This window comes from Eikenella corrodens, assembly GCF_900187105.1.
Lineage (GTDB): Bacteria > Pseudomonadota > Gammaproteobacteria > Burkholderiales > Neisseriaceae > Eikenella > Eikenella corrodens.
Genome location: NZ_LT906482.1, coordinates 1124317 through 1181987, shown reverse-complemented (window position 1 = coordinate 1181987; position 57671 = coordinate 1124317). Strand labels below are relative to the sequence as shown.

The 57671-nt window shown below is 55.9% G+C and carries 50 protein-coding genes and 4 tRNA genes (1 of these 54 running past the window's edge); 24 read left to right on the top strand and 30 right to left on the bottom strand.

Translation table 11 applies throughout. The features are described 5' to 3' along the window. Positions 1–1711: the 3' portion of a bifunctional [glutamate--ammonia ligase]-adenylyl-L-tyrosine phosphorylase/[glutamate--ammonia-ligase] adenylyltransferase gene (gene glnE / locus CKV94_RS05920; RefSeq protein ID WP_003823748.1), read on the top strand. The gene continues 974 nt to the left of window position 1, outside the view; 1711 of the gene's 2685 nt are visible here — the last part of the coding sequence; its start codon lies beyond the left edge, outside the window; the stop codon is at positions 1709–1711. Positions 1712–1782: 71 nt separating this feature from the next. Here the strand turns inward: glnE and CKV94_RS05915 are convergent, their stop codons facing one another. From CKV94_RS05915 to CKV94_RS05905, 3 genes are all read right to left on the bottom strand, one after another. Beyond that, the gene (locus CKV94_RS05915) at positions 1783–2055 is read right to left on the bottom strand and encodes a chaperone modulator CbpM (RefSeq protein WP_003823746.1); all 273 of its coding nucleotides are present in this window, start codon (positions 2053–2055) and stop codon (positions 1783–1785) included. A 3-nt stretch (positions 2056–2058) separates the two neighbouring features. Beyond that, complete coding sequence (locus CKV94_RS05910) at positions 2059–3024, bottom strand: DnaJ C-terminal domain-containing protein (RefSeq protein WP_003823745.1); 966 nt, start codon at positions 3022–3024, stop codon at positions 2059–2061. A 257-nt stretch (positions 3025–3281) separates the two neighbouring features. Next, on the bottom strand, positions 3282–4799 hold the full coding sequence (locus tag CKV94_RS05905) for a polyamine aminopropyltransferase (protein WP_003823743.1): 1518 nt from the start codon (positions 4797–4799) through the stop codon (positions 3282–3284). A 320-nt stretch (positions 4800–5119) separates the two neighbouring features. Here CKV94_RS05905 and CKV94_RS05900 point away from each other — a divergent pair, with 320 nt between their 5' ends. The 6 genes from CKV94_RS05900 (at position 5120) to speD (ending at position 9294) form a co-directional block, all read left to right on the top strand. Further along, positions 5120–5518, top strand: a complete 399-nt coding sequence (locus CKV94_RS05900; protein WP_003823741.1) for a DUF350 domain-containing protein — start codon at positions 5120–5122, stop codon at positions 5516–5518. A 172-nt stretch (positions 5519–5690) separates the two neighbouring features. Next, positions 5691–6749 carry an SPFH domain-containing protein gene (locus CKV94_RS05895; RefSeq protein WP_035580932.1) on the top strand — a complete coding sequence of 353 codons (1059 nt, stop codon included), beginning with the start codon at positions 5691–5693 and terminating at the stop codon, positions 6747–6749. An 89-nt stretch (positions 6750–6838) separates the two neighbouring features. Continuing rightward, positions 6839–7195, top strand: coding sequence for a hypothetical protein (locus CKV94_RS05890; RefSeq protein ID WP_003823739.1), 357 nt, complete (start codon positions 6839–6841; stop codon positions 7193–7195). 12 nt (positions 7196–7207) lie between these two features. Beyond that, a complete protein-coding gene (locus CKV94_RS05885; protein ID WP_003823737.1) occupies positions 7208–8761 on the top strand; it encodes a DUF4178 domain-containing protein in 1554 nt (517 codons plus the stop codon). Between the two features lie 3 nt (positions 8762–8764). Further along, a complete protein-coding gene (locus CKV94_RS11560; protein ID WP_003823736.1) occupies positions 8765–8944 on the top strand; it encodes a hypothetical protein in 180 nt (59 codons plus the stop codon). Beyond that, entirely contained in the window at positions 8941–9294 is a 354-nt protein-coding gene (gene speD / locus CKV94_RS05880) for an adenosylmethionine decarboxylase (protein WP_003823734.1), read from the top strand. The genes CKV94_RS11560 and speD overlap by 4 nt, the downstream gene beginning before the upstream one ends. Before the next feature lie 180 nt (positions 9295–9474). Here speD and sstT read toward each other — a convergent pair whose 3' ends face one another. After that, positions 9475–10716, bottom strand: coding sequence for a serine/threonine transporter SstT (gene sstT / locus CKV94_RS05875; RefSeq protein ID WP_003823733.1), 1242 nt, complete (start codon positions 10714–10716; stop codon positions 9475–9477). A 389-nt stretch (positions 10717–11105) separates the two neighbouring features. On the opposite strand from sstT, the gene CKV94_RS05870 reads away from it, so the two are divergent. From CKV94_RS05870 to CKV94_RS05810, 13 genes are all read left to right on the top strand, one after another. Continuing rightward, positions 11106–12947, top strand: a complete 1842-nt coding sequence (locus tag CKV94_RS05870; protein ID WP_003823731.1) for an autotransporter assembly complex protein TamA — start codon at positions 11106–11108, stop codon at positions 12945–12947. Further along, a complete protein-coding gene (locus CKV94_RS05865) occupies positions 12948–16844 on the top strand; it encodes a translocation/assembly module TamB domain-containing protein (RefSeq protein ID WP_003823730.1) in 3897 nt (1298 codons plus the stop codon). A gap of 153 nt (positions 16845–16997) precedes the next feature. Further along, positions 16998–17870, top strand: coding sequence for an SEL1-like repeat protein (locus CKV94_RS05860; protein ID WP_003823728.1), 873 nt, complete (start codon positions 16998–17000; stop codon positions 17868–17870). Between the two features lie 280 nt (positions 17871–18150). Further along, positions 18151–19419: a lipid IV(A) 3-deoxy-D-manno-octulosonic acid transferase gene (gene waaA / locus CKV94_RS05855; protein WP_064103652.1), complete on the top strand. Its 1269-nt coding sequence runs from the start codon at positions 18151–18153 to the stop codon at positions 19417–19419. Between the two features lie 139 nt (positions 19420–19558). Then, the gene (locus CKV94_RS05850) at positions 19559–20023 is read left to right on the top strand and encodes a hypothetical protein (protein ID WP_003823723.1); all 465 of its coding nucleotides are present in this window, start codon (positions 19559–19561) and stop codon (positions 20021–20023) included. Positions 20024–20136: 113 nt separating this feature from the next. Further along, a complete protein-coding gene (locus CKV94_RS05845) occupies positions 20137–20493 on the top strand; it encodes a RidA family protein (RefSeq protein ID WP_003823721.1) in 357 nt (118 codons plus the stop codon). Positions 20494–20812: 319 nt separating this feature from the next. Then, the gene (lptF, locus tag CKV94_RS05840) at positions 20813–21925 is read left to right on the top strand and encodes an LPS export ABC transporter permease LptF (protein WP_003823718.1); all 1113 of its coding nucleotides are present in this window, start codon (positions 20813–20815) and stop codon (positions 21923–21925) included. Further along, on the top strand, positions 21922–22992 hold the full coding sequence (gene lptG, locus CKV94_RS05835; RefSeq protein WP_003823717.1) for an LPS export ABC transporter permease LptG: 1071 nt from the start codon (positions 21922–21924) through the stop codon (positions 22990–22992). Before lptF ends, lptG begins: the two co-directional genes overlap by 4 nt. Positions 22993–23082: 90 nt before the next feature. Further along, positions 23083–24168: a leucine-rich repeat domain-containing protein gene (locus tag CKV94_RS05830; protein WP_003823715.1), complete on the top strand. Its 1086-nt coding sequence runs from the start codon at positions 23083–23085 to the stop codon at positions 24166–24168. A 134-nt stretch (positions 24169–24302) separates the two neighbouring features. Beyond that, positions 24303–24923 carry a riboflavin synthase gene (locus tag CKV94_RS05825; protein ID WP_003823713.1) on the top strand — a complete coding sequence of 207 codons (621 nt, stop codon included), beginning with the start codon at positions 24303–24305 and terminating at the stop codon, positions 24921–24923. Further along, positions 24920–25540, top strand: a complete 621-nt coding sequence (locus CKV94_RS05820; RefSeq protein ID WP_003823712.1) for a lysophospholipid acyltransferase family protein — start codon at positions 24920–24922, stop codon at positions 25538–25540. Before CKV94_RS05825 ends, CKV94_RS05820 begins: the two co-directional genes overlap by 4 nt. Before the next feature lie 6 nt (positions 25541–25546). After that, a complete protein-coding gene (gene tsaA / locus CKV94_RS05815) occupies positions 25547–26029 on the top strand; it encodes a tRNA (N6-threonylcarbamoyladenosine(37)-N6)-methyltransferase TrmO (RefSeq protein WP_003823711.1) in 483 nt (160 codons plus the stop codon). A gap of 136 nt (positions 26030–26165) precedes the next feature. Further along, complete coding sequence (locus CKV94_RS05810) at positions 26166–26972, top strand: RNA methyltransferase (RefSeq protein ID WP_003823710.1); 807 nt, start codon at positions 26166–26168, stop codon at positions 26970–26972. Positions 26973–27145: 173 nt separating this feature from the next. Here CKV94_RS05810 and CKV94_RS05805 read toward each other — a convergent pair whose 3' ends face one another. After that, complete coding sequence (locus CKV94_RS05805) at positions 27146–28585, bottom strand: porin family protein (protein ID WP_003823709.1); 1440 nt, start codon at positions 28583–28585, stop codon at positions 27146–27148. A 387-nt stretch (positions 28586–28972) separates the two neighbouring features. On the opposite strand from CKV94_RS05805, the gene CKV94_RS05800 reads away from it, so the two are divergent. Beyond that, positions 28973–29821: a factor H binding protein domain-containing protein gene (locus tag CKV94_RS05800; protein WP_003823708.1), complete on the top strand. Its 849-nt coding sequence runs from the start codon at positions 28973–28975 to the stop codon at positions 29819–29821. A 168-nt stretch (positions 29822–29989) separates the two neighbouring features. On the opposite strand, the gene CKV94_RS05795 is transcribed toward CKV94_RS05800, so the two are convergent. Both CKV94_RS05795 and dnaJ read right to left on the bottom strand, forming a co-directional pair. Then, entirely contained in the window at positions 29990–30778 is a 789-nt protein-coding gene (locus CKV94_RS05795) for a class I SAM-dependent methyltransferase (RefSeq protein WP_035580637.1), read from the bottom strand. Between the two features lie 392 nt (positions 30779–31170). After that, positions 31171–32295, bottom strand: coding sequence for a molecular chaperone DnaJ (gene dnaJ / locus CKV94_RS05790; RefSeq protein WP_035580632.1), 1125 nt, complete (start codon positions 32293–32295; stop codon positions 31171–31173). Positions 32296–32514: 219 nt separating this feature from the next. On the opposite strand from dnaJ, the gene CKV94_RS05785 reads away from it, so the two are divergent. Next, entirely contained in the window at positions 32515–33129 is a 615-nt protein-coding gene (locus CKV94_RS05785) for a Maf family protein (RefSeq protein ID WP_003823701.1), read from the top strand. 201 nt (positions 33130–33330) lie between these two features. Further along, positions 33331–34524, top strand: coding sequence for an NnrS family protein (locus tag CKV94_RS05780; RefSeq protein ID WP_003823700.1), 1194 nt, complete (start codon positions 33331–33333; stop codon positions 34522–34524). A gap of 198 nt (positions 34525–34722) precedes the next feature. On the opposite strand, the gene CKV94_RS05775 is transcribed toward CKV94_RS05780, so the two are convergent. After that, entirely contained in the window at positions 34723–35532 is an 810-nt protein-coding gene (locus CKV94_RS05775; protein ID WP_003823699.1) for a DUF4198 domain-containing protein, read from the bottom strand. A 145-nt stretch (positions 35533–35677) separates the two neighbouring features. Between CKV94_RS05775 and CKV94_RS11160 the strand changes: the two genes are divergently transcribed. Further along, positions 35678–36556, top strand: a complete 879-nt coding sequence (locus CKV94_RS11160; RefSeq protein ID WP_035580629.1) for a DUF5339 domain-containing protein — start codon at positions 35678–35680, stop codon at positions 36554–36556. A 188-nt stretch (positions 36557–36744) separates the two neighbouring features. Here the strand turns inward: CKV94_RS11160 and CKV94_RS05760 are convergent, their stop codons facing one another. From CKV94_RS05760 to rpsL, 22 genes are all read right to left on the bottom strand, one after another. Further along, a complete protein-coding gene (locus tag CKV94_RS05760) occupies positions 36745–37398 on the bottom strand; it encodes an IS1595 family transposase (RefSeq protein WP_064086049.1) in 654 nt (217 codons plus the stop codon). 264 nt (positions 37399–37662) lie between these two features. Further along, a complete protein-coding gene (gene rpoC, locus CKV94_RS05755) occupies positions 37663–41838 on the bottom strand; it encodes a DNA-directed RNA polymerase subunit beta' (protein ID WP_003823696.1) in 4176 nt (1391 codons plus the stop codon). 12 nt (positions 41839–41850) lie between these two features. Beyond that, positions 41851–41973 carry a hypothetical protein gene (locus tag CKV94_RS11530; protein ID WP_256388662.1) on the bottom strand — a complete coding sequence of 41 codons (123 nt, stop codon included), beginning with the start codon at positions 41971–41973 and terminating at the stop codon, positions 41851–41853. 60 nt (positions 41974–42033) lie between these two features. Then, positions 42034–46215 (bottom strand): DNA-directed RNA polymerase subunit beta, encoded by a 4182-nt coding sequence (gene rpoB / locus CKV94_RS05750; RefSeq protein WP_003823694.1) that lies wholly within the window; start codon positions 46213–46215, stop codon positions 42034–42036. Between the two features lie 193 nt (positions 46216–46408). Further along, a complete protein-coding gene (gene rplL, locus CKV94_RS05745; protein WP_003823693.1) occupies positions 46409–46780 on the bottom strand; it encodes a 50S ribosomal protein L7/L12 in 372 nt (123 codons plus the stop codon). 45 nt (positions 46781–46825) lie between these two features. After that, positions 46826–47329 (bottom strand): 50S ribosomal protein L10, encoded by a 504-nt coding sequence (gene rplJ, locus CKV94_RS05740; RefSeq protein ID WP_023887603.1) that lies wholly within the window; start codon positions 47327–47329, stop codon positions 46826–46828. Between the two features lie 233 nt (positions 47330–47562). Beyond that, positions 47563–48258 carry a 50S ribosomal protein L1 gene (gene rplA / locus CKV94_RS05735; protein WP_003823691.1) on the bottom strand — a complete coding sequence of 232 codons (696 nt, stop codon included), beginning with the start codon at positions 48256–48258 and terminating at the stop codon, positions 47563–47565. Next, entirely contained in the window at positions 48258–48689 is a 432-nt protein-coding gene (gene rplK, locus CKV94_RS05730; RefSeq protein WP_035573849.1) for a 50S ribosomal protein L11, read from the bottom strand. Before rplK ends, rplA begins: the two co-directional genes overlap by 1 nt. A gap of 100 nt (positions 48690–48789) precedes the next feature. Next, positions 48790–49332 carry a transcription termination/antitermination protein NusG gene (nusG, locus tag CKV94_RS05725; protein ID WP_003823689.1) on the bottom strand — a complete coding sequence of 181 codons (543 nt, stop codon included), beginning with the start codon at positions 49330–49332 and terminating at the stop codon, positions 48790–48792. Positions 49333–49349: 17 nt separating this feature from the next. Further along, positions 49350–49796 (bottom strand): preprotein translocase subunit SecE, encoded by a 447-nt coding sequence (secE, locus tag CKV94_RS05720; protein ID WP_003823687.1) that lies wholly within the window; start codon positions 49794–49796, stop codon positions 49350–49352. An 82-nt stretch (positions 49797–49878) separates the two neighbouring features. Further along, a tRNA-Trp gene (locus CKV94_RS05715) sits at positions 49879–49954 on the bottom strand. A 7-nt stretch (positions 49955–49961) separates the two neighbouring features. Next, entirely contained in the window at positions 49962–51146 is a 1185-nt protein-coding gene (gene tuf / locus CKV94_RS05710; RefSeq protein WP_003825050.1) for an elongation factor Tu, read from the bottom strand. 45 nt (positions 51147–51191) lie between these two features. Then, positions 51192–51266: transfer RNA gene (locus CKV94_RS05705), tRNA-Thr, on the bottom strand. A gap of 13 nt (positions 51267–51279) precedes the next feature. Then, positions 51280–51353 (bottom strand) — tRNA-Gly (locus CKV94_RS05700). Between the two features lie 23 nt (positions 51354–51376). Further along, positions 51377–51460: transfer RNA gene (locus CKV94_RS05695), tRNA-Tyr, on the bottom strand. A gap of 105 nt (positions 51461–51565) precedes the next feature. Next, positions 51566–51823, bottom strand: a complete 258-nt coding sequence (locus CKV94_RS05690) for a YfhL family 4Fe-4S dicluster ferredoxin (RefSeq protein WP_003823685.1) — start codon at positions 51821–51823, stop codon at positions 51566–51568. 136 nt (positions 51824–51959) lie between these two features. Further along, complete coding sequence (gene rsmD / locus CKV94_RS05685; protein WP_003823684.1) at positions 51960–52526, bottom strand: 16S rRNA (guanine(966)-N(2))-methyltransferase RsmD; 567 nt, start codon at positions 52524–52526, stop codon at positions 51960–51962. Positions 52527–52688: 162 nt separating this feature from the next. Continuing rightward, on the bottom strand, positions 52689–53000 hold the full coding sequence (gene rpsJ / locus CKV94_RS05680; RefSeq protein WP_002642322.1) for a 30S ribosomal protein S10: 312 nt from the start codon (positions 52998–53000) through the stop codon (positions 52689–52691). Positions 53001–53016: 16 nt separating this feature from the next. Continuing rightward, entirely contained in the window at positions 53017–54201 is a 1185-nt protein-coding gene (gene tuf, locus CKV94_RS05675; RefSeq protein WP_003825050.1) for an elongation factor Tu, read from the bottom strand. Positions 54202–54334: 133 nt separating this feature from the next. Beyond that, positions 54335–56440 (bottom strand): elongation factor G, encoded by a 2106-nt coding sequence (fusA, locus tag CKV94_RS05670; RefSeq protein ID WP_003824686.1) that lies wholly within the window; start codon positions 56438–56440, stop codon positions 54335–54337. A gap of 18 nt (positions 56441–56458) precedes the next feature. Next, the gene (gene rpsG / locus CKV94_RS05665) at positions 56459–56932 is read right to left on the bottom strand and encodes a 30S ribosomal protein S7 (protein WP_023887596.1); all 474 of its coding nucleotides are present in this window, start codon (positions 56930–56932) and stop codon (positions 56459–56461) included. A 117-nt stretch (positions 56933–57049) separates the two neighbouring features. Beyond that, entirely contained in the window at positions 57050–57421 is a 372-nt protein-coding gene (rpsL, locus tag CKV94_RS05660) for a 30S ribosomal protein S12 (RefSeq protein ID WP_003824684.1), read from the bottom strand. Positions 57422–57671: the final 250 nt, after the last annotated feature.

Here is a 57671-nt window from a genome sequence, read left to right as displayed (position 1 = left end):
CGCACTGGCCGAGGCCGGCATTCTTGCGCCCGAATCTGCCGCCAGGCTGCTCGAAGCCTACCGCTTCCTGCGCCGCCTCGAACACCGCCTGCAATACTGGGACGACCAGCAAACCCAAACGCTACCTGAAAACCCCGACCAGCAGCAGCTGTTGGCCGAAAGCATGGGCTTTGCCAACTACGAAGAATTTTCAGGTAGCCTCAACGCGCAGCGCGCCCAGGTGAGCGCCCAGTTCAACCAAACATTAAGCAGCCCCGAAGAGAATGAAAGCGAGGCCGAACAGCCGCTGGCCGGCCTGTGGCAAGACGATGCCGCAGCCACCGAATGGGCGGCGCAGCTGGCCGACTTGGGCTTTGCCAACGCGCCCGAAGCCGCCGAGCGGCTGGCGCACATCCGCAGCAGCAGCCGCTACCGGCATTTGTCTGCCCGCGCCCAGCAGCGTTTCGACGCCGTGCTGCCGCGCGTGGTGGCCGCCGCCGCCGAAAGCAGCCGCCCCGAAGCCGCCCTGCCGCGCCTGCTCGACTTTCTCGACAGTATCAGCCGCCGCTCCGCCTACCTCTCCTTTTTGCAGGAATACCCCGCCGCACTCGCCCAAGTGGCCGAACTCATGGCGCAAAGCCCCTGGCTGGCCGAATATTTGCAGCAACACCCCGTGCTGCTGGACGAATTATTGTCGGCACAATTAATGGAACACCCCAACTGGCCGCAATTCATCGGCGCACTTTCAGGTAGCCTCCAAACCGCCGGCGACCCCGAAGCCAAAATGGACGTGCTGCGCCGCTTCAAACACGCCCAAACCTTCCGCCTGGCCGTGCAGGATTTGGCCGGCCGCTGGCCGCTCGAAGCCCTGAGCGATCAACTCTCCTACCTGGCCGACATCCTGCTCGAACACACCATGTGGCAGGTGTGGCAGGCCATGCCCAAAACCCACCGCCCCATCCCCCGCTTCGCCATCATCGGCTATGGCAAGCTCGGCGGCAAAGAGCTGGCCTACGGCTCCGATTTGGATTTGGTGTATCTGTATGACGACGGCGCGCCCGAAGCCGCCGACATCTACAGCAAATACGCCCGCCGCCTCACCACCTGGCTCTCCGGCAGCACCGGCGCGGGCAACCTCTACCAAACCGACCTGCGCCTGCGCCCCAACGGCGACAGCGGCTTCCAAGCCCACAGCCTCGAAGCTTTCGCCAAATACCAGCACGACAACGCCTGGATTTGGGAGCACCAAGCCCTCAGCCGCGCCCGGTTCGTGGCCGGCAGCCCCGAAGTGGGGCGCAAGTTTGAAACCGTCCGCCGCCAAATCCTCAGCCTGCCGCGCGAAGCAAACCCGCTGCGGCAGGAAATCGCCCAAATGCGCAGCAAAATGCTGCCCACCCACCCCGCCCGCGAAGACAACGTGAAATACGCCCGCGGCGGCGTGGTGGACGTGGAATTCATCGTGCAATTCTTCGTGCTGCTCCATGCCCGGCAGTATCCCGAGCTGTTGGAAAACTACGGCAACATCGCCCTGCTCGATATGGCCGCCCGCCGCGGCCTGCTCAGCCAAGATGCCGCCGCGCGCACCGCCGCCGCCTACCGCCACTACCGCCAAGTGCAACACCGCCAGCAGCTGCACGGCGCGGGCGCAGTACAAGTGGACGACACCCTGCGCGAACACTACGAACAAGTGGCCGCACTGTGGCGCCAAGTGTTCGGCGAAGAGATTCGCTAAAACGAAAAGGCTACCTGAAAAGTTTCAGGTAACCTTTTTACTTAGCGACATTACAGCGGCAAAGCTCGGTTTTAATCCTCCAAACGGCCTTTGCGCAGGGTTTCCAATTCATCCAGCAGTTGCAGGATCAGCGCAGTAGCGGGCACGCTGGCCTCGAAATCGCGGCTGATGCGGCGGGCGCGGCGGATGCGGGCGAGCTGCCAGCCGCTGAAGCCGGCCTCGCGCGGGCTGCCCTGCACAGAAATGATTTCTTCCTCGATTACATTAACCACCCAATCGGCATCGCCGTCGCAGGCGCGCACGATTTCGTTGAAGGTGAGCTGAATATCTTGTTCGCGGTTCATGGTTTATCCTTTCACGCCGTAATGCTCGGCCAGCTGCTGCCAGGCTGCACGGTCGGCTTCGCTCATGGTTTCGGGCAGGGTAATGTTGATGATGAGGTAGAGGTCGCCGGCTTCTTTGGCGGGAATGCCTTTGCCTTTGAGTCGCAGGTTTTGGCCGCTGCGGCTGTTGGCGGGAATGTTGATGTTGAGTTTGCCGGCGGGCGTGTCGATGGCAGTTTTGCCGCCGAGCGCGGCTATCCAGGGCATCACATCGATGCGCTGGTACACGTCTTTGCGGTTTTTCACATACAGCGTGTCGCTTTCGCGGAAGCGGATTTTTAAATAGAGGTCGCCGTTTGCGCCGCCGTTGAAGCCGGGCAGGCCTTGGCCGCGCAGGCGGATTTGCTGGCCTTCGCTGATGCCTTTGGGGATTTTCACCTGCAGGGTTTTGCGCTCGTAAGCCATTTGGCCGCCCGCGCCGAGGGTGGGCATATCGAGGCTGAGCGAGCGTTCGCCGCCGGTGTAGGCCGCGGCGAGGTCGATCGTCAGCTCGGCGTGCTGGTCTTCGCCGGGAATGGGGCCGGTTTGGCGCTGGCGGCCTGCGCCGGCGTGGCCGAAGGCGGAGAAGATGTCGTCGAAACGGAAGTCGCCGCTGCCAAAGGGCTGGCCTTCGCCGAAGCGGCTGCTGTCGAAGTGGTAGTATTGCCCAAAGTCTTGGCCGGGGTCGAAACCGCCCGCGCCGCCGTGGGCGCTGCCGGCGCGGCCAAAGGGGTTGGCCAGCATTTCATCGTATTCGGCGCGTTTGGCCTCGTCTTTCAGGGTGTTGTAGGCGAGGTTGATTTCGCTGGTTTTTTGGTCGGCATCGGGGTCTTTGCTGACATCGGGGTGGTATTGGCGCACCAGCTTGCGGTAGGCCTTTTTGATATCGGCCAGGCTGGCATCTTTGGCCACGCCGAGGATGTCGTAATAGGTTTTCTGGTTGGCACTCATATAGTTGGATATTCTGTGGAATGGATAAAAATCAGGAGGCACCTCTTGGGATGAACGCTGGGCTAGGGCTGGCTGAAAGCCGTAGGGCAGAGGTGCGCGGCTACAAATACAAGAGAGAAATGGGGCTGGACACAGGGAAATCAATACGCGGTTTGCGGCAGGTAAATCCTGTGTTCGCTCGATAAAGGCTTTCTTAATCAGGCTGTTTTGTTTGAGCGGTTGGGAAAGGCTACCTGAAAGTTTCAGGTAGCCTTTTCTCAGCGCATCACATTGCGCCAATCCTGTTCGAAATAATGCACCAGAATCTGCGTGTTCAAATAGTTTGGCTGCACATCGCGGCGTGCCATGTCGGGCGGGAAGCGGAACATTTCGGCGGCGGTGTCGGCGTTTAGAAAGCGGGTGGGCACGCTGAATTGTGCGGGCACGGGGAAATCGGGCTCGCGGGCGGCCAGCACGAAGCCCCATTCGCCGAAGGAGGGCACATACACATGATAGGGCGCGGTGGCGAGCCCGGCGGCCTCCAGCGTGGCCACCACCGACCAATAGGCGTTCGGGGCGAAATAGGGCGAGGTGGATTGCACCACGATTTTGCCATCGGGCGCGAGATGCCGCGCCACCAGCCGATACATGGGCACGGAATAGAGCTTGCCCAACGAGAAGTTGGAGGGATCAGGCAGGTCGATGATGATGACGTTAAACTTTTCCTGCGCCTGCTCCAGCCATTTGGCGGCGTCGTCGTTCACCACGCGCACTTTGGGGCTGGCGAGCGAGCCGGCGTTGAGGCGGCTTAATTCGGCGGAGGTGCGGAAGGTGCTGGTCATTTGCGGGTCGAGGTCGACCAGGGTGATGCCCTTCACTTGCGGGTATTTCAGCACTTCGCGCGCGGCCAGGCCGTCGCCGCCGCCCAGAATCAGCACGTTTTGCGCCTGCCCGCCCACCATCTGCATGGCGGGTAGCACGAGGGCTTCGTGGTAGCGGGCTTCGTCGCGCGAGGAAAATTGCAGGTTGCCGTTGATGTAGAGGCGCAGGTCGTCGTGCCATTTGGTGATCACCAGGCGCTGGTAGGGCGAATGGCTTTCGTATACCACCGGGTCGCCGAAATAGCTTTGTTCGGCCAGAAAGGTGATGCGGTTGGCGGCGGCGAAGGCGGCCAGCAGGCAGGCCAGCACGATACCGCCGCGCAGCTGGATGGCGCGGTAGCGCGGCAGCTCTGCTTTGAAGGCACGGGCGGTGAGCACGGCCACGGCGGCGTTGAACAGGCCAAACAGCAAGGCGGAACGCGCCATGCCCAGCCGGGGCGCGAGCACCAGCGGGAACAGCAGCGACACGGCCAGCGCGCCCAAATAATCAAACGTCAGTACTTTGGCCACCAGGTCTTTAAAATCGGCCTGCCGCCGGTTCAGCACACGCATCACCAGCGGGATTTCCATGCCCACCACGATGCCCACCACCAACACCAGCGCATACAGCAGCGTGCGGAACGGCGCGGCAGCCAGCCCGAACACCACAAACAACACCAAGGCCGACACCCCGCCGATGATGCCCACCAGTAATTCGATTTCGATAAAGCGCGAAAGCGCGTCTTCATCGCGGATGTATTTGGTGAGGTGCGCGCCGATGCCCATGGCGAAGAGGTAGAGGCCGATGATGGAGGAAAACTGCAAAATGCTGTCGCCCAGCAAATAGCTGGCCAGCGCGGCAATGATGAGTTCATACGCCAGCCCGCAGCTGGCCACGATGAAAACGGAGATAATGAGGGTGCGGTCGGGTTTCATGTTTCAGGTAACCTTGATGATGGGCTGAATTATATAGCTAAAGCCATACCTTTTTTCATCAGCCCGTAGCTGCCTTTCTTCTGTTGCCTTTTCTTGGGAGCCGCCAACCAACAGAAGTGCTCGTGCGACATGAGGCATAAGGGCAAACAGGGTGCGAATCATGAAGGCTATCTGAAATTCAGTAAGCCGCCTAAAACCTAAATTTTGCTTCATAAATAAAACGGCAAAGCAAGATGAACAACAGGCATTTGTATGGCATAATCAGCCGCATATCGCCGCCGCTGCGGTTTCTCTTTCCACCCTGATTGCAAAGGCAACCCATGAGCATTTCCCTGCAACAATATCTGTCGTATCTGCAATACCTGGCCGTGGGCCTGGGCATGACTGCGCTGTTTTCCGCCGTGTATCTGCGCATCACCCCGGCCGACGAATTGAAGCTGATTAAAAACGGCAACCTGGCCTGCGCGCTTTCCTTCGGCGGCGCGCTCGTCGGCTTTTGCCTGCCCTTGGCTTCCAGCATCACCCACAGCGTCGGGCTTCTGGATTTCGTGCTCTGGAGCTGGGCGGCCGCGGCAATTCAGATTGTGGTGTATTTCGCCGCCACCCGCCTCGTGCCCGATGCCGCCGGCGAGCTGGCCGGCAACAATGTGGCGGTGGGCACGCTTTGCGCGGTGATTTCCGTGGCGGTGGGGCTGCTCAACGCCGCCTGTTTGGTGTAGTAGCAACGCGTACGCAACGGGCTACCTGAAATTTGGTTTTGCGGAAATTTGCCCCATTTTAGCTGCGCAATAATGCGGCCTTGGTTGCGCCAAGGTATCCGGCTGCCCCGTTGCAGCATGCTTTCAGGTAGCCTTCCCCTTCTCCCTATCCATCAAGAAAGGAATCCCCATGCTGGGCAATTTCATCAAGAAGCAGTTTATCGACGTTATCGAATGGCCGAATCCCGAAGAAGGGCTGCTGATGTGGCGCTTCCCCGTGGCCGACCAGGAAATCCAAAACGGCGCCAGCCTCACCGTGCGCGAAGCGCAGGCCGCCCTGTTTGTGGACGAAGGTAAAGCCGCCGACGCGTTCCAGCCCGGCCGCTACACGCTCACCACCCAAACCCTGCCCATCCTCACCAACCTGAAAAACTGGGATAAATTATTCCAGTCGCCCTTCAAATCCGACGTTTACTTCTTCAACACCCGCCAGCAGCTCGCCCGCCGCTGGGGCACTTCCCAGCCGGTTACCGTGCGCGATGCCGATTTCGGCGTAATCCAGCTGCGTTCCTTCGGCATGTATGCCTACCGCATCAGCGATCCCGCCGCCTTCTTCCGCGAAGTAACCGGCGTGGGTGCCTCCTACAGCGGCGAGCAGCTCGAACAGCAGCTGCGCAACCTGGCCATGACCCAGCTGGCCGCCGCCTTCGGCACTTCCGGCATCCCCTTCCTCGATATGGCTGCCAACCAAGTGCTGCTGTCGCAGAAAATGAACGAGCTGCTGCTGCCTGAGTTTGCCAAACTCGGCCTCACGCTGGAAAACTTCACCGTGGAAAGCGTGAGCCTGCCCGAAAACGTGCAAAAAGCGCTGGACAGCAAAATGTCGATGGGCATCATCGGCGATATGGGCAAATTCACCCAATACCAAACCGCCACCGCCATTCCGATGGCCGCGCAAAACGAAGGCGGCATCGCCGGTATCGGTGCCGGTCTCGGCGTGGGTGCCGGCATCGGCCAGGCCATGGCTGGCGCGATGGGCGGCATGATGCAGCCCCAGCAGCCTGCCCAAGCCGCCCCCGCTCAAGCTGCGCAGCCTGCCGCCCCGGCTGCGCCCGCCGCGCTCGCCGCGCTCGCCGCTGAAGACCCGCAAGCCAAGCTGGCCAAACTCAAAACCCTGCTCGACGGCAACCTGATTTCTGCCGAAGACTACGAGAAGGCCAAAGCCGAAGTGCTCAAGCAGTTGATTGGTTGATTGCCTAAGGCTACCTGAAAAGCATCATCCGTAAGCTTTCAGGTAGCCTCAAACGCGGCTTAAAGGCTACCTGAAAGCCAAATCCCATCATGCCAACCACAAATCCCGTACAAGTCATCGCCAAACATCTGCAAAGCCGGCCCACCATTCTCGATTTTGCAGAGGAATTGCAAACCATTGCCGACTTGCAGGCCGTTGCGCCGGAGCAGGCTGCTGCCGATTGGGATGCGTTCAGCGCCGTAGTGAACCGCCTCCGCGATTCGCACCAAATCAACGGCATTTTCTGCCTGACGCCGCAAAACCAGCCTGTCTTTCTGGAATTTGCAGGCTACCTGAAAACCGTTGCCGGTATTGCAGGCCAAGATGCCGCACCCTTGTGCGACGGCTTCGATTTAACAGCCGCCGAGATTGCCGCTAAATTTGCCGCCAAACCGCCAGCCCCTTAGGAAGAACCCATCATGAGCGAACCCTTCTTTAAAACCGACTGCCCCAGCTGCGGCGCGCCCGTGCACGCGCATTCGGCCACGGCGGTTACGCTGGTGTGCGGCTTCTGCCACAGCCTCTTGGTGCGCCAGGGCGCAGGCATCATCGACAGCGGCCGCGACTCCGCCCTGCTGGAAGACTTCAGCCCGCTGCAAATCGGCACCGCCGGCACATTTGCCAACCGCCCGTTTGCCATCATCGGCCGCCTGCAGGCCAAATACGATGCCGGCATGTGGAACGAGTGGTATGTGCAGTTTGAAGACGGTGCCAACGGCTGGCTCTCCGAATCGGGCGACCAATACGTCTTCACCCTGCCCGCTGCCGAACCCTTGCAGGAAATCCCGGAATTTTCCAGCCTGGTGGCCGGCCGCAGCAGCCTGATATACCGCAACAAACGCTTTTGGGCGGCCGACGTGCGCGATATCGTGCTGGAGCAGGCCGCCGCACAGGGCGAGCTGCCCTTTGCCGTGCCGCCGCAGATGAAAAACCAGGTGGCCGACTGGCGTTGCGAACAGATTTTCCTCACGCTGGATTATGCTTCCTCCCCACCCGAAGTGTTTGTGGGGCAGGGCGTGAAGCTGGCCGATTTACAACTTGGCAATACGCGCAGCAGCGAGCAGGTGACCGACAGCGCCGGCCGGCTCAAAGGCACACGCCAGGCCGAAAGCTGCCCGAACTGCGGCTCACCGGTGCAATGGATTACCGGCCTCACACCTTCCATCCTCTGCCCCAGCTGCGGCAGCAACCTGGATGCCACAGAAGGCAAGTTGGAATTGCTGGAAGCCAACAACAGGCGCGAGGCGCAGGCTGATGCGTTCACCCTGAAAATCGGTTCGGAAGCCCGTATCAACAACCGCACCTACACCCTCATCGGCGCGGTGCGCAAAGACGAATTGGAGCCGGAAGATGCGTTCAATCTGATGTTCGGCCAAAAGCCGCTCGGCATCGTACCCGTCGGGCGGTGGACGGAATATCTGCTCTTCGAGCCGCAGGCCGGCTTTATGTGGCTGGTGGAAAGCGGCGACGGCGAATGGAGCGTGTCGGAAACGCTCAACGTGTGGCCGCGCCTGTATGGCGATTTGTTCCAACCGCAAGGCCTGCCCAAACTCTACGATTACGGCGGCCGCGTGGTCTTCGCTGCCGGTGCGTTTTACTGGCATATCCGCCAAGGCGACGTGGATTTCTACAGCGACTATCGCCACAACAGCAACGGCAAACTTTGTGCCGAATGCAACCGGCACGAAGCGGCCTGGAGCCAAAGCACCACCATTCCCTATCGCACCGTGCGCCGCTGGTTCGGAGACACGAACGACACCCCGCAATACAGCGCCGATATGCGCCCGGACGAGCCATCACGTTGGCTGATGCTGCTGCTCACCACCATATTCGTGGTGATCAATCTGCCCGCCTGGATCAGTATGTTCGTTACCGAAGAAGATATCAGCCTGGCCGCATTCGTATCGGCCATGGTGCTGTATTTCCTGGTTAAGCGCGGCAATATATTCACCGAAAGCGATGATGAAGAGTAAGCCATGTCGAAAAACACCTACCTTATCCTCAGCATAGTCGCCATCCTCGGCAGCACAGTATTCAACTACGCCTCTCTTGGTGACATGAGCAAATACCAAAGGAGCAGCAGCCCCCCCAATTCTCGCTCCTTCGGCGGCTCTCACAGCGGTGGCGGGTATTCATCCGGCGGGTGGCACAAATGAGCCACAGTCCCGGTAGCCACGGCCTGCTTGATTTATACGGCTGCCCGCCCGAATTACTGCGCAACGAAGGCTACCTGAAAAACGCATTGGAGCATATCGCCCGCCACATCGGCGCCACCGTGCTCGAAAGCCGTTTCCACACCTTCGGCGGCGAAGGCGGCGTAACCGGCGTGCTGCTCTTGGCCGAATCCCACCTCAGCATCCACACCTGGCCCGAACACGGCTTCGCCGCCATCGACATCTTCCTCTGCGGCCGCCTACGGCCCGAAGCGGCGAAAGAAACGCTGCAACACGCCCTAAAGGCCGAACGCAGCGTTTGGCAAACCCATCCGCGCGGCAGCGAGCTATAAGGCTTGCCGCAGATAAGTGGCAGGAGGAAGAAAGGCTACCTGAAACCTGAAACAGGTTTCGCTCTTAACCATGTGTTTGACTAAATAGCGCAGTAGCAACGCGCCCTACCTGGTTTGCCCGCTAACAAAAAGGCTACCTGAAAATTTTCAGGTAGCCTTTTTAGCGTTCAAATCAAACCATCAACGTTTGTGCGACTGATCCACGGCAGCAGTGAAGAGCACGTCGGTGGAGGAGTTGAGGGCAGTTTCGGCGGAGTCTTGAATCACGCCGATGATGAAGCCCACGCCCACCACCTGCATGGCAATGTCGTTGGGGATGTTAAACAGGCTGCAGGCCATGGGGATCAGCAGCAGCGAGCCGCCGGCCACGCCGGATGCGCCGCAGGCGCCGATGGCGGCGATGATACTCAGCAGCAGTGCCGTCCAGAAATCCACGGCGATGCCCAAGGTGTGCACCGCGGCCATGGTGAGGACGGTGATGGTAATGGCCGCGCCGGCCATGTTGATGGTGGCGCCCAACGGGATAGACACGGAATAAGTGTCTTCATGCAGGCCGAGTTTTTTCGCCAAAGCCATGTTCACGGGGATGTTGGCGGCGGAGGAACGGGTGAAGAAGGCGGTTACGCCGCTTTCACGCAGACAGGTAAACACCAGCGGGAAAGGGTTGCGTCGGGTTTGGGTGAATACGATGATGGGATTCACCACCAGTGCCACAAACAGCATCGCGCCCAGCAATACGGCCAACAGGTGCAGATAGAAGCCCAGTTTGTCGAAGCCTTCTTTCACGATGGTAACCAGCACCAGCCCGAAAATGCCCAAGGGGGCGAAGCGGATAACGCCGCGCACCACTTTGGAAATGGCTTCGGCCACATCGTTGATCAGCGTGCGGGTTTGTTCGCTGGCTTGGCGGAAAGCCGTGCCGAGCACCAATGCCCAAGCAAGGATGCCGATGTAGTTGGCATTGGCCAGCGCCTGAATCGGATTGGACACCAGGTTCATCAACAGGTGGCGCATCACTTCGCCGATGCCGGTGGGCGCTTCATTGCTGGCTGCTTCCACGCCGCTGAGCAAGAGCTGCGAAGGGAACAGGAAGCTCGCACCAACGGCCACCACGGCGGCGGCAAACGTGCCCACCAAATACAGCACCAAAATCGGGCGGATATTGGTGGGGTTGCCGCTGCGGTGCTGCGAGATGGCGGAAGTGACCAAGGCAAACACCAAAATCGGTGCCACCGCTTTGAGCGCGCCCACAAACAGGCTGCCCAAAATCGCACCGATTTCCACCACTGCGTCGGCAGCGGCGGTGTTGCGCACCAGTACGCCCACCAAAATGCCGAGCACGAGGCCGATGGCAATCTGCGTTACCAGCCCCAGGCTGGTGAAAAAGCCGAACGGGCTTTTCCTTTGAGTGTTGTTTTGCATACGAATCCCTAGGTTGTGTGGTTGTCTATAGCCAAAGCCCCGTGCTTGTTAACGCATCAGCCTACTTCAGCCATGGTTCCGGGCGGAAAAAGTTCAGTCTAACAGAAACGAACGTATCAGCACAAATATTTACTGACAGCGCTTCCTCACGCAAGCTGCCTGTGGCGGGGAGAGCGAGTTTTTCAGGTAGCCTTTGGGCGGATAGAGGCTACCTGAAACACATAACAACAGACCGTTTGGATAATCAAACTCAACCATCCCTTTCAGGTAGCCTTAGCCGGCTGGATTTCTTTTGCCTGCCTTTACTATAAAACGTAAGGCAAAAATGCTAATATGCCGCAGTTTGCCGCACACACACCGGCTTGATGTTTACCGATTGCAGATTGCCCATGAAAACCCCTCTGTTCCCCCTTGCCGTAATTGCCGCCTTGCTGCTGAGCCTGCCAGCCCGTGCCGACGGCAAGGCAGGGGAGGCGGCTGCCAATTCGGTGCAAAAAAATAAAGAAAAAGAATCGATCGAGCAGCCCACCACGGTTAATCCCAACAAACTGCCTTTCCCCATTTCCATTGATGCGCCTGCCGATTTGGCCGCACTTTTGCGCGAGCATCTTTCCATTATCAACCGCCAAACCGAGCCGGATGCGGATATTGACCAAGAACAAATGCAGTTTTTGGCCGAAGAAGCGCCAGACGAAATCAAACAGATCGTGCGCTCGCAAGGCTATTTCAGCGCCGATATTCAGGTAGCCCCGCACGGCCGCGGCTGGCGCATCACGGTAAAACCCGGGCCGCGCACGCAGGTGAGCAATGTGGAGGTGTCGATTGTGGGCAAGGTGTTGGAAGACGCCGAATTGGCCAACTACTATAAACGCGCCATGGCCAACTGGGCCTTGCCGGTGGGCCAGCCGTTTGTGAACAGCGAGTGGAGCAGCAGCAAAGACTCGGTGCTCTCCGCCGTGCGCCGCTATAAATATCCGCTGGCCTCGCTCACCGAAAGCCGCGCCACCATCAACCCGCAAACCAGCCAAGCCGTGCTCTCTGTGAGCGTAGACAGCAAACAGCCGGTGTATTTCGGCGATATTCAAGTGAGCGGCAACGAGCGTTACCCTGCCTCGGTGATTACCGGCATGGCGCAGTTTAAGCCAGGCGAACCCTACGATTTCGATAAAATCCTGGATTACCAACAGGCACTGGAACAAGACAGCCACTACAGCCGCGCGCAGGTGGAGGCCGATTTCTCCAAAATGGTGGACGACCACGTGCCGCTGTTGGTGTCGGTGAGCGAAGTGCCGCGCCAGAAATTCGATATCGGCCTGCGCTACGACTCCAAAGACGGCCCCGGCATCCGCCTGGGCTACGAACACTACAACGTGTTCAACCGCGGCTATGTGTTTGCCGGCGCCACCGACGTGAACCGCTACGAAAAAAGCGCCAGCATCGGCCTGAGCCAGCCGCGCAACAGCAACGGCTGGTATTGGACGGGCAACATCGCCTACAACAGCTCCACCACACAGAAACTGGATAAAAACACCCTGCAATCCGGCATCTGGCGCGTGCGCGACCGCGACGGCATCGAAGCGCGCTTCGGGCTGGAATACATCACCGAATCACGCCACGTTGTGGGCGGCCCCGACTTCGGCCGCAGCAATGTGCTGATGCTTACCGCCGCCTGGCGCCGCCAAAACATCGAAACCCTGCTGCGCCCGGCCAACGGCTATTATTTGGAAGGCAAGGTAGGCGCCACCGTCGGCTCGCTCGGCTCGTCCGCCGTGGTGCAGCGCGTGCACGGCCGCGCCGGCTACTATTTCACGCCGGAAGAACACAAAAACATCGGCACCTTCATCGCACGCGGCGAACTGGGCTACACCCATTCCAACCAAGATTTGGAAGTGCCCTCCGTATTGCTGTTTCGCAGCGGCGGTGCCAACAGCGTGCGTGGCTACGAGCAAGACAGTATCGGCCTGAAAGGCCCGAATAATTCTGTGCTGCCCGACCGCGCCTTGGCCGTAGCCAGCTTCGAATATCAAAAACCGATCGGCAAAAACTTCGCGCTGGCGCTGTTTCACGACATGGGCTCGGTGAGCCACAACTTCACCAACATGAATTGGCATCACGGCAGCGGCGTCGGCCTGCGCTGGTTTAGCCCGATTGCCCCCTTCTCCTTCGATTTGGCCTACGGCCACCAAGACCGCAAACTGCGCTGGCACATCAGCCTGGGAACCCGATTCTAAATGACCGACACCGCACTACCTGTTGATTCCGACACCCTGCCGCCCGAGGCCGAAAACGAAGCCGCTGCCGGCGACACTCCGCCAAAAAAGCCGCGCCGCCGCTGGCTGCGCCGCCTGCTTTCCGCCTTTTTGCTGCTGCTCACGCTTCTGGTGGCAGCCGTGGTGTGGCTGGTGGGCACCGAATCCGGCCTACGCTTCGGCATCACCAAAATCCCTTCCTGGTTCGGTGTGAACATCAGCGTGAAGGAATTGAACGGCAGCCTGTGGCGCGGCTTTCAAGGCAGCGGCATTCAGGTAGCCACCGAGGGCACCGATTTAGACATCAGCAGCGTGGCGCTGCAATGGCAGCCCCAGGAATTGTGGCACCGGCAGCTGCACGTCAACCGCCTGGCCGCCGGCGACATCCGTATCATCAGCAAGCCTACCCCGCCCAAAGAAGACCGCCCACCGATGGGGCTACCTGAAAGCGTGGATTTGCCCTTGGGCGTGCAAATTGAAAAAATCGAAGTCGGCCGCATCCTGCTGGGCAAAAGTAACAACCCAGTAGTGGAATCCGGCGCGGTCAGCTACCAATTCGACCATCAAAACCACCAGCTCAACCTCGTTTCCCTGCGCCTGCCCTGGCACAATTTCAGCGGCAGTGCCACGCTCAATACCGCCACGCCCTTCAAGCTCGACGGCCAAATTGTGGGCAGCGGCGAGCTGGACGGCAAACAGGCCGACAGCGCCATCACCATGAACGGCAGCCTGCAAAACCCCGAGCTGCTCGTCCAGCTGGACAACGGCGACTCCCACTTTGCCGTAAACGGCAAACTGCGCCCCTTCGAGCTGCTGCTCAACCGCAAAATCGTCAACCTCAACATCGACGGCCGTCAAATCAACCCTGAATGGTTCGATCCCTCCCTGCCCGCCGCCGATTTGGTGTTCAACCTCGCGCTCAATCCCGCCGAAGAAGCCGACACCCTCGCCGGCCTACTCGAAGTGCGCAACCAAGCCCCCGCACCCATCAACGGCAACGGCATTCCCGTAGCCGGCATCAACGGCAAACTCAAAGTGGACACCAGCGGCAAACTGCATCTGTACAATGTCGATACCGAGCTGGCCGCCGGCGGCCGCATCACTTTCAACGGCAACATCGACAGCGCCAACCAAAACATGGCCGTAGATGCCGCCGTGCAGCAATTCAAACTGCAAGACATCCTCAAACAAAAGCTCGACCTCAGCCTAGACGGCGACATCAAGCTTTCAGGTAGCCTTGGCAGCCCGCAGGCCGATTGGCAGCTTAAAGCCGGCCAAACCGCCACCAGCGGTACCTTCCAGCTGCTCACTGACAAAACCAACCGCCAGCGCAGCATCCGCCTGCAGCAAGTGAAAATCACCCCCGCAAACGGCGGCGAAATGCACGGCGAAGCCCTGCTCGAGCTCTTCCAAGGCCGCAAAATCACCGCCCGCGTTAACAGCACCCGCTTCAACCCCGCCGCCGTGCTGGCCGATTTGCCGCAAGGCAGCGTGAACGGCAGCGTGAAGCTCGACGGCAGCCTGGCCGACCAGCCCAACCTGCACCTCCTGCTCGATTGGCAAAACAGCCAGCTCTCCGGCGCACCGCTCGCCGGCAAGGCCGATTTGCGCTATCAAAACGACCACCTGCCCAAAGCCGACCTCCATCTTCTGCTCGGCCGCAACCGCATCCACGCCGACGGCAGCTTCGGCAAAGCGGGCGACCGCCTCAACCTCGATATCGACGCGCCCAACCTCAATCTCTTCGGCTTCGGCCTCACAGGCTACCTGAAAGCCCAAGGTTTCCTCTCCGGCGACCCCGCCAAGCTCACCGCCGACCTACGCGGCCACGCCGACAGCCTTGCCGTGCAAAACGCCGTGCGCATCGACCGCCTCGATTTCGACCTCAAAGGTTCTCCCGATCTCAACCAGCCGCTCAACATCAAGCTCGACGGCCGGAAAATCCACATCGGCAGCACCCAAATCGACAACATCAACCTCAACGCCAACGGCAGCGGCAAAAGCCACAGTATCACCGGCAACAGCAGCCTCAGCCTCAGCGGCAAGCCCTTCCGTCTCAATCTGGCCGCCAACGGCGGGCTGAACAACGAGCAGCAATGGAACGGTCGCATCGGCCAGCTCGACATCGGCGGCGCCTTCAACCTCAAGCTGCTCAACCCCATCCAAATCGAAGCCGGTGCCAAACGCGTACGTCTCGACAACGCCCACTGGGCAGCCATGGGTGGCAGCCTCAACCTACACAATTTCGTGTGGGAAAAACAAAGCGGCATCAGCAGCAAAGGCAACGCCACCAACCTGCACCTGCAAGAGCTGGACAACCTGATCGGCCTGGGCAAAGACGACAAATCCGTCAAACTGCAGCTCGTGGTGGCCGGCGATTGGGACTTGCGCTACAGCCGCGACGCCACAGGCTACCTAAAACTCACCCAGCAATCCGGCGACGTGGTTATCCCCTACCGCCAGCAAGCGCTGGGCTTGAGCAATCTCGTGCTCGACACCCGCTTCCAAAGCGGCCGCATCGACAACCGCCTCACCGGCAAAACCCGCTACGGCACGCTCGACGCCTCCGTAGCCGTGAGCCAGCAGTTTGGCAACGCCATCAGCCAAGCCCCAATCAACGGCTACCTGAAACTCGACATCCCCGAACTCGACGCCATCCGCAACCTCCTGCCCGGCGGCATGAGTGCCAAAGGCGCGCTCGCCATCGACACCACCGTGTCCGGCAACGTGGGCGAGCCCCGCCTCAACGGCACCGCCACCGGCAAAAACCTCTACTACCGCGACCGCAACACCGGCGTGATTTTGGATAACGGCAGCCTCAGCTCCCGCTTCCAAGGCCGCGACTGGGTAATCGACTCGCTCAAATTCACCCGCAAAGACGGCAGCGTCGAGCTCAAAGGCCGCGTCAACCTCACCGGCACCACCCCCGATGTAGACGTCAACGCCCAGTTCACTCGCTACCCCATCCTCGACAACCCCAACCGCAAGCTCACCCTCAGCGGCAACAGCCAACTGCTCTACAACCCCGGGCGCGGCATGGCGCTAAACGGCGAGCTCAAAGTGGATAGCGGCCACTTCGGCTTCCAGAAATCCAGCATGCCCGGGCTCGATGACGACGTGGTGGTGCTCGGCGAAGAAAAACCCGCCGACACCAGCACCGCCACCCCCATCGAGATGAACCTCACCCTCGACTTGAACGACAACTTCCGCTTCAGCGGCCAAGGGCTGGATGTGTTGCTCGGCGGCAAGCTCACCCTCAGCGCCAAACCCAAAGAGAACGTGCGCGCAGTGGGCACTGTAAACATCGTGCGCGGCCAATATAAAGCCTATGGCCAAGACCTCGTCATCAACAAAGGCCACATCTCCTTCGTCGGCCCCATCGCCTCGCCCAACCTCAACCTGCGCGCCACCCGCAAATATTCCCCCGTGGGCGCCGGCGTGGAAGTGCTCGGCAGCCTCGACAACCCGCGCGTGAGCCTCGTATCTAACGAGCCGATGAGCGACAAAGACAAGCTCTCCTGGCTCATCCTCGGCCGCGCCAGCAGCGGCAACGAAAGCGACGAAGCCACCGTAGCCGCCGCCGCCGGCGCCTTCCTGGCCGGCAACATCAACGACAAAATCGGCCTCCTCGACGACTTCGGCATGACCACCCGCCGCACCCGCAACACCCAAACCGGCGAGCTCAACCCGGCCGAACAAGTCATCACCTTCGGTAAACGCATCACCAACGAGCTCTATCTGGGCTACGAATACAGCGTAACCAGCGCCAACCAGGCCGTGAAGCTGATCTGGCAGATCAACAGCACCCTGCAGGCCATCAGCCGCGTCGGCACCGACTCCGTGAGCGGCGAAGTGCGCTACACCATCCGCTTCGATTAGCCGGCCATGCGGCCAAGCCGCCGCAAGGTTTTGGCTTGGATAAAGTTTCATGTAGCCTCCGCCAATGCGCGGCAGGCTACCTGAAAACCCAACCCTTCTCTCGTAAGAGAATGAGATAAATCGCAGATTTGCCAATTATTTATCGGAAAAAATATGAACCGCCGTATCAAAATCCTTCTTGCCGCCAGCCTGTTGGTCGCATCATTAACCACAGCCGCCGCACCAACGGCCGAGCAGCGGCAGCAACTCGATCAGGCCTTTTCCGCCTATCAGCAACAAGACTACCGCCGCGCCCATGAATTATTTTTGCCGTTGGCACAACAAGGCGATGCTACCGCTCAGCAAAACCTCGGCCTCTTGTATGCGAAGGGGGAAGGCGTGCCGCAAGACTATGCTCGTGCCCGTTATTGGTTTGAACAAGCGGCTGCCCAAAATGATGCTGCTGCGCAATACAATCTCGGCGTCCTTTATAACCGTGGGCTGGGTGTAACTCAGGATTATGCCCATGCCCGCCATTGGTTTGAAAAAGCTGCTGCTCAAGGTTATGCCGCTGCGCAATACAACCTTGGGTCCCTATATTACAACGGGCATGGCGTGCCGCAAGACTATGTTCGTGCCCGCCACTGGTATGAAAAAGCGGCCACCCAAGGTGATGCTGTTGCACAATACAATCTCGGCGCCTTTTACGACCGAGGACTGGGAGTAACTCAGGATTACGTCCGTGCCCGCCGCTGGTATGAAAAAGCCGCTGCACAAGGCTATGCTGCCGCACAATATAACCTCGGTCTGTTATATGACCAAGGTCATGGTGTGCCGAAAGATTATACCCGCGCCCGCCATTGGTTTGAGAAAGCCGCTGCACAAGGACTGGCGGCTGCGCAACATGGTCTTGGTGTCCTTTACAACCGTGGGCAGGGCGTAACTCAGGATTATGCCCGTGCCCGCTACTGGTTTGAAAAAGCTGCCGCACAAGGGGACAGTTCCGCCCAATCTGCATTGCGCCTGCTGCAACAGGAAGGGCACTAGCCTGCCTCATCAGGCTACCTGAAAACATCGGCAAGCCCGCGCAACCTGGTTAGCCGTAGGTTGTAGCAGTCCAAGCTATCTTAGGCAAACATTGGGTTGCGGTTTGCCGCCTAATCCAAGATAGGGCTTTCAGGTAGCCCCAATCCGCATTCAGGCTACCTGAAACCGTTTCCCGCAGCCCGGGCATTCATGCCCGACATCCGCGCCCCCACTTCACCCAATCTGATTTTTCAGGTAGCCTCTCCCCACCCAAAGGCTACCTGAAACGCTTTATCCAATCATGCTCCCCGCCCTCTACCGCCTGCTTACCCGCCTGCTCGGTCGTCCGCTGGCCCGTCACCTGCTCGCCAAACGCAGCCGTCGTTCCCCCGCCTATCTGCTGCATCAAGGCGAGCGTTTCGGCGAGCCGCTGGATAATCCTGTGCAGCACGCCATTTGGGTGCACGCCGTGTCTGTGGGCGAAACCCGCGCCGCCGTGCCGCTGGTGCAGGCTTTGCGCCGCCGTTTTCCCGATGCCCCGCTGCTGCTCACGCAAATGACGCCCACCGGCCGCGCCACCGCCGAGAGCCTGTTTCCCGATGCCCAATGCCGCTACCTGCCCTACGACCACCCGGCTTGGACAGCCGCCTTCCTCGCCCAGCATAAGCCGCGTTTCGGCATCATCATGGAAACCGAAATCTGGCCGAACCTGCTGGCCGCCTGCCGCGCGGCCAATCTGCCCGTGTTCCTGGCCAACGCCCGCCTCTCCGAGCAATCCGCACAGGGCTACCGTCGCTGGCCGTCCCTGTTCGCCCCCGCCCTGCAATCCTTCCGCAGCGTGCTCGCCCAAACCGAAGCCGATGCCGAGCGCCTGCGCAGCATCGGCGCGGAAAACGTGCTGGTGTGCGGCAACACGAAATACGACATTGCTCCGCCCGCAGCCATGCGCGAGCTGGCCGCGGCGTTTAAGCAACGCATCGGCGGCCGCCCCGTTGTGGTGTGCGCCAGCACGCGTTTCCATCAAAACCAAGACGAAGCGCTGCTGCTGCTGCAAGAGTGGCAGCAGTATCAAGGCGATGCGCTTTTGGTAATCGTGCCGCGCCATCCCGAGCGCTTCGATGCCGTGGCCGAAGGCGCGGCGGCGCTCGGCCTGCGCGTGCAGCGGCGCAGCGACGAAGCCGCCGTGCGCCCCGACACGCAAGTGTGGCTGGGCGACAGCATGGGCGAGCTGTTCTCCTACTATCTGGCCGCCGATCTGGCCTTTGTGGGCGGCAGCTTGGTGGACACCGGCTGTCAAAACATCATCGAACCCATCGCCTGCGGCAAGCCTGCCCTGTTCGGCTATTCCACCTACAACTTCGCCGCCGCCTGCGCGGGCGCATTGGCCGCCGGCGCCGCGCTTCAGGTAGCCACCCCCGCCGAATGGTATGCCGCCGTACAACACTGGCTGGCGAACCCCGCCGAACGCGAACGCTTCTCCGCCCAAGCCGCCGGCTTTATCCAAGCGCACCAAGGCGCCAGCGAGCGGATTGCCGAAGCCGTGTGCGCGGCTTTGGACGAGGCTACCTGAAAACGGAGCGAAGCGAAGTTTCTGAGAAGCTAAAACGCCAGCTTCAACGAAGTTAAAACAAGGTTTCCGAAAGAAGCTGAGTTTCTGTGAAGCTAACGTTTCAGGTAGCCCCATAGCATGATGCCAAAAGGACGATGAGATGGAACAAAGTAAGCTGCAGACAACCGTTCCCGCCAAACCGCCTTACCCGTGGCGGGTGCCGATGATTTACGCCTTATTGGGCGGGCCGTTGGGGGCGTGGCTGTTGGCTTGTTACTACTTATGGCTGCAAAGCGGCTGGCTTTCCCGAGCCGGTTTGGCTGAGGTGATGGGCGCAATGTGGGGATTGGTGCTGTGGGGATATGTGTTCGGCGGCATTCCCGCGCTGCTTACCGGCTTGCTGTCCATGCGGCTGCGCCTGCACCGCACGGCAAAAGGTGTGGCCTGCGCGGTGGTGACGGGTGCGGTGCTGTCATTGTTATGGTTTGTAGTAATAAACTGGGATGTCAGCACGTTGTATAGCCACTCGCAAACATTGTTGATGAAAATGCTGGTTATAATGAGCTGCGGCGCGGCCAGCTCGCTGATTTTGTCGGCATTTCTGCCCAAACCGCAGCTGCAATAAATCGGGTATCCATACCCGGCTTACAGGCTACCTGAAAGCATGAGCCGCAATGAAATGAAGATTTTCAGGTAGCCTTTCCCCCTATTTCTCCGTTCCAAAAGAAAGGTCTTCCCATGCCTCTCCACCATCATCTCCCTGCCGCGCGCTATTCCGAAGCCGTGGTGGCCAACGATTTCGTTTTCCTCTCCGGCCAAGTGCCCGCCAACCCTGAAGCCGATATCGAAGCGCAAACCGCCGATGTGCTGGCGCAAATCGATCGGATTCTGGCCGATTGCGGCTCCGACAAGGCGCATATTTGCGAAGCGGTAATCTATCTGCCCGATATGGCCGACTACGCGGGCATGAACCGGGTGTGGGATGCCTGGGTGGCGCCCGGCAAAGCTCCTGCCCGCGCCTGTGTGCAGGCCGCGCTGGCGGATGCGGGCTGGAAAGTGGAAATCAAGATTACGGCGCTGCAGCGCACCGCATGACAGCAGCGGCCTTCTGCCGTACAATCCGCGCGGTTTCTGTTTTATATGGTTAGGGAGTGTTGATCACTTCTGGTTTCCGCGTCTTTATTGCCCCAGCGGCATCTTCCGCGCTGGAAATCATTGCAAGGTGTCCAGCCTTACTGCGGTTTCCGCCTTGAATCTGCCGCCTTGGGGGCAAAAACCCACTGGGAAAAGTGGTTGCCAGCAGCCCCTAAAGCATTTATCCCTTTTTTGCAACGGCATCTTGCTTGGTGTGCAAGAGAGGCTTCGGCCAACAGCTGCTTCAGGCTACCTGAAACCGGCAAAACTACGGAACGATATGGTTTATCAGAGAAAATTCATTAAAGAAGTATCACAAACGGCGATGGGCGTATTCGTGCTGCTCTTGGCCACATTGGTGGCGGTGCAGGCGGTGAAGCTGTTGGGCGGCGCGGCCGGCGGCAAGGTGGCGGCAGACGCGGTGGCCACGCTGGTGGCATTTTGGACGGTGGCGCTGATGCCCATCGTGCTCATCCTCACCGCCTATATCAGTGCGCTTACCGTGCTTTCCCGCTATTGGCGCGACAGCGAAATGGCGGTGTGGCTCTCGTCCGGCCTGTCGCTTTACGGCTGGATTAGGCCATTGATGGCGTTTGCCGTGCCTTTCGCCCTGCTCACGGCATTGGTGTCGATGCTGGTGATGCCGTGGGCGGATGCGCGCAGCCGCGAATTTGCTGAAGTGCTGAAGCGGCGGCAGGATACTTCTATGGTGCGCCCGGGTGTGTTTCAGGAGTTTGGTGGCAGCACGCCACGCGTGTATTTTGTGGAAAAATTCGATGCCGGCAGCGGCGAGGCGGCCAATCTGTTTATCCGCGAACAAAACCCGCAGGGGCGCGACACGCTGATTACCGCCGAACGCGGCCGCTTTGCCGAAGCCGACAACAAGCGCACGCTGGAACTGTTTAACGGCCGCCGCTACAGCGGCACGCCGGGTATGGCGGATTACGATGAAGTATCGTTTGAGCGCCTGCATTTGGTGGTGGGCACTGCGCCCAAGCTGGTGCAGCGCGATATCCACCGCCGCACCGTGCCAACGGCCAAGCTGTGGGGCAATACCAACCCCGACTTGCGCGGCGAATTGATGTGGCGCATCACCATGCCGGTGAGCGTGCTGATTTTGGCGCTATTGGCACTGCCGCTTTCCTATATGGACAACCGCAGCGGCCGCAGCTACAGCCTCTTAAGCGCCATCGGCATGTTTCTGCTCTATCAAAACGGCCTCACGCTGGTGCGCGACGGCATCAGCAGCGGTAAGATTCCGCTGTGGCCGGGTTTGATTGTGCCGCATCTTTTGATGCTGATGTTGGCCGTATTGCTGTTGCGCGTGCGCAGCCAGCCCTCGCGACCATTTTGGCAGGCTTTGCGCCTGGCCTTGGGAGGCAAACCGGCATGAAACTGCTCACCCGCTATCTGATCCGCCGCTTGGGCACGGCCACGTTGTATGCGCTCTTGGCCTTAGTGGTGCTGTTCTCGTTTTTTGAAGTGATTAACGCCGTAGACGATGTGGGCGACGGCAACTACACCGTGCTCACCCTGATTCTGTATGTGGGTATGCGCCTGTTCGGGCATATGTATACCCTACTGCCGCTGGCCGTGCTCATCGGCTGCCTGGCCGCCTTGAGCCAGCTCGCCTCCGCCAGCGAATGGACGGTTATCCGCACCAGCGGCGCTTCTCTCAAGCGCATCATTGCCACCGTGGCTTCAGTAGGCTTGCTGGCTGGGCTGCTCGGCGTGGCTTTGGGCGAATGGGTTGCCCCCTATATGGAACAACGTGCCGAGCGGCTGCGCCTGCATGCCGTACAACAAACTGTGAGTCTGGGCGGCAGCGGCCTGTGGTTTCGGCAGGGCAGCGACAACATCAACGTGCGCGAAATGCTGCCCGACGGCCGCCTGCTCGGCATCCGCATCTACCGCTATAACCAACATGCCGCACTGGAATCCGCTTGGCAAGCCTCCGAAGGCCGTGTAAACGGCAACGGCACTTGGACGCTCAAACAGGTGGCGCGCACCCATATTGCTGCCGAACGCACCCAAACCGAGCAGCTTGCCAGCGTAGAATGGCCCAGCGACGTGGGCGTGGAGCTACTCGGCGTGCTTTTGGTGGACACCGACCAAATGTCGGCCCGCAGCCTGAAAATGTATATCGACCACCTACAAAGCAACGGCCAGCAAACCGCCGCCTATGCCACCGTTTGGTGGCGCAAGCTGCTCTACCCGCTGATTTGCACGGTGATGGCCTTGGTGGCGCTCGCCTTCACGCCGCAAAGCTCGCGCCACGGCAACATCGGCGTGCGCCTGTTTCTCGGCATCTGCCTCGGCCTCGCCTTCCACTTCGCCGGCCTGCTCTCCGGCTATGTCGCCCAACTCTCCAGCATGCCGCCCTTCGGCGCCGCCATCCTGCCCGGCACGGTATTTGCCATCGCTGCCGCTTGGCTAATTAGGCGGCAGGAAGTGCGTTGAGAAAAGGCTACCTGAAAATAGGCTACAGTATTTTTCAGGTAGCCTCAGGTTTCGGTTCAGCAGCGTATGTTTTGAAAAAGGGAAACCAATATGGCCGGATCATTCAGCTGCGGATTAGGTTTTTGGAACATTGATTCTCTACCTGAGTTCCGCAAAGACCTGCCGAAATACAAAAGCAAAATCCACGAATTAGACCGTATCCAGATTATCGAAGGGGCTGATTTAAAGGTCATTCTGCCTGTTTTATGGGAAGAAGTGCTGCAGCAGCATCCGTCTACCCATCTGCGTTTTTATCTGTATCGAGATTTCGATGTAGATTGGATTGCTGACTTTCCCGGGCTACAAAACCTGTCGCTTGAAGTCAGCGTGGGCAACATCAACAATTTGGAAAAACTGGCTAAGTTTGAAAATCTGCACACCTTGGCTTTGAAAGCCAACAAGGGCTTCGGCAGTTTGGATTTCCTCAATGGCGTAAATCCGAATCTGCAAAACCTGTATTTGGATTCCGAAACCAAATCTGCCAAATCAGATTTGAGCGTGCTCACCCGTTTTCAGCACCTAAAAACGCTATATCTCCAAAAGTTGGAGAAAAATTTAGACAAAGCCCTACCCGAGCTGCAAGAGCTGGAAGCGCTCGTACTGCGCAGTATTTCCAAGCCTAAAAGCCTCGATTTTGTGGCCGGCCTGAACAATCTGCAATACCTCACCCTGCAACTATGCGGCTTTGAAAACATAGATGCTGCCGCGCAGCTGCCCATGTTGAAATATTTGCAGCTGTGGCGGCTGCCTAAGCTGAAAAACTTGGATTTTGTATCGCAAATGCAGAATTTGCAGTTTCTGTTTGTGGAAACCTTAAATGGCATCACACGCTTTCCCCAAGTAGCCGGTTTGCAGAAGCTGCGTCGGGTGAAGATTACTTCCTGCAAAAACCTGTTCAATTTCAGCGAGGTAGCACACAGCCGCTCCATCCGCGAGTTTGCCATCCAAAATGCCATGCAGCTGGATTTGAATATCTACCTCCCGCTTATCGAAAACCGACACATTGCACAACTGGGCATCGGCCACGAAAAGGTGGCCACGCAAAACGCAATGCGGGCACTTGCCCAACAGCACGGCTGCGAACAGATTGTGGTGTATATGTATCCGGAGTTCGAGCCGTTTGTGTTTGAAGACTAGGGGCATTCGTTGCCCGCATATTGAATTTGAAAACTCCCTTTCAGGTAGCCTCAGCACAGCTAAAGGCTACCTGAAAACAGGCTAGGAGCGCTTTCAGGTAGCCTCTCCAACCATAAAGTAATCAAGGAAAAACTATGTTTACAGGAATCGTACAAGGCTTGGGCGAAGTACTGGCCGTCGATCAGCGTGCGCCCGATTTCCGCAGCCACACCGTGCGCCTGCCCAAGGGCGCGGATGCCGATTTGCGCGTGGGCGCATCGGTGGCGCACAACGGCTGCTGCCTCACCATCACCCGCGTACACGAAAACGGCGTGGCAGATTTCGACCTGATGGGCGAAACGCTGGCCAAAACCAATTTGGGCACGTTGCAGCCGGGCGACAAAGTAAACATCGAGCGCGCCGCCCGCTTCGGCGACGAAATCGGCGGCCACAGCATGAGCGGCCACATCACGGCCACCGCCGAAATCAGCCGCATCGAAACCCACGGCTTGAACCGCACCGTGTGGTTCAGGCTACCTGAAAACCTGAAAGGCTATGTTTTCTCTAAGGGATTCATCGGGCTGGACGGCTGCAGCCTCACCATCGGCACGGTAAGCGACAGCGAATTTAATGTCCACCTCATCCCCGAAACCCTGAGCCGCACGCTGTTTGGCAGCCGCCGGGCGGGAGAGCGGGTGAATGTGGAAATCGATCCGCAAACGCAGGTGATTGTGGACACCGTAGCAAGGATTTTGGCGGAAAAGGACAACGCATGATGCCGCTGCCGCCGCAGGTGCCGCGCCGGGGCGGCGGAATCAGCCGCCGTGTGGCGGCCGCTTTACTCCGGCTGTTGGGCTGGCGCATCGCAGGCAGCGTGCCGGATGTGGCCAAATGCGTGGTGGTGGCCGTGCCGCACACGTCGAATTTCGACGGGCTGTATGTGTTGCCTGCTCTGTTGGCTTTGGATTTGAAAATGAGCATCTTCGGCAAGAAAAGCCTGTTTGCCGTGCCCGGCTTGGCGGCATTTTTGCGCTGGGCGGGCGTGATGCCGCTGGATAGGGAACGCGCCGGCGGCGTAGTGGACGAAGCCGTGGCCGCCTTCCGCCGCAATGAGCAGCTGTTTCTCGGCATTTCGCCGGAAGGCACACGCCACGCTGCGCCCAAATGGAAAAGCGGCTACTGGCGGATTGCCCGCGGCGCCAGTGTGCCGGTATTGCCGGTGGCGATCGACTACGGGCGGCGCGAAGTGCGCTTCCTGCCGCTGTTTACCCCCACCGCCGACATGGCCGCCGACCACGCCGCACTGGCCGCGCTGTTTCGCGGCATCGAGCCGAAGCATAAACATCGTTTGTCTTGGCCGCTGCGTGAAGCCCAGACGGCTGAAACCGATTGATGATATATGGAGATTACACTTAGCCCCATCGGCCGCCTCGAAACGCCGTTTAACGACATCGCCGATATGCCGATACAGCCGTCTGTGCTGGCCGACACGCGCGGCAAAGCCGTGCTGGATGAAAAATTTGTGCCTGGCTTAAAGGATTTAGACGGCTTCTCGCATATCATCCTGCTGTTCTTGCTGCATAAAATATCCGGCTATCAGCTGGAGGTGGTGCCGTTTATGGACACGCTGCCGCACGGCATTTTCGCCACCCGCTCGCCCAAACGGCCAAACCGTATCGGCATGTCGATTGTGCGCGTGGAAAGCGTGGTCGGGAATATCGTGCATTTCAAAGGCGTAGATATGCTCAACGGCAGCCCGCTGCTCGATATCAAGCCCTACTATTCTTATTTCGACCAGCAAACCCAGGTTCGAAATGGCTGGCTGGAAGGGAAAACGCTGCGCCCGGAAAATTTGCGTTCCGACAAACGCTTTGAATCGTGAGCCCGCCCACTCAGCACAAAATGCCTTGAATACCCAAAAATCGTGCTTAATCATTGCCCGTACAACTCCTCCAACCAAGCCAGCCAATGCCGCTGGCAAGGAAGCCGTGCTTTGATCGCCGCTGAAACCGATTGATATGACAGACACCCCCACCGTTCCCGACTATCTGCGCCACATCCACGTGGTGCTCACCCGCACCAGCCATCCCGGCAACATCGGCGCCGCCGCCCGCGCCATGAAAACCATGGGCTTGAACCGCCTCACCCTAGTCGCACCCAACCTGATGGCCACGCCGATGACCCCCGAGCCGCCTACTTTCGATGCCGCCCAGGCTGCCGCGTTCCAGCTGCCGGAAGAAAGCTTCATTCTCGCTTCCGGCGCGCGCGACGTGCTGGAGCAGGCGCAAATTGTGGCCAGCTTAGATGAAGCGCTGGCCGACACCGTCTTGAGCTGCGCCCTCACCAGCCGCCGCCGCGAACTCTCCGCGCCGCTGCACACCCCGCGCGAACTCGTGCCCGAGCTACTGCAGGCTGCGCAGCAAGGTTTTCAGGTAGCCCTCGTATTCGGCAACGAAACTTTCGGCCTGAATATTGATGAAGTGCAACGCTGCAACCGCCTGCTCACCATCAGCGGCAATCCCGCCTATTTCTCGCTCAACCTCGCCCAGGCCGTGCAAGTGGTGTGCTACGAAATTTTCAGCCAAACTGGCATCGGCATGAGCCAGCTGCAGCAAGCACATACGCCCGCCACCCAAAGCCAAACGCGCGGCATGGTGGACCACTTGGAGCAAATCATCGAGCAAACCGGCTTTGCCAACCGCCGCAACCAAGAGCGCATGATGCGCCGCCTGCACAGCCTCTTCGACCGCGCCTCTCCCAGCCGCGAAGACATCGACCTGCTGCGCGGCTTGTGGAACAGGATTTCGCAGCGGCTGAAAGATTAAATGGCGCTTTTATAGTGGATTAACAAAAATCAGGGCAAGGCGACGAAGCCGCAGGCAGTACGGATAGAACGGCAAGGCAACGCCGTACTGGTTTAAACTTAATCCACTACAGTGCAAAAGGCTACCTGAAACTTTCAGGTAGCCTTTCCTTTTTCCATTACCAGCCTACAACGTTAGAACGAACGCCCAAACTGGATAAACACGTTGCCTTTGCGGTAGGGATAGAAGAAGTGGTTGCTGTTTACCCGCTGCCAGGTGCCCACCAGCTGCGGGGTGATGCCGGCGAATTGCAGTTTGCGGTGGGAGAGCACCAGGCTGGCGGCAAGCTCGTGGTCGCGGCGGGTGATGCGGAACAGGTCGGGGGCGTCGTAGCTGCGGTGGCCGGCGCTGATTTGGGCGGAGGTGGTGAGCCCCCAGCCCCATTGCTGCGTCCAGCCCAAGCGCAGGCCTTTGCGGGTGTAGGATTCGCTGTTGTCTTCGGCGGTTTTGCGCAGCCAGTCGAGGCCGAAGCTGAAATATTGGGTGGGGCTGCGCACGAAGAGCCAAGTGCCGGAAGCGGTGTAGCTGTCGCCGTCGAGCCAGCGGCGGCGGTCGTGGCGCTGCTCGCCGATTTCAAGCGCGCTCAATATTTTATGGCGCGGGGTGAGCCAATATTGCCATTCGGCGCGCACGCCGACTTCGCGCGAGTATTTGTGTGTGCCATACCAGCGGCGCTCGTAATAAGGGGTAACGGCGGCTTCGGCACGGGCGGTTTTGTAGGCGGGGCCGCTGCTGAGGCGGGCGATTTGGTCGTCGTATTTGTGGTTATTCCAATAGAATTTGCCGTAGTCGTCGAGGCTGAGCCGCCAGTAGAGGTTGCCGTGTACGTTCCAGTCGCGATCGGCGTTGAGGCGGTAGGCGAAGCCTTGGGCGGACTCGGGCTCGGGCAGTGTCCATACGCCGCGCGAGGTGCGGATTTCGCGCTCGCGTCCGGCGTTGTTTACATTGCTGTCGCTGATGAAGTTTACGCTGCCGCCGAAGCTCCAGCGGTCGCGTTTGCGCAGGGCTTCCAGGTATTGCCCGGCAAGCTGTTGCAGCTCGGGCGCGAGATTGGGAGTTTGGCGGAAATGTTCGAACTCTTGCCGCGCATCTTTGTCGGCACGATTTTCAAACAGACTTTGCGCCAGCGAAAGGCGCACCGGCGGGATATCGGGATCGGCGGCCAGCACGGCGCGGTAGAGGCCGATGGCGCGCTGGTAGTCGCCCTTGGCACGGGCAATCAGCGCCTGTGCCAAAGCCACCAGCAGCGCATCGTGCGGCCCGGGCAATTCGAGATAAATCGGCAGCAGCAGTGCCGCGCCGTCGGCATTGTGGGTGAGCACGGCATAGCTGAGCGCCTGTTGCAGCAGCTCGGGGCGCTGGAGCAATTCTTCGCGGCTCATTTGCAGGCGTTTGTCGGGCTGAGTGTTGGCAGGAGCGGGCGCAGCCTCCACCTGCGGCGCGGCCGCTGGCGTGATGTCGAAGCCGGTATCCGGCTCGGTTTCCAGCCTGTCTGCCGGCAGATCGGCCAAGGCTACCTGAAAAGGCAACAGCAGCAGGCAGGCGGCCAGCCGCGGCTTGTTCTGTATTCTCATCCAACGCTTTCTTTGCGGCAAAATCTATAAACGGGCGGATTATAGCGGATTCAATATGCCCGCCAAACCTGAACTAACATTTGTAAAACGCAGGAAATGATAATGACTCCACTCGGCCACAACCGCCTTTTTGTGGACAAAATGGCGAATTTCTCGTCTGTTTTCAAGCAGATTTAGCTGTTCTGGCTTAACCATTTATATCCTTTTTTACAAATTTTATATTCAAAAAAGAACGTAAATTTTCTTGCCTAAATTAACCAACAAACCAGCTTTTCACTACCAATAAATATCAAACTATTTGATATTCGTCATATTTCCTGCCAAGCGCCGTGTTATACTGTATCCAATCCAAATAGTATTCCCTGCAACAAAACGAAAGGATTTGACATGCAAAAGCATCACATTCTTTACATTGCCATCACTGCCCTTACCCTAGGCGGCTGCGGCAGCGCCGGTAACTCACTGGCCAATGCGATTACTGATCCGTTTACACCCAAAGAAGGCGGTTATCGCCAACTGAGCAATATCGGCTCGGATGAGTTCACCCACACAGGTCTACTGCCCACCATAGGCAGTAGACAGGCATCGACTATCAGGATTACAGACGACCAATTCATCGGCACACAGAATCATGAAAAAGACTACTCCAGCCGCGATACAATCCCTATCGGCCACAAACGGCAGAACGCCTTCACCTCCCTGCCCTATGTGCTGAAAGATAGCAGTGGGAACCAAATGGAAAGCGGCGTTTTGGAAGTTTACAAACAGGCCTACTCCGCCGTGGTGGGCGCGCAACTGCACAACAGAATCGAGCCCGGCCATCCGGCCACGCCAACCCGCGACTTCTATGTTCGCTCCATCCAAGGTGAATTCACCAGCAATCTGCCCACCCAAGGCATCATCACCTATAAAGGCCGGGCAATGACAGGCTCGGTTACCGGCTCAGCTGACCACAGCAATGGTTTGAACTATCAAATTGATTACGGTGCAAGAAAAGGCCACGGCTCGATTACCGGCTTAAACGGTTTCGGCAATATTGATTTGGCAGAAGCACCGATTACCCAAAACCCGCATGGTCATAATGTGATTAACGGCGCAGCCAATTCTGCCACACACGGGGCGGGTAATTACGAGCTCGGCATTTTTGGTCCGCAAGCCAATGAAATTGCCGGTAAGGCACATTTCAACAATCAGCCGAACAAGGAAGTCGGTTTCGCCGGCGGACGGGTAAATTAACCCTGCTTGAAGCGGTGGCTGACAAGTTTTGCTCATGCGTTTTTGCTCAACTTTCCCTCTGAAACGCGCCAACCCTGAACCACGAAACCCCAGCCATCGCCAAAAGGCTACCTGAAATCCCAGTAGATTTTCAGGTAGCCTTTCCTACATCCGGCATGTACAAAACATTCAAGCGTTTTGTTCGCCCACAGCGGCATCGGCAGCCTTACGGCTGTGTACGGCAATGTAGCCCATGGGTTTGGCCGGGTCATTGAAGGTGCAGTACATGCGTTTGAAAGTTTCGCGGTTTTCGGCTTTGAGCGCGTTTTTCACGATTTGGAAGGCACGCCGCCAGCCTTCGTCGTAAATCAGGCCCTTGGGCGAGAGCAGGGTCATGCCGCCGCTGATGGTGGTGATGTCGCGGAAGCCGCTGCGGTGGAAAAGATCGGTCCAGGCGCTTTCGGTGAGCGGGGTAACTTTTACTTGGATGGTGTCGCGCAGGCGTTCCACGGCTTCTTCGGTGTTGTGCTCGCTCACCACCACATCGTGCGTGAGCAGCACGCCGCCGGGCTTGAGCACGCGGAAGTATTCGGCCACCGCCATTTCTTTATTGGCCAGCGGCAGCATGGTGAGCATGGCTTCGTTGATGACGACATCGAAGCTGTTATCGGGGAAGGGCAGCTCGGTGGCGTTGGCGTGCTGCACCTGCACCAGATGTTCCAGCCCGGCGGCGCGGATGTTTTGCCGGGCCTTATTCAATGCGTTTTCGTCCAAATCCACGCCGGTGATGTGGCAGCCGAAACGCTGCGCCAGCCCTACGGCGGTGGTGCCCATATTGCAGGCCACTTCGAGCACCTGCGTGTCGGGGGCGAAGCGGGTTTGGTTGATCAGCCATTCGGTGGCGAAACGGCCGCCGGGGCGCAGGCGGGTTTTGCCGAGGCGGGCGAGGAAATGATGGCCGGTTTGGTCTTTCTTCATAAAATTCTCCTGTGTGGATGCGGTGAGCGGGGCTGCCGTGCCCAAGGGCTTGCGTGTAGAAGATTCAAATAAGAATGCTGTACGTTGTTTCGCCTTACCCATTCTTATTTTGGTTCACTGCATATCATGCCACGCAAACGATTTGGCAAAAGGCTACCTGAAAAACAGACGGCGGTTTCAGCCACACACGCGGATGCACGGCGGCTGGCGGCAGTTTTGGGGAAATGGAGAAGTGGTTTGAAGCGCCGATGAATAATGATGTTGTTTTATGTGGCACGGAGGTGTTTATACTGCAAAAGTGTGTTCACAGCAAGCAGCAGGCTACCTGAAAAAAGGCTACCTGAAACGCCCTAGTGGGTTTCAGGTAGCCTTTTGTGCGGCGGGCTGCCGCCTTAGTCGAACAGATCGTTTTTCAAATCGCGCAGTTTGTCCATAAACGATTTCTGGCGCGGGGTTTGGGCGCGGTCGAGGCCGGTGGAGATTTTTTCAAACTCTTCCAGCAATTCGCGCTGGCGATCGGTGAGATTGACCGGGGTCTCCACCACAATGTGGCAATACAAATCGCCCATCGAGGAAGAACGCAGCGATTTCATGCCCTTGCCTTTCACGCGCATGCGGCGGCCGGTTTGGGTTTCTTTCGGAATATTCAGCTTCACACGGCCGTTGAGCGTGGGCACTTCCACTTCGCCGCCCAGAGCGGCGATGGTGAAACTCACAGGCAATTCGCAATGCAAATCCAAGCCGTTACGCTCGAAGATTTCGTGGCGGCGGATATGCACCACCACATACAAATCACCGGCCGGGGCACCGTGCGAGCCGGGCTCACCCTCGCCGGAAAGGCGGATGGGCTGCTCGTTTTCGATACCGGCAGGAATGTTCACATCCAGCGTTTTGCGGCTCTTCACGCGGCCTGCGCCGTGACATTTAACGCACGGCTCTTTGATTTCACGGCCGGAGCCGCCGCAGGTGGGACAGGTTTGCTGCAGCTGGAAAATAGCCTGGCGCACGTGCACCACGCCGGAGCCGTGGCAGGTGGAGCAGGTGGTGGCGGAGGTGCCGGGTTTGGCGCCGGAGCCGTGGCAGATGTCGCACTCTTCATGCGAGGGGATGGTGATGCGTTTTTTGCTGCCGGCTGCGGCTTCTTCCAGCGTGATTTCAATATCGTAACGCAGGTCTTTGCCTTGGAAGTTTTGCTGACGCGTGCCGCCCCCACCGCCGAACATCTGGCTGAAAATATCGCCAAAATCGAAGCCGGCCGCGCCACTGAAACCACCAAAGCCGCCGGCATTGCCGTCTACCCCGGCTTGGCCGAATTGGTCGTAGCGGCTGCGTTTTTCGCGGTCGGAAAGGATTTCGTAGGCTTTTTGGATGGTTTTGAATTTCTCTTCCGCTTCCTTATTGTCGGGGTTGCGGTCGGGATGGTATTTCATCGCCAGCTTGCGGTAGGCCTTTTTAATTTCGTCGTCGGAGGCATCGCGGGAGACGCCGAGGGTTTGATAATAATCTTGATCGCTCATGGTTGCTAATGGATAAATAAACAGTTTGCCGCGCAAGATTAGGGCGGGAACGGGAAAAACAAGTTCTCAAGTAGATTAACTTTGCTTCCGGCTGCGGGCGGCGCAACGTGGGAATCTGCCACACCGCCCCGCTCGCGCAAATTCACCCGTTTTAGCTATCGCGGAAAACAGGATTTTCAGGTAGCCTTAGCGGCTTCCGCAGCTATGTAAAGAAACGCCATGCCCAACACCATCTATCTGGCCTCGGCCAGCCCGCGCCGCCGCGAAATTTTGGCTTCATTAGGTTTCCAACCCGTGCTGCTGCCGGCAGAAATCGACGAAACGGCGCTGCCGGGCGAAGCGGTGGCGGATTATGTGTCGCGGATGGCACGGCAGAAAAACGCGGCAGCACGGCAACTGGCAACTCAACGCGGCCTTGCCCTGGCACAACCGCTGTTGAGCGCCGATACAGTAGTGGCGCTGGACAATGCCATTTTGGGCAAACCGCGCGATGCGGCGCACGCCCGCGAGCTGCTGGAAAGCCTTTCCGGGCGCGAACACCAAGTGTGGACGGCGGTGTGCGTGTCGCTCGGCGGCCAAACGCTGGAGGCGGCACAGCGCAGCGATGTGCGGTTTAAAGAACTGAGCGTGCAGGAAATCGCGGCCTATATTGCCAGCGGCGAACCGCTGGATAAAGCCGGCGCATACGGTATCCAAGGCATTGGCGGCGTGTTTGTGGCGCATCTTGCCGGCAGCTTCAGCGGCGTGATGGGGCTGCCCGTGTTTGAAACCGTGCAGCTGCTGCACCAATTGGGTGCGCCCGTGCCGCCGTTTGCAGAGGCCATAGTGAATTAACAAAAACCAGTACAGCGTTGGCTCGCCTTGCCGTACTATCTGTACTGTCTTCGGCTCGCCGCCTTGTCCTGATTTTTGTTAATCCACTATAGCTGAAACCGTATTGCCGCATGATTTAAGGGCTACCTGAAAGCCTGCCGTTTTTCAGGTAGCCTTCCCCGTTTAACCAACCCCAACCTTCAAACCAATAATCGACACATCATGAATCTGCTTTCCAAAAACCATCCCGTTTGGGGCATGGCCTTCCGCCCCTTCTACCCGCTGGCCTCCCTCTACGGCACGCTTTCCATCCTGCTGTGGAGCTTCGGCTATCAAGGCACGGCCGCGCTGCCCAATTACTTTTGGCATGCCCACGAAATGATTTGGGGCTATGCCGGCGCGGTGGTGGTGGCCTTCCTGCTCACGGCGGTGGCCACCTGGACGAAACAGCCGCGCACTTGGGGCGCGCCGCTGATGATGCTGGCACTGCTGTGGCTGTTGGCGCGCGCGTTTGCCTTTGCCGCGCCGCTCACCCTGGCCGGTGGCATCGCGGGCGTGGCGTTCTATTGGCTTGCGGCCTGGTATATGGGCGTGGCCGTGGTGCGCAGCCGCAACAAGCGCAATTATTTGGCGGTGGCCGCGCTGTTTATGTTCGGCCTGTTGCAGGCGCTGTTTCATTGGCAGCTGGCACGGCATAATTTCTCCGCGCTCGCCGGCGGGCTGTTTGCCGGGCTTTCCGTGATGGCCGGCTTTATCGGGCTGGTGGGGATGCGCGTAATCCCGTTCTTCACCGCCAAACGGCTCGGCTGCGAGCAGGTGGGCAGCCATCCTTTGGTGATGACGGCTTCTTTGGTGGTGCCGCTGGCCATGGCTCTGCTCTACGGTTTGCAGGCGGTGCTGCCGCCTTCGGCAGCTGATGCGGCGCTGGCTGCCGCAGCCGTGCTCAGCATAGCGGCTGGGTTGCTGGATATCGTGCAAACCGTGCGCTGGTGGCGGCCGGAAGTGGCTAAAGAGCCGATGCTGTGGATTCTGTTCGCGGGATTCCTGCTCACCGGCGCGGGGCTTACCGTGATGGGCTTGGGGCATTGGCTGCCGCGCTGGCAGAGCCTGGGCGTGCATTTGGTGGCCGTGGGCGGCATCGGGCTGATGACGGTGGGCATGATGGTGCGCACCGCGCTGGGGCACACCGGTCGGCCGCTCTACCCTGCGCCCGCCGCCATGCCGCTGGCGTTTTGGCTGATGGTGGCCGCCGCATTGGCACGTGCCGCCACGGCTGTGTTGATGTATCTGTATCCGGCTGCCTACCAGCCCGGCCTGTGGCTCTCCGGCCTGCTGTTTGCCGCTTCACTGCTGCTCTACACCTGGCGCTACCTGCCCTGGCTGACCGCGCCACGGGTAGACGGCAAAGAAGGCTGAGTTGCAGGCTACCTGAAACCGCGCCGGCATTTTTCAGGTAGCCTTTGGCTGGCTTATAGAGGCTACCTGGAAACAGAATAAACGCTGTTTTCCATCAAACACCAAACGCAAACAGGGCGGGCAAAGATTGCCCACCCTGTTTTTTAGATGCAGCAATAGCCGTGAGCCCGCAGGCTGAGGCTACCTGAAACCGCCAACTCAATGATGGCTGCTGCCGATCTCGAAGGTTAGCGTGGCATAAGCAGCCAGCTGGCCGCACACTGCTTGGTCGGAAAAATCGGTTTTGTGCACCACGCGCACTTTCCAGCTGCCTTGGCGCAGCGGGATGATGCCCACTGTGCCGTCGGCGCGGGTAGTGTCGGAGAACGCCTGCGGCTCAAGGCGGTGTGATTTGTCGGCCGGGTCGCGGTGGGAGAAACCGTCAAACGTGGCCACCACCGTGGCATCCGGCAGCGGCTCGCCACGGAACAACACCCGCACCGGCAATACTTCGCCCACCCGCACATTGGCCGGGTTTTCCAGCGGCACAATCTCCAGCAAATCGCCCACCGGCCGGCTGATCAGCTCCTTACTCGCACTTTCGTGCCCCACGTTCACCACCGCTTTGCCAAACATGCTGGTTTGTTCGCAATAAGTGGCATCTTTCATCTGCGTCAGGTTTTGACGCTGCCAGCCCGCCGCATTGCGCGACCAGAAAGTCGGGCGGTATTGCGCCAACAACAGGTAGCTGCCATCGGCCACCGCACGCGGCGTTTCAAACTGATAATTATGCTGCCCGCGCTGTACCAAATCGATTTTCCCCTGCGGCGTGAGCAATTGCAGCGGCTTGGGAAACAACGTCAAACGGTCGGCCGCAATCGGCTCCAACTCGGGATAGTGCCCATAGCCCAGCTCGGCCTTCAACACCTCGCCGCCATGCGTGTGCGCAGCATTCACCCACACCTCATGGCCGTGCGCGGCCACCGATAAACCGGCCAACAGCACGGCAGACAATAAATGGCGGAACATAAAAACTCCTTTACAGATTGTTTACACAGACGGTGTGTTATACCATAACTATTTGGTTCAGGAAATATAGCCAACACATTTATTGCCTCCTGCGGTGTTAACGAGCCTAGCAGGAAAACACCGATCGCTTCAGCTAACACAGGCCATGCCATCCAGGCTACCTGAAAATGCTGCAAAAACCGCCCTGCCCTGCCGCCGCTCTTCCCGCGCGGCACGGCTTGCGTGTAAGATGCGCAACGGCAACAGCCCCATACCAACATTCATCATCATGCAAGGCAAACCAAACTGGAAACAATACCGGCAGCAGCTGCAGGCAAAGCTGCAAGCCCTGCGGCCAAAACGGCAAGCTAAGTCGAACGCCACGCCATCCAAATGGCGGGGAAACTTGCGCGCTCAGTGGCAGAAACTGCGGGGGAAACTGCGCACCCTGCCGCAGCAAGTGCGTGAAAAACCGCAGCTGTTGGCTGTAGCCGCCGTAGTGGCCGGCTGCCTGCTGCTCGCTTTCGGGCTTCTGGCCGGCGTCAGCCGCAAACACCCTGCTCCTGCCGCTGAGACTGCTGCTTCACAGGCTTCGGCACCCGCCGCTGGCAACGCATCCGGCATCGAAACAGCCACGGTATCGGTGGAACTGGTTACCCCCGAAGTGTCGGACGGCAATGCCGGAGACGACCCGCTCACCGCCGCCGAAGCCAATCCCGAGCCGGAACATGCCCTACCGCCCACCACCGCCGACCACATGAACCCCGTGTGTGAGACCTATTTCCAACGCGCCCGCGCCTGTTTCCGCCAAGCCCCCGACGGCCAGGCCGATGCACTGTTGCAATCGCTAGAAACCACACGCGGCGACCTCTCGCAATTAGATACCGAGGGCTGTGAAGTGGTGAGTCAACAGTTTGAAGAAATGGTGCAACAAATGGGCTGCGAACAAAAAGCCGCAGACAGCAAGCCGGCTGAGGCCAAACCGCCACCAACCAAACCTGCCGAAGCCAAACCGCAAGCTGCTTCGGCAGCGCATAAGCGTTGAAGCAACATGATCAAAAGGCTACCTGAAATGCTTGATTGGCTTTTCAGGTAGCCTTTTATGCGGCTCACATAACTATAGTGAATTAAATTTAAATCAGGACAAGGCGACGAGCCGCAGACAGTACAGCCAGTACGGCAAGGCGAGGCAACGCTGTACTGGTTTAAATTTGGGGCTGTACTAGATTAGCCCTAAATTCCACACCACTCCCGCAAGATTTTAAGCTGCCGGGATGGTGTGCCGAAGTTAAATCGAAATTCGCATTCTTTCAAGAACAGCGGGAAAGATTTGCGATCGATTCCGTTGTACTTGCGTAAGACGCGTTTTGCCTGATTCCAAAAGTTCTCAATGCCGTTGATGTGGTTCTGGCGGTCTGCAAATTCCTTGGAATGGTTGATGCGGTAATGGATAAAACCGCTCACGTCCAACTTGTCGTAACTGCTCAGACTATCGGTATAAACAATACTGTCCGGCATGATTTTCTGTTTGATAACAGGCATCAAAGTATCGGACTTGGCATTATCCACCACAACGGTATAGACCCGTCCGTTGCGTTTCAGAATGCCAAAGACAACCACTTTTCCTGCCGCACCGCGACCACGTCTGCCTTTACGCCGTCCGCCGAAATAGCTTTCGTCCAATTCGACAGAGCCATCGAAAACCTCATCGGCAGCCAAGGCCAAATGATGGCTGATGACCATACGGATTTTGCGGTAGAACAGGGCTGCCGAATTGGGATGGATACCCAAAATATCGGCGGCAGAACGGGCGGTAACTTCGAGTACAAAAAAGCGGAGCAGTTCTTTCTGTACTTTCTTCCTTAATTTGCAGTGTGTTATCTTCATATTTCGAGGGTAACATATCTGCTAATCTAGTACAGCCCCTTAAATTTTAATTCACTATAAAGTGCTTCACTGCATACCGCGCTAGCCCACTTTGCCGTACTGGCTGTACTGTCTGCGGCTCGCTGCCTGGTATGAATCAATCATTGCCCCAGCTATAGCAGGCTACCTGAAAACCAAACCCCCTCAGCCAGCCAAACCATCCGCCCACGAAAAAGGCTGAACCCGCTTATTACGGTTTCAGCCTTTTGCTTTTCAGGTAGCCTCTTATTCGGCTTCATCCACCTGCTCGTTCACTTGCGCTTCGTGATGCGCCTGCCACTGCGCACGGCGGCTGCGATGGTAAGTGAGCCCGGTACCGGCCGGGATCAGGCGGCCGACAATCACGTTTTCCTTCAAGCCGCGCAGGTCGTCTTTTTTGCCCATGATGGCGGCTTCGGTGAGCACGCGGGTGGTTTCCTGGAAGGAAGCCGCGGAAATGAAGCTGTCGGTAGAGAGCGAAGCCTTGGTGATACCCAGCAGGATGTTGTCGAAGCGTGCCGGTTCTTTGCCTTCGGCAACGGCGCGTTCGTTGGCCTGCATTACGTCGCCACGCTCCACCTGCTCACCGGTGATGAAACCGGTTTCGCCGGCGTCTGCAATGTTCACGCGGCGCAGCATCTGGCGGATGATCACTTCAATGTGCTTATCGGAAATGCGCACACCTTGCAGGCGGTACACTTCTTGCACTTCTTGCACGATGTAGCGTGCCAGCGCTTCGATGCCTTGCAGGCGCAGGATGTCGTGCGGATCAACCGAGCCGTCTACGATAATCTCGCCACGATTCACTACTTGGCCGTCGTGCACCAGAATCTGTTTCTCTTTGGAAATCAGGGTTTCGTGTGCCGCACCCTCCAAGTCGGTAATCACCAAACGCTGTTTGCCTTTGGTTTCTTTACCGAAAGACACCGTGCCGGTTACTTCGGCCAACATGCCGGCATCTTTGGGCACGCGGGCTTCAAACAGCTCGGCCACGCGCGGCAGACCACCAGTAATATCGCGGGTTTTGGAGGAAGCCTGCGGGATACGCGCCAGCACGTCGCCCTTGCCCACTTCCTGATCTTCGCGCACGGTAATCACTGCACCCACGGGGAAGGCCATAGAAACGGGGGTTTCGGTACCGGGCACGGTAACTTCTTCGCCGTTTTCGTCCGACAGTTTCACGGTGGGGCGCAGCAGCTTGCTGGTGCTGGAGCGGCGTTTGCCGTCGATCACCACCAAAGTGGAGAGACCGGTGATTTCGTCGGTTTGACGGGTAACGGTTACGCCTTCTTCCACGTTTTCAAAGCGCACACGGCCGGCGTATTCGGTAATCATCGGGCGGGTATGCGGATCCCAAGTGGCCAGGGTTTGGCCAGCTTTCACCGCAGAGCCATCCTGCACCAACAAAGTGGCACCATAGGGCACTTTGTGACGTTCGCGCTCGCGACCCACTTCGTCGTGAATCACCAGTTCGCACGAACGGCCGATCACTACCAATTCGCCTTTGTTGTTGGCCACATAACGCATCTGGCTGCTGAAACGGGCGGTACCGTTGGATTTGGCTTCCACTTGGCTGGCGGCGGCGGCACGGGAGGCGGCACCACCGATGTGAAAGGTACGCATGGTCAGCTGTGTACCGGGCTCACCGATGGATTGGGCGGCAATCACGCCCACGGCTTCGCCGGTGTTCACCAGTTTGCCGCGTGCCAAATCGCGACCGTAGCACTTGGCGCACAAACCATAACGGGTTTTACAGGTAATCGGGGTGCGGACTTTCACCTCATCCACGCCGGAGCGGTCGATCAGATCCACCAACTGCTCGTTGAGCAGGGTGCCAGCTTCCACCAAGGTAGCGCCGCTGGACGGATCCACCACGTCTTGCGCGGTTACTCGGCCCAAAATGCGATCACGCAGGGCTTCAATCACATCACCACCCTGTACCACGGCTTTCATTACGAAACCGTCGTTGGTGCCGCAATCGTCTTCCACCACCACCAAATCTTGGGTTACGTCCACCAGGCGGCGGGTCAGGTAACCGGAGTTGGCGGTTTTCAACGCGGTATCGGCCAGACCTTTGCGCGCACCGTGGGTGGCGATAAAGTATTGCAATACGGTGAGGCCTTCGCGGAAGTTGGAGGTAATCGGGGTTTCGATAATCGAACCGTCCGGCTTGGCCATCAAACCGCGCATACCGGAAAGCTGTTTAATCTGAGCGGCAGAACCACGCGCACCGGAGTCGGCCATCATGTAGATCGAGTTGAACGACTCCTGATCCACTTCTTTGCCTTCGCGGTCGATGACTTTCTGTTTGGAAAGGTTGTCCATCATCGCCTTGGCAATTTTATCGCCGGCACGGCCCCAAATATCCACCACTTTGTTGTAGCGCTCGCCGTTGGTCACCAAACCTTGGCGGTATTGGTCTTCAATTTCCTTCACTTCGGCGTTGGCTTCGGCCAAGAGCTTGGCTTTCTCTTTCGGCACTTCCATATCGTCCACGCAGATGGAGATGCCGCCTTTGGCTGCGAAGCTGAAGCCGGTGTACATCAGGTGGTCGGCAAAAATTACCGTATCGCGCAAGCCGCACAGACGGAACGAAGCGTTAATCAGGCGGGAGATTTCTTTTTTCTTCAGTGCCTTGTTGATGTACTCAAACGGTAGGCCTTTGGGCAGGATTTCGGACAATAAGGCACGGCCAACCGTGGTTTCGTAGCGGTTGGTAACCGGCTCGAACTCGTCTTGGTCGTTTTTCACCCATTCCTGCAAACGAACGGTGATTTTGGTGCCCAATTCCACCTGCTTGGTGTAGTAAGCACGGTGCACTTCTTTCACGTCGGAGAACAGGCTGCCTTCGCCTTTGCCGTTGATTTTGTCGCGGGTCATGTAGTAGAGACCCAATACGATATCTTGAGACGGCACGATAATCGGCTCGCCGTTGGCGGGCGAGAGCACGTTGTTGGAGGCCAGCATCAGGGTACGGGCTTCCATTTGTGCTTCCAGGCTCAACGGCACGTGTACGGCCATTTGGTCACCGTCGAAGTCGGCGTTGAACGCGGCGCACACCAAGGGGTGCAGCTGAATGGCCTTGCCTTCAATCAGAATCGGCTCAAAAGCCTGAATACCTAGGCGGTGCAGGGTCGGGGCGCGGTTGAGCATAATCGGATGTTCGCGGATCACTTCATCCAAAATATCCCACACCACCGGCACTTCCTGCTCCACCAGCTTTTTCGCCGCTTTCACGGTAGCCGCTTCGCCGCGCACTTCCAGTTTGTGGAAGATGAACGGTTTAAATAATTCCAAGGCCATGCGTTTGGGCAGGCCGCACTGATGCAGCCGCAGGTAGGGGCCTACGGTAATCACGGAACGGCCGGAGTAGTCTACGCGTTTACCCAACAGGTTTTGACGGAAGCGGCCGCCTTTACCTTTAATCATGTCGGCCAGCGATTTGAGCGGGCGTTTGTTGGCGCCGGTCATGGCTTTACCGCGACGGCCGTTGTCCAACAGGCTGTCTACTGCTTCCTGCAACATGCGTTTTTCGTTGCGCACGATGATGTCGGGTGCGTGCAGCTCCAGCAGGCGTTTGAGACGGTTGTTGCGGTTGATCACGCGACGATAAAGGTCGTTCAAATCCGAAGTGGCAAAACGACCGCCGTCCAACGGCACCAACGGACGCAAATCGGGCGGTAGCACGGGCAGCACGTCCATAATCATCCATTCCAGCTTCATGCCGCTGCGCTGGAAGGCTTCCAGTACTTTCAGGCGTTTGGCCAGCTTTTTGATTTTGGTTTCGGAGCCGGTGCTTTCCAATTCCTGGCGCAGGATTTCGATTTCGGCCGGCACGTCCAGCGAACGCAACAGTTCGCGAATACCTTCGGCACCCATTTTGGCATCGAAGTCTTCGCCGTATTCATCCAGCTTGGCGTAGTAGTCTTCTTCAGTCAGCAGCTGGCGGCGTTGCAGCGAGGTCATGCCGGGGTCGGTTACCACAAAGGCTTCGAAATACAGCACACGCTCAATATCGCGCAGGGTCATGTCCAATACCATGCCGAGGCGGGAAGGCAATGATTTCAAGAACCAAATATGGGCAACAGGCGCAGCCAGCTCAATATGCCCCATGCGCTCGCGGCGCACTTTGGAAAGGGTAACTTCCACGCCGCATTTTTCGCAGGTTACGCCTTTAAATTTCAAACGCTTATATTTGCCGCACAAGCATTCGTAGTCTTTTACCGGGCCGAAGATTTTGGCGCAGAACAAGCCGTCGCGCTCCGGCTTGAAGGTACGGTAGTTGATGGTTTCCGGCTTCTTCACTTCGCCGTACGACCAAGAGCGGATGGTTTCGGGCGAAGCAATGCCGATTTTGATGGCATCGAATTCTTCTTCCATGCCGGCAGCTTGCAGGGGGTTAAACAGGTTCGACAGATTCATTTTTGCTCCCAATCAGGATTTTGTATTTTGCTCACTCTGTTTCAGACAGCCTTTGAGGCTACCTGAAAAATATGGGCGGGCGGCTTGGCCGGATTCTTGCCCGGCGGCAAACGGCGGCTCGACGGGAAATATCACGCCGGCACAGTGGCCGTTTCTATTTTCAGGTAGCCTCTGAGGCTACCTGAAAAGCCCCGTTTAATACCGCTCCATATCGATATCCAAGCCCAGCGAACGGATTTCTTTTACCAACACGTTAAACGATTCGGGCATGCCGGCTTCGATTTTGTGTTCGCCTTTAACGATGTTTTCATACATCTTCGTACGGCCGGTTACGTCGTCCGATTTCACGGTCAGCATTTCCTGCAGCGTGTAGGCGGCGCCATAGGCTTCCAGAGCCCACACCTCCATCTCACCGAAACGCTGGCCACCGAACTGGGCTTTACCGCCGAGCGGCTGCTGGGTAACGAGCGAGTACGGGCCGGTTGAACGAGCGTGCATTTTTTCGTCCACCAAGTGGTGCAGCTTCAGATAGTGCATCACGCCCACGGTTACCTTGCGGTCGAACGGTTCGCCGGAGCGGCCGTCGTACAGGGTGATTTGGGTCTTGGTGTCGTTGAAGCCCAGTTTCTGCACCTCGGGGTCGTCGCTTGGGTAGGCCAATTCGAGCATGTCGTAGATTTCCTGCTCTTTGGCACCGTCGAACACCGGCGAAGCGAAGGTAGCACCGCCCTTGAGGTTTTCGGCCAAAGTGAGGATTTCTTCGTCGCTGAGCGATTTCAGGTCTTCCTTCTTGCCGCTGCCGTTGTAGAGTTTTTCCAAGAAGGCGCGGATTTCTTTCATTTTACGCTGTTCGGCCAACATTTTTTCAATACGCTGACCAATGCCTTTAGCAGCCCAGCCCAAATGTACTTCCAAAATCTGACCGATGTTCATACGCGAAGGCACGCCCAACGGATTGAGCACGATGTCCACGGTGCGGCCATCGGCCATGTAGGGCATGTCTTCCACCGGCAGAATGCGCGATACCACGCCTTTGTTACCGTGGCGGCCGGCCATTTTGTCGCCAGCCTGCAAGCGGCGTTTGATGGCGATGAACACTTTGACCATTTTTTGCACACCGGGCGGCAGCTCGTCGCCCTGGGTCATTTTTTTCTTCTTGATTTCGTATTGCTCGTCGGCCTCTTCGCGTTTCTGCTGCAGGCTGAGCTTAATCAATTCAAGCTGTTTGGCCCGCTCTTCGTCTGACAGACGGATGTCGAACCAATCGTGCTTGGTCGGCAGAGAAGCCAGGTATTCGACAGTAATTTCTTTGCCTTTGCCCAGTTTCATCGGACCGCCATTGGCTTTTTGGCCAACAATCATGCGCTCGATACGGTCGAAGGCATCGTTGTCGAAAATACGCAGTTGGTCGTTCAAATCCAAGCGGTAGCGTTTCAGCTCGGCATCAATAATGGATTGTGCACGCTTATCGCGCTGGATGCCTTCGCGGGTGAATACCTGTACGTCGATTACCGTGCCGCTCATGCCGGTGGGCATACGCAGCGAGGTATCTTTCACATCGGAGGCTTTTTCACCGAAGATGGCACGCAGCAGTTTTTCTTCCGGCGTGAGCTGGGTTTCGCCTTTGGGCGTTACTTTGCCCACTAATACGTCGCCCGCTTCCACTTCGGCGCCAATATATACAATGCCGCTTTCGTCCAAACGGTTTTGCATACGTTCAGACAGGTTGGGAATATCGCGGGTGATTTCTTCCGCACCCAGTTTGGTGTCACGCGCCACCACATTGAGTTCTTCGATGTGGATAGAGGTGTAGCGGTCGGCGGCAGCCACTTTCTCGGAAATCAGAATCGAGTCTTCGTAGTTGTAGCCGTTCCAAGGCATGAAGGCGATGGTCATGTTCTGACCAAGCGCGAGTTCGCCCAAGTCGGTAGAGGCGCCGTCGGCAATCAAATCGCCGCGCTGCAACACATCGCCGGCTTTCACTGCCGGGCGTTGGTTGATATTGGTAGATTGGTTGGAGCGGGTGAATTTCACCAGGTTATAGATGTCCACACCCACTTCACCGGCTACAGTTTCTTCGTCGTGCACGCGTACCACGATACGGTTAGCATCCACGTATTCCACCACGCCGCCGCGACGAGCCACGATAGCGGTGGCAGAGTCCACAGCCACGGAGCGCTCAATACCGGTACCTACCAACGGTTTTTCGGCACGCAAACAGGGCACGGCCTGACGTTGCATGTTGGCACCCATCAAGGCGCGGTTGGCGTCATCGTGCTCCAAGAAGGGAATCAGCGAGGCGGCTACGGATACCACTTGGCCGGTAGCCACGTCCATATACTGCACGCGGTCGGCACTGGCCATGATGGTTTCGCCTTTTTCGCGGCAGGTAATCAAATCGCCCTTCAGGTAGCCTTTCTTATCCACTTCGGCGTTGGCCTGCGCAATCACATAACGGCCTTCTTCAATGGCAGACAGATAGTCGATTTCATCGGTGACCTTGCCGTCTACCACGCGGCGGTACGGAGTTTCCAAGAAACCGTAATCGTTGGTACGTGCATAAACCGATAATGAGTTAATCAGGCCGATGTTCGGGCCTTCAGGCGTTTCAATCGGGCACACACGGCCATAGTGGGTCGGGTGTACGTCGCGCACTTCAAAGCCGGCACGTTCACGAGTCAATCCACCCGGGCCAAGTGCCGACACACGGCGTTTATGGGTCACTTCCGACAACGGATTGGTTTGATCCATAAACTGTGACAATTGGCTGGAGCCGAAAAATTCTTTGATCGCCGCCGATACCGGTTTGGCATTGATCAAATCGGTCGGCATCAGGTTATCGGCTTCCGCCTGATTTAGGCGCTCTTTTACTGCACGTTCCACACGAGCCAAGCCAGAGCGGAACTGGTTTTCGGTCAGCTCACCCACAGAGCGCACACGGCGGTTACCTAGGTGGTCAATATCATCCACTTCGCCATGGCCGTTGCGCAATTCAACCAGCGTGGCAATGGAGGCAACAATGTCTTCGGTGCTGAGGATAAACCCGCCTTTTTCAGCCGCACCGGCCAGAGTTTCATTCAACAGGCGGCCATACCACGATTGCTGCTGGTCTTCAGACAGTTTTTGCTCGTAGGTGCGGGTATTGAATTTCATGCGACCAACGCGCGACAGATCATAGCTGGCCTCATTGAAGAACAAGCGATCAAACAGCATTTCTACCGCTTCTTCAGTAGGCGGCTCGCCGGGACGCATCATGCGGTAAATAGCGATACGTGCGGCCATTTGGTCGGCAGTTTCATCCACTTGCAATGTAGAGGAAATATAGCCGCCATATCCTAATTCGTTGATATATAGGGTTTGGATTTCATTCACGCCATGAATTTCCAGCTGTGCCAGCAATTCTTCGGTAATTTCACTATTGGCCGATGCAAGAATTTCACCGGTATCGGGCACGATAACGTCTTTAGCCAACATTTTGCCGATCAAAGCCTCAGCATCCACCCGCAGGCGCTTCAAGCCAGCTTTCTCAATATCTCGCAACCCTTTGGCAGTAACCCGTTTGCCCGCAGCAACCAGCACTTTACCGTCTGCATCGCAAATATCGGTTTTTACGGTTTCGCCCTTCAATCGCGACAAGACTAGCTCGGTCTCTACACCATCTTTGCTTAGATAGAATGTTTCCTTGTCGTAGAAGGTATCCAAGATCTGTTCAGCGCTGTATCCCAATGCTTTCAGCAAAATGGTTACTGGCATTTTGCGGCGGCGGTCGATACGGAAGTAGAGCAGGTCTTTTGGATCAAACTCTAAATCCAGCCATGAGCCGCGATAGGGAATAATACGTGCAGAAAACAGCAGTTTACCTGAAGAGTGGGTTTTACCCCGGTCATGTTCAAAGAATACACCCGGTGAACGGTGCAGCTGAGACACAATTACACGTTCGGTTCCATTAATAATAAATGAGCCATAAGGGGTCATCAGTGGGATTTCGCCCATATAAACTTCATTCTCGCGCACTTCTTTCACCACATTGGGCTTAGAAGATTCTTTATCTAAAATCACCAAGCGGATACGGGCGCGCAAAGGAGCCGCGTAAGTGATACCACGTAGTTGGCACTCGGCAATATCAAATAATGGCTCACCCAAGATGTAATGAGTAAACTCCAACCGCGCATATCCGTTATGGCTCACAATCGGGAAAATAGAATTGAATGCAGCCTGTAAGCCTTCATCCAAACGCTTATCAAAAGCAGTTTCTTGCTGAAGAAATTTTCGGTAAGACTCCAGCTGGGTCGCCAGCAAATATGGCACCTCCAGCACGCTATCGCGTTTAGCAAAGCTCTTTCGGATACGTTTTTTTTCAGTAACTGAATAACTCATTGTTGAACACTCCGGATAATGAGAGGAATTGATTCCCACTTGAGCAGCAGCATCACATCACTGCTCTAAAATTTACATATATTTGCCACAAAAGCCGGCTTAGATAGCAAATATATGTAAATTATTACTTAATCCTAATCTCCAAGCGAAACAAGGCTGGCAGATACCTGCCAGCCTGTTAGCGAGAAAATACTTATTTGATTTCCACTTTGGCGCCAGCTTCTTCCAGCTGTTTCTTGATTTCTTCAGCTTCAGCAGGAGTAACGCCTTCTTTAATGGTCTTCGGAGCGCCATCAACCATGTCTTTAGCTTCTTTCAAGCCCAAGCCAGTAATGGCACGAACCACTTTAATCACGCCTACTTTTTGATCGCCAGCGGCGGCCAAAATAACGTCTACCTCAGACTTGGCTTCAGCTTCACCACCAGCAGCACCAGGACCAGCAGCAATAGCAACGGCAGCAGCAGAAACGCCAAACTTGGTTTCAAATTCTTTTACCAAGTCGTTCAACTCCATTACAGTCAAACCACCGATTGCTTCCAAAATGTCTTCTTTAGTAATAGCCATGCTATCAAACTCCTAATTGAATGAATAAGTAAAATATAAAAATAGTTAAGCAGATGCTTCTTCAGCAGCTTTTTTCTCAGCCAGAGCAGCCAAGCCGCGAGCCATGCCAGACAACGGAGCCTGCATGAGGAACAGCAATTTGGACAACAATTCTTCACGACTCGGAATTGCAGCCAGCTGACCCACCTGAGCGGCATCCATTACTGCACCGTCATAAGAGCCTGCTTTAATGATCAGCTTCTCATCTTTTTTAGAGAATTGGTGCAACACTTTTGCAGCAGCTACAGCATCTTCAGACGCTGCATATACCAACGGGCCAACCATATGCTCAGCCAACCCAGCAAAAGGAGTGCCTTCCACCGCACGACGAGCCAACGTGTTTTTCAAAACACGCAAGTACACACCTTCCTTACGAGCATTGGCACGCAATTCGGTCATACTAGCAACGCTGATACCGCGGTATTCGGCAAGCACCATGGTCTGAGCGTTGCCGATACCAGCAACAATCTCTTCCACAACTGCTTTTTTAGTTTCAATACTAAGACTCAAGGTCTACCTCCTACTGTTTATCAAAGAATGCCTAACGGCACCCACCAGCTCGGCAACCTGAAAAGACATTTTGCAAGCAATTGCTTGCTCATAATCTCAGGACCACCGTCTACGTAGGGTAAAATATTAAATCTTACGATCCCTACGGTCTTGGACTCTACTTACAATCAAGCATAAGCAGTCCATATTTCAGGTAGCCTCAGCAGCTCGCAAAGGCTACCTGAAAACTTCTTCTAACTAGACACACTACCAACATCCACACGGACACCAGGACCCATAGTGCTAGATAATGCGATTTTCTTCAAATACTGACCCTTAGTAGCAGCTGGCTTCGCCTTCACCACTGCATCCAACAGGGTATTAAAGTTTTCGCGCAAATCAGCCGCCGCAAAAGAAGCGCGGCCAATGGTAGCATGCACCACGCCAGCCTTATCAGTGCGATACTGAACCTGACCAGCCTTGGCATTACGCACAGCTTCTGACACATTTGGCGTAACCGTACCCACCTTCGGATTTGGCATCAAACCGCGCGGCCCCAAGATAGTACCCAGCTGACCAACGATACGCATCGCATCAGGAGAGGCAATAACAACATCAAAATCTAAATTTCCTGCCTTTACTTCTGCAGCCAGATCCTCAAACCCAACCACATCAGCGCCTGCTTCTTTTGCAGCCTCAACATTGGCACCCTGAGTAAACACTGCCACACGAACAGTTTTACCGGTACCTTTTGGCAACACAACAGATCCACGGATTACCTGATCAGATTTACGCGAATCCACGCCCAAATTGATAGCAACATCAACAGACTCATCAAATTTGGCTGTAGCAGTTTTCTTCACCAATTCAATTGCTTCATCAATTGAATAGTGCACATTTGAATCAATAGAAGAGCGCAAACCCTGGAAACGTTTAGATAACTTAGCCATTACACACCCTCCACATCCAAGCCCATGGAACGGGCAGAACCAGCAATAGTACGAACTGCCGCATCCAAATCAGCCGCAGTCAAATCCGGCTCTTTGGTCTTGGCAATTTCTTCCAACTGGGCACGAGTAACCTTACCAACCTTGCTAGTCAACGGATTTGAACTGCCTTTTTGCAAACCAGCAGCTTTTTTCAGCAAAATACTGGCCGGAGGAGTCTTCATTACAAATGTAAAAGACTTATCTGCGAACGCAGTAATTACCACAGGAATCGGCAATCCAGGCTCCACATTTTGCGTAGCCGCATTAAATGCCTTACAAAATTCCATAATATTTAAACCACGCTGACCCAGTGCCGGACCAACTGGAGGAGAAGGATTAGCCTTCCCTGCAGGAATCTGCAACTTAATATAACCTACAATTTTCTTTGCCACATTTAGCTCCTAAATAACGGGTAATACGCAGAAATTCTGCTCCCCAAAAAATCAAGCCGTATATTATAAATAAAATCCTACTTGTTGCCAAGCAATCAGACTAAATCTTCTCTACCTGACTAAAATCCAACTCAACAGGCGTTTCTCGACCAAAAATTTGCACCAAAACTCGCAACTTATTGCGTTCATAATCAACAACATCAACCAACCCGTTAAAATCAGAAAATGGACCTTCGCTCACCCTGATCTGCTGCCCCACCATAAACTCAACTCGCGGCTTAGGCTTCTTCTCAGAGCCAGCAACAGCCAACACCTGAGATATTATCGCATCAACTTCTCGTTGAGAAATTGGCAAAGGACGGTTAGCAGTACCCCCAATAAACCCATTAACCCTAGGTGTACTCTTGACTAAGTGCCATGATTCATCAGTCATTTCCATTTCTATCAACACATAACCTGGAAAAAACTTACGCTCACTAACTGTCTTCCGACCATTCTTAATACCAACAACCTCTTCAACTGGCACCAGAATCTGACCAAAAAGCCCCTCCATTCCCTCTCTTGCGATCCGCTCCTTCAGAGTCTTCTGCACATTCTTCTCGAACCCAGAATAAGCTTGGATGACATACCAATTTTTAGCCATTTTCTCGCCCCTGCAAATTACTCAGCAATTTTCGTAAATAACCACACCAAAAAAGAATCCACCAACCACAAAAATAAAGTTAGCACTGCCGTGAAGATCAAAACAAAGAATGTATTGCGCCAAGCCTCGTTTTTAGGCGGCCAAACAACCTTCTTAATCTCAACAACAGAATCCTTGATATACCGAATTAACCCAGGACCAGTATCACACCAGAAGAAAACAATTAGCCCAGAGAGTAACAACGAGACCCCTAAAATGGCACCTCGTACATATAGCGGCTGCTGAGACAGAAATGAAAAACCAATCGCCCCACCAATAACCAAAGCAGCTGCCAAAAATAATTTAGCCCCATTTCCTCTTCCAGTCTTACGTTGAGCACCCTGCCCCCGATTACGCAACTCCTGGTGAGCCTGCTTCAACGAAGCAACGGACATCTCTTTTACTTTCTGCTTACGATCACTCATTTGCAACCACCCCAAACTTCATAGTTCTTTATAAAACAGCATAAAACAAAAGACTAACCGGCAGGCCGGTTAGTCTTTCTTTTGGCAGGCCAGGAGGGTCTCGAACCCCCAACCCTCGGTTTTGGAGACCGATACTCTACCAATTGAGCTACTGGCCTCTAACCTTTAAGCGATCACGGAAGCCACCACACCGGCACCTACCGTACGGCCACCTTCGCGAATCGCAAAGCGCAGACCTTCTTCCATAGCAATCGGAGCAATCAGTTCTACGGTGATGGTTACGTTCTCACCAGGCATAACCATTTCTACACCAGGCTCCAGCTCTACAGCACCGGTTACGTCAGTAGTACGGAAGTAGAACTGTGGACGGTAGTTGGCAAAGAACGGGGTGTGACGACCACCTTCTTCTTTGCTCAATACGTATACTTCGGCTTTGAACTTGGTGTGCGGAGTGATGGTGCCGGGTTTAGCCAATACTTGACCACGCTCAACTTCTTCACGTTTGGTACCGCGCAGCAGTACGCCTACGTTGTCACCGGCCTGACCTTCGTCCAGCAGTTTGCGGAACATTTCCACGCCAGTACAGGTAGTTTTCTGAGTGGGCTTCAGACCAACGATTTCGATCTCTTCACCTACTTTGATGATGCCGCGCTCTACACGACCGGTTACTACGGTACCACGGCCGGAGATAGAGAATACGTCTTCGATCGGCAACAGGAAGGGTTTGTCTACAGCACGTTGAGGAGTGGGGATGTAGCTATCCAAAGCAGCAGCTAGTTCGAAGATTTTTTCTTTGTAACCGGCATCGCCTTCGAGGGCTTTGAGAGCGGAACCTTGTACGATCGGGCAGTCGTCACCAGGGAAGTCATAGCTGGAGAGCAGGTCGCGGATTTCCATCTCAACCAACTCAAGCAGCTCGGCATCATCTACCATGTCGCATTTGTTCATGAATACGAGGATGTAGGGTACACCTACCTGACGAGCCAACAGGATGTGTTCGCGAGTCTGAGGCATGGGGCCGTCAGCAGCGGATACCACCAGGATGGCACCGTCCATTTGGGCAGCACCGGTAATCATGTTTTTTACGTAGTCGGCGTGACCGGGGCAGTCTACGTGAGCGTAGTGGCGACCTTCGGTTTCGTATTCTACGTGGGCGGTGTTAATGGTAATACCGCGGGCTTTTTCTTCCGGGGCATTGTCAATCTGGTCATAAGCTTTAGCTTGACCGCCGAATTTTTCAGCCAGAATAGTGGTCAATGCTGCTGTCAGCGTGGTCTTACCATGGTCAACGTGACCGATGGTGCCAACGTTTACGTGCGGTTTGCTACGTTCAAATTTTTCCTTAGCCATGGCAATTTCCTATTAGCTTGAAGTAAACAAAGGGATAGAAATAGATGGTGCCCATGGGCAGATTTGAACTGCCGACCTCTCCCTTACCAAGGGAGTGCTCTACCCCTGAGCTACATGGGCCTTAAAAATTTATTGGAGCGGGTGAAGGGAATCGAACCCTCACCGTAAGCTTGGAAGGCTTCTGCTCTACCATTGAGCTACACCCGCCCTTGATGCCCCAACATAGTAATTGGTGGTGGGAGAAGGATTCGAACCTTCGAAGCTCTCGCAACAGATTTACAGTCTGCCCCCTTTGACCGCTCGGGAATCCCACCAAAAGAGAAAAGAAATATAGCGGCTTTCCTGACCAATCGTCAAGCAAAATTTATTCTTTTTTTCAGAACTAGCCGCAAGTCAATATTTTTAATTGAAATTAAATCCTACCCATTTTTCAACAAAATAATCTTTTCATACTTCTCTCGCAACTGCTCCTCAGTTTCTGGGTGTTCCTCATCAATCAAAATACAGTCTACTGGGCACACTTGCTGGCATTGCGGTTCATCGTAATGCCCAACACACTGCGTACACAGATCAGGATCGATCTCATAGATCTCCTCACCCTGCGAAATGGCATCATTTGGGCACTCTGGCTCACATACATCACAATTGATGCACTCATCTGTAATAAAAAGAGACATGTTTTCCTCTTAATATCTTCTAAGTTATCCAAAATTAAGGGGCGGGATTATAGCACAGACCAGCTTTCAGGTAGCCTCTCCCTTGGCAAAATATAAAATTTTCTTCTTTGATAACAATTATTAAAACAATCCAGCTTCATTTCTTCTTGAGCAGCGCATATTTACTTAATCCTGATTGCCCGGCATTCAACTCCAACAGATAATCAGGCCAAACAGGCAAGTCTCCTGCTTCAGCATATATATATGCACCACTATGCAAACGCTGCTCCAAGCACATAAAAAGCTCAACCCATCTCTGCCAAGCAAATGGTGGATCCAAAAACACCACATCAAATTGCTCTTGTGTTTTTTCTAAAAACACAAAAGAATCCATGGATTCAACCTTCATTCTTTCAGGTAGCCTCAATTCTTGTATTTGCTGTTGTAAACTTGCAGCAGTCCGCCGATTATTTTCTACCAACACAACCCGTTTCGCCCCTCGCGAGGCAGCCTCAAAACCCAAGGCTCCGCTACCAGCAAACAAATCCAACACCACTTGACCGGTTAAATCCTGTCCCAACCAGTTAAATAAACGCTCCCGCACACTATCTGCGGTTGGGCGCAAGCCTTCTGCATCAGCAAACCGAACTTTCCGCCCGCGCAGCTCCCCACCAATAATACGGATTTGATTTTTGTGTTTATTGTGCTTATTTTGTTTTTGCATACCTGCTCCACAAAAATGAGGAAAACTCATAGCTGCCTATTTCCATAGAATAGCTAAATGCCGCCCTTCCATATAGTATCAATTTACCCTACTAAGTAAGGCTCTTGGTCACAAAAAGCCGAACGGAGATTCCGTTCGGCTTTGATATTATCTGCAAGCAGATTACTGAACTTTGATTTCCACGTCCACACCGGCCGGCAAATCCAGCTTCATCAGTGCATCAGTGGTCTTGTCAGTCCAATCCACAATATCCATCAAGCGCAGATGAGTGCGGATTTCCAATTGTTCACGTGAAGTTTTATTCACGTGCGGAGAACGCAGGATATTGAAACGCTCGATTTTGGTCGGCAACGGAATCGGACCTTTTACCACAGCACCAGTGCGCTTGGCAGTTTCAACGATTTCCTGAGCAGAACGGTCAATCAGGCTGTAATCATAAGCTTTCAGACGGATACGGATTTTTTGATTTGCCATTTATTCGATATCCTTCTTAAGCGATCACGGAAGCCACCACACCGGCACCTACCGTACGGCCACCTTCGCGAATCGCAAAGCGCAGACCTTCTTCCATAGCAATCGGAGCAATCAGTTCTACGGTGATGGTTACGTTCTCACCAGGCATAACCATTTCTACACCAGGCTCCAGCTCTACAGCACCGGTTACGTCAGTAGTACGGAAGTAGAACTGTGGACGGTAGTTGGCAAAGAACGGGGTGTGACGACCACCTTCTTCTTTGCTCAATACGTATACTTCGGCTTTGAACTTGGTGTGCGGAGTGATGGTGCCGGGTTTAGCCAATACTTGACCACGCTCAACTTCTTCACGTTTGGTACCGCGCAGCAGTACGCCTACGTTGTCACCGGCCTGACCTTCGTCCAGCAGTTTGCGGAACATTTCCACGCCAGTACAGGTAGTTTTCTGAGTGGGCTTCAGACCAACGATTTCGATCTCTTCACCTACTTTGATGATGCCGCGCTCTACACGACCGGTTACTACGGTACCACGGCCGGAGATAGAGAATACGTCTTCGATCGGCAACAGGAAGGGTTTGTCTACAGCACGTTGAGGAGTGGGGATGTAGCTATCCAAAGCAGCAGCTAGTTCGAAGATTTTTTCTTTGTAACCGGCATCGCCTTCGAGGGCTTTGAGAGCGGAACCTTGTACGATCGGGCAGTCGTCACCAGGGAAGTCATAGCTGGAGAGCAGGTCGCGGATTTCCATCTCAACCAACTCAAGCAGCTCGGCATCATCTACCATGTCGCATTTGTTCATGAATACGAGGATGTAGGGTACACCTACCTGACGAGCCAACAGGATGTGTTCGCGAGTCTGAGGCATGGGGCCGTCAGCAGCGGATACCACCAGGATGGCACCGTCCATTTGGGCAGCACCGGTAATCATGTTTTTTACGTAGTCGGCGTGACCGGGGCAGTCTACGTGAGCGTAGTGGCGACCTTCGGTTTCGTATTCTACGTGGGCGGTGTTAATGGTAATACCGCGGGCTTTTTCTTCCGGGGCATTGTCAATCTGGTCATAAGCTTTAGCTTGACCGCCGAATTTTTCAGCCAGAATAGTGGTCAATGCTGCTGTCAGCGTGGTCTTACCATGGTCAACGTGACCGATGGTGCCAACGTTTACGTGCGGTTTGCTACGTTCAAATTTTTCCTTAGCCATGAGCTAATTCCTTTTCATATAAAGATCGATTAAAAGAACAAAGGCTACCTGAAAATTAGCTTCATCACCTGAAATAGTTTTCAGGTAGCCTGTAAACGGCTGCCCATCTCAAAGAACAGCCTAGATTGCAAAGTTAACCTTTGCGGTCTGCTACTACTTTTTCTGCCACATGAGCCGGAGCTTCTGCGTATTTCTTGAACTCCATGGTGTAGGTAGCGCGACCCTGGGTAGCGGAACGCAGGTCGGTTGAATAACCGAACATCTCAGCCAACGGCACTTCAGCACGTACTTTCTTACCGCCGATACCGTCGTCGTCCATACCCAATACGATGCCACGGCGACGGTTCAAGTCGCCCATTACATCGCCCATGTAGTCTTCCGGAGTTTCTACTTCCACAGCCATAATCGGCTCCAGCAGTACCGGAGAGGCTTTACGCATACCGTCTTTGAATGCCATAGAAGCGGCCAATTCAAACGCAATTTGCGAAGAGTCCACATCGTGGTAAGAACCGAAAGTCAGGCGGACGCGAACATCTACCACCGGATAACCGGCTACGATACCATTTTGCAGAGTGTCGCGGATACCTTTATCGACAGACGGGATGAATTCGCGCGGAATCACACCACCTTTAATTTCATCGATAAATTCATAGCCTGCACCACCCGGCTCCATCGGTTCCATTTTGATCACAACGTGACCATACTGACCTTTACCGCCAGACTGTTTAACGTGTTTAGCTTCGGATTCCACTTCTTTGCGGATGGTTTCGCGGTAGGCCACCTGCGGTGCACCCACATTAGCTTCCACACCGAACTCACGCTTCATGCGGTCCACGATAATTTCCAAGTGCAGCTCGCCCATACCGGAAATAATGGTTTGGCCAGATTCTTCATCAGTGCGCACACGGAAAGACGGGTCTTCTTTAGCCAAACGGTTCAGAGCGATACCCATTTTCTCTTGGTCGGCCTTAGTTTTCGGCTCAACGGCAATGTGGATTACCGGCTCGGGGAATTCCATGCGTTCTAAGATAATCGGGGCATTTTCTGCACACAGAGTTTCACCAGTGGTTACGTCTTTCAAACCAATAGCAGCAGCGATGTCGCCAGCACGTACCTCTTCAATCTCAGTACGATCAGCGGCAGTCATCTGCACCAAACGGCCGATACGCTCACGAGTGCCTTTAACAGAGTTCAGAACAGTGTCGCCAGATTTCACCACACCAGAGTAAACACGGATAAAGGTCAGTTGACCAACGTATTTATCATTCAGCATCTTGAAAGCCAAAGCGGAGAATTTCTCGTCATCACTGGCTTGGCGGCTGTCGGCTTCTTCAGTATCAGGGTTAACACCTTGAACTGGAGGAATGTCGGTCGGAGCAGGCAGCAGTTCAACCACGGCATCCAACATACGCTGAACACCTTTGTTTTTAAATGCAGAACCGCACAACATCGGCTGGATTTCACCGGCTAACGTACGCTGACGCAGCGCGCCAACGATTTCTTCTTCAGACAGCTCTTCACCACCCAAGTACTTGTCCATCAACTCTTCGCTGGCTTCGGCGGCGGCTTCGATCATATTCTGACGCCACTCTTCGGCAGTCGGAACCAAATCAGCCGGGATATCGTCATATTCGAAAGTTACGCCTTTGTCGGCTTCATTCCAAATAATGGCTTTCATCTTCAGCAAGTCCACTACGCCTTCGAATTTATCCTCGGCACCAACCGGAATCACGATTGGCACGGGATTGGCGCGCAGACGGGTTTTCATCTGCTCAACTACGCGGAAGAAGTTGGCACCTTGACGGTCCATTTTGTTTACAAATGCCAAGCGCGGAACTTGGTATTTATTGGCTTGGCGCCACACAGTTTCAGACTGAGGCTGAACACCACCTACCGCACAGTAAACCATTACTGCGCCGTCCAATACACGCATAGAACGCTCCACCTCTACGGTGAAGTCAACGTGTCCGGGGGTATCAATGATGTTGAAACGATGCTCAGGAAACTGCTTCGCCATACCAGACCAATAGGAAGTTACAGCAGCAGAGGTAATGGTAATACCACGCTCTTGCTCTTGTTCCATGTAGTCGGTAGTAGCGGCACCGTCATGCACTTCACCCAATTTATGGGTCAAGCCAGTGTAGAACAGGATACGTTCGGTAGTAGTGGTTTTACCCGCATCAATGTGGGCAGAAATACCGATATTACGGTACAAATTAATCGGGGTTTTACGAGCCATTTCAATCGCCTTTCAAAATTAGAAGCGGAAGTGAGAGAAGGCTTTGTTGGCTTCAGCCATGCGGTGTACTTCTTCACGTTTTTTCATGGCGCCGCCACGGCCTTCTGCGGCATCAATCAACTCACCGGCCAGGCGCAAATCCATGGATTTTTCGCCACGCTTGCGGGCTGCATCGCGCACCCAGCGCATTGCCAAGGCCAAACGGCGGGAAGGACGAACCTCAACAGGAACCTGGTAGTTAGCACCACCAACACGGCGGCTTTTCACTTCCACGATGGGTTTGGCATTGTCGATGGCTTCGTTAAACACTTCGATTGCCTCTTTGCCCTGTACTTTCTTGGCAATTTGCTCCAGAGCACCATACACGATGCGCTCGGCAACCGATTTTTTACCGTCAACCATCAAGACATTCATAAACTTGGTCAGTTCAACGCTGCCGAACTTCGGATCCGGCAATACGTCGCGCTTAGGGACTTCTCTACGTCTTGGCATTTCAATTTCCTTTAATCTATTCAGCTGGGATGATTCCCGCGAATGCCCATTGGGGAGCATTCACTTACTCGGCCGGCTTATATCAGCAATAACGGCCGACGTGCCTGTATTAAAAAATTATTTCGGGCGTTTAGCACCGTATTTGGAGCGTGCCTGTTTGCGGTCTTTCACGCCGGCAGTATCCAAAGAACCACGAACAGTGTGGTAGCGCACACCCGGCAAGTCTTTCACACGACCGCCGCGGATCAGCACCACGCTGTGCTCTTGCAAGTTGTGACCTTCACCGCCGATATATGAAATCACTTCAAACCCGTTGGTTAGGCGCACTTTGCACACTTTACGCAAAGCGGAGTTCGGTTTTTTCGGAGTAGTGGTGTACACACGGGTGCATACGCCGCGTTTTTGCGGGCAAGCTTCCAGTGCGGGCACCTTGTTTACGTACTCGGGCTTTTTGCGGCCCTTGCGTACTAACTGGTTAATAGTTGGCATATTTTCTCGTCCTGTTGAGTTAAATATTTGCCGACACCATGCCGGCAAGAGCGGAATTATAGTTCTTTTGCAAGCAGCGGGTCAATGGCAGCAGCGGAATATACCTTAGCTTTTCGTGGTTTACGGGTGGAGATGTTGTTTTCTGCACAGAAGCAGAGAGGCTCTCCGCATCAACCAGCCAAACAACGAGGCTACCTGAAACTGTCCTAGCCTGTTTTCAGGTAGCCTCTTAATAGCTATATATAAAGCA

Coding starts and splice junctions, on each gene's coding strand:
- CKV94_RS05915 (WP_003823746.1), bottom strand. CDS start 2,055: ATGAACCGCGAACAAGATATTCAGCTCACCTTCAACGAAATCGTGCGC.
- CKV94_RS05910 (WP_003823745.1), bottom strand. CDS start 3,024: ATGAGTGCCAACCAGAAAACCTATTACGACATCCTCGGCGTGGCCAAA.
- CKV94_RS05905 (WP_003823743.1), bottom strand. CDS start 4,799: ATGAAACCCGACCGCACCCTCATTATCTCCGTTTTCATCGTGGCCAGC.
- CKV94_RS05900 (WP_003823741.1), top strand. CDS start 5,120: ATGAGCATTTCCCTGCAACAATATCTGTCGTATCTGCAATACCTGGCC.
- CKV94_RS05890 (WP_003823739.1), top strand. CDS start 6,839: ATGCCAACCACAAATCCCGTACAAGTCATCGCCAAACATCTGCAAAGC.
- CKV94_RS05885 (WP_003823737.1), top strand. CDS start 7,208: ATGAGCGAACCCTTCTTTAAAACCGACTGCCCCAGCTGCGGCGCGCCC.
- CKV94_RS11560 (WP_003823736.1), top strand. CDS start 8,765: ATGTCGAAAAACACCTACCTTATCCTCAGCATAGTCGCCATCCTCGGC.
- speD (WP_003823734.1), top strand. CDS start 8,941: ATGAGCCACAGTCCCGGTAGCCACGGCCTGCTTGATTTATACGGCTGC.
- sstT (WP_003823733.1), bottom strand. CDS start 10,716: ATGCAAAACAACACTCAAAGGAAAAGCCCGTTCGGCTTTTTCACCAGC.
- CKV94_RS05870 (WP_003823731.1), top strand. CDS start 11,106: ATGAAAACCCCTCTGTTCCCCCTTGCCGTAATTGCCGCCTTGCTGCTG.
- CKV94_RS05865 (WP_003823730.1), top strand. CDS start 12,948: ATGACCGACACCGCACTACCTGTTGATTCCGACACCCTGCCGCCCGAG.
- CKV94_RS05860 (WP_003823728.1), top strand. CDS start 16,998: ATGAACCGCCGTATCAAAATCCTTCTTGCCGCCAGCCTGTTGGTCGCA.
- waaA (WP_064103652.1), top strand. CDS start 18,151: ATGCTCCCCGCCCTCTACCGCCTGCTTACCCGCCTGCTCGGTCGTCCG.
- CKV94_RS05850 (WP_003823723.1), top strand. CDS start 19,559: ATGGAACAAAGTAAGCTGCAGACAACCGTTCCCGCCAAACCGCCTTAC.
- CKV94_RS05845 (WP_003823721.1), top strand. CDS start 20,137: ATGCCTCTCCACCATCATCTCCCTGCCGCGCGCTATTCCGAAGCCGTG.
- lptF (WP_003823718.1), top strand. CDS start 20,813: ATGGTTTATCAGAGAAAATTCATTAAAGAAGTATCACAAACGGCGATG.
- lptG (WP_003823717.1), top strand. CDS start 21,922: ATGAAACTGCTCACCCGCTATCTGATCCGCCGCTTGGGCACGGCCACG.
- CKV94_RS05830 (WP_003823715.1), top strand. CDS start 23,083: ATGGCCGGATCATTCAGCTGCGGATTAGGTTTTTGGAACATTGATTCT.
- CKV94_RS05825 (WP_003823713.1), top strand. CDS start 24,303: ATGTTTACAGGAATCGTACAAGGCTTGGGCGAAGTACTGGCCGTCGAT.
- CKV94_RS05820 (WP_003823712.1), top strand. CDS start 24,920: ATGATGCCGCTGCCGCCGCAGGTGCCGCGCCGGGGCGGCGGAATCAGC.
- tsaA (WP_003823711.1), top strand. CDS start 25,547: ATGGAGATTACACTTAGCCCCATCGGCCGCCTCGAAACGCCGTTTAAC.
- CKV94_RS05810 (WP_003823710.1), top strand. CDS start 26,166: ATGACAGACACCCCCACCGTTCCCGACTATCTGCGCCACATCCACGTG.
- CKV94_RS05805 (WP_003823709.1), bottom strand. CDS start 28,585: ATGAGAATACAGAACAAGCCGCGGCTGGCCGCCTGCCTGCTGCTGTTG.
- CKV94_RS05800 (WP_003823708.1), top strand. CDS start 28,973: ATGCAAAAGCATCACATTCTTTACATTGCCATCACTGCCCTTACCCTA.
- CKV94_RS05795 (WP_035580637.1), bottom strand. CDS start 30,778: ATGAAGAAAGACCAAACCGGCCATCATTTCCTCGCCCGCCTCGGCAAA.
- dnaJ (WP_035580632.1), bottom strand. CDS start 32,295: ATGAGCGATCAAGATTATTATCAAACCCTCGGCGTCTCCCGCGATGCC.
- CKV94_RS05785 (WP_003823701.1), top strand. CDS start 32,515: ATGCCCAACACCATCTATCTGGCCTCGGCCAGCCCGCGCCGCCGCGAA.
- CKV94_RS05780 (WP_003823700.1), top strand. CDS start 33,331: ATGAATCTGCTTTCCAAAAACCATCCCGTTTGGGGCATGGCCTTCCGC.
- CKV94_RS05775 (WP_003823699.1), bottom strand. CDS start 35,532: ATGTTCCGCCATTTATTGTCTGCCGTGCTGTTGGCCGGTTTATCGGTG.
- CKV94_RS11160 (WP_035580629.1), top strand. CDS start 35,678: ATGCCATCCAGGCTACCTGAAAATGCTGCAAAAACCGCCCTGCCCTGC.
- CKV94_RS05760 (WP_064086049.1), bottom strand. CDS start 37,398: ATGAAGATAACACACTGCAAATTAAGGAAGAAAGTACAGAAAGAACTG.
- rpoC (WP_003823696.1), bottom strand. CDS start 41,838: ATGAATCTGTCGAACCTGTTTAACCCCCTGCAAGCTGCCGGCATGGAA.
- rpoB (WP_003823694.1), bottom strand. CDS start 46,215: ATGAGTTATTCAGTTACTGAAAAAAAACGTATCCGAAAGAGCTTTGCT.
- rplL (WP_003823693.1), bottom strand. CDS start 46,780: ATGGCTATTACTAAAGAAGACATTTTGGAAGCAATCGGTGGTTTGACT.
- rplA (WP_003823691.1), bottom strand. CDS start 48,258: ATGGCTAAGTTATCTAAACGTTTCCAGGGTTTGCGCTCTTCTATTGAT.
- nusG (WP_003823689.1), bottom strand. CDS start 49,332: ATGGCTAAAAATTGGTATGTCATCCAAGCTTATTCTGGGTTCGAGAAG.
- secE (WP_003823687.1), bottom strand. CDS start 49,796: ATGAGTGATCGTAAGCAGAAAGTAAAAGAGATGTCCGTTGCTTCGTTG.
- tuf (WP_003825050.1), bottom strand. CDS start 51,146: ATGGCTAAGGAAAAATTTGAACGTAGCAAACCGCACGTAAACGTTGGC.
- CKV94_RS05690 (WP_003823685.1), bottom strand. CDS start 51,823: ATGTCTCTTTTTATTACAGATGAGTGCATCAATTGTGATGTATGTGAG.
- rsmD (WP_003823684.1), bottom strand. CDS start 52,526: ATGCAAAAACAAAATAAGCACAATAAACACAAAAATCAAATCCGTATT.
- rpsJ (WP_002642322.1), bottom strand. CDS start 53,000: ATGGCAAATCAAAAAATCCGTATCCGTCTGAAAGCTTATGATTACAGC.
- tuf (WP_003825050.1), bottom strand. CDS start 54,201: ATGGCTAAGGAAAAATTTGAACGTAGCAAACCGCACGTAAACGTTGGC.
- fusA (WP_003824686.1), bottom strand. CDS start 56,440: ATGGCTCGTAAAACCCCGATTAATTTGTACCGTAATATCGGTATTTCT.
- rpsG (WP_023887596.1), bottom strand. CDS start 56,932: ATGCCAAGACGTAGAGAAGTCCCTAAGCGCGACGTATTGCCGGATCCG.
- rpsL (WP_003824684.1), bottom strand. CDS start 57,421: ATGCCAACTATTAACCAGTTAGTACGCAAGGGCCGCAAAAAGCCCGAG.